This is a genomic window from Pseudomonas sp. SMV7, from assembly GCF_052041995.1.
Lineage (GTDB): Bacteria > Pseudomonadota > Gammaproteobacteria > Pseudomonadales > Pseudomonadaceae > Aquipseudomonas.
Genome location: NZ_JBKGGT010000015.1, coordinates 1 through 57,009 on the forward strand (window position 1 = coordinate 1; position 57,009 = coordinate 57,009).

The 57,009-nt window shown below is 65.4% G+C and carries 47 protein-coding genes (1 of these 47 only partly in view); 22 read left to right on the forward strand and 25 right to left on the reverse strand.

Going from position 1 to position 57,009, the window contains the following annotated elements; all coding sequences use genetic code 11:
- The coding region (locus ACLEJP_RS18005; RefSeq protein ID WP_440808494.1) for an amino acid adenylation domain-containing protein at window positions 1-6,072 on the reverse strand (6,072 nt) is incomplete at its 3' end.
- 1 nt (window position 6,073) lies between these two features.
- Entirely contained in the window at window positions 6,074-12,541 is a 6,468-nt protein-coding gene (locus ACLEJP_RS18010) for an amino acid adenylation domain-containing protein (protein ID WP_440808497.1), read from the reverse strand.
- Between the two features lie 343 nt (window positions 12,542-12,884).
- Between ACLEJP_RS18010 and ACLEJP_RS18015 the strand changes: the two genes are divergently transcribed.
- Together ACLEJP_RS18015 and ACLEJP_RS18020 are read left to right on the forward strand one after the other, a co-directional pair.
- Entirely contained in the window at window positions 12,885-13,166 is a 282-nt protein-coding gene (locus ACLEJP_RS18015) for a PAAR domain-containing protein (RefSeq protein WP_440808500.1), read from the forward strand.
- Window positions 13,135-13,623: a hypothetical protein gene (locus tag ACLEJP_RS18020; protein WP_440808501.1), complete on the forward strand. Its 489-nt coding sequence runs from the start codon at window positions 13,135-13,137 to the stop codon at window positions 13,621-13,623. The genes ACLEJP_RS18015 and ACLEJP_RS18020 overlap by 32 nt, the downstream gene beginning before the upstream one ends.
- 941 nt (window positions 13,624-14,564) lie before the next feature.
- Here ACLEJP_RS18020 and ACLEJP_RS18025 read toward each other — a convergent pair.
- Both ACLEJP_RS18025 and ACLEJP_RS18030 read right to left on the reverse strand, forming a co-directional pair.
- Window positions 14,565-14,825 (reverse strand): DUF3077 domain-containing protein, encoded by a 261-nt coding sequence (locus ACLEJP_RS18025; protein WP_440808503.1) that lies wholly within the window; start codon window positions 14,823-14,825, stop codon window positions 14,565-14,567.
- Between the two features lie 471 nt (window positions 14,826-15,296).
- Window positions 15,297-16,280: a TauD/TfdA family dioxygenase gene (locus ACLEJP_RS18030; protein ID WP_440808505.1), complete on the reverse strand. Its 984-nt coding sequence runs from the start codon at window positions 16,278-16,280 to the stop codon at window positions 15,297-15,299.
- A gap of 180 nt (window positions 16,281-16,460) precedes the next feature.
- Here ACLEJP_RS18030 and azu point away from each other — a divergent pair, with 180 nt between their 5' ends.
- Window positions 16,461-16,910, forward strand: a complete 450-nt coding sequence (gene azu / locus ACLEJP_RS18035) for an azurin (protein WP_440808508.1) — start codon at window positions 16,461-16,463, stop codon at window positions 16,908-16,910.
- A 33-nt stretch (window positions 16,911-16,943) separates the two neighbouring features.
- Window positions 16,944-18,596, forward strand: a complete 1,653-nt coding sequence (locus ACLEJP_RS18040) for a cyclic peptide export ABC transporter (protein WP_440808510.1) — start codon at window positions 16,944-16,946, stop codon at window positions 18,594-18,596.
- 227 nt (window positions 18,597-18,823) lie between these two features.
- Here ACLEJP_RS18040 and ACLEJP_RS18045 read toward each other — a convergent pair whose 3' ends face one another.
- Window positions 18,824-19,759 carry an aspartyl/asparaginyl beta-hydroxylase domain-containing protein gene (locus ACLEJP_RS18045; protein ID WP_225778809.1) on the reverse strand — a complete coding sequence of 312 codons (936 nt, stop codon included), beginning with the start codon at window positions 19,757-19,759 and terminating at the stop codon, window positions 18,824-18,826.
- Between the two features lie 172 nt (window positions 19,760-19,931).
- On the reverse strand, window positions 19,932-20,906 hold the full coding sequence (gene cysK / locus ACLEJP_RS18050) for a cysteine synthase A (RefSeq protein ID WP_440808513.1): 975 nt from the start codon (window positions 20,904-20,906) through the stop codon (window positions 19,932-19,934).
- A gap of 133 nt (window positions 20,907-21,039) precedes the next feature.
- Here cysK and ACLEJP_RS18055 point away from each other — a divergent pair, with 133 nt between their 5' ends.
- From ACLEJP_RS18055 to ACLEJP_RS18065, 3 genes are all read left to right on the forward strand, one after another.
- On the forward strand, window positions 21,040-22,119 hold the full coding sequence (locus tag ACLEJP_RS18055; RefSeq protein ID WP_440808514.1) for a DUF748 domain-containing protein: 1,080 nt from the start codon (window positions 21,040-21,042) through the stop codon (window positions 22,117-22,119).
- A 216-nt stretch (window positions 22,120-22,335) separates the two neighbouring features.
- Window positions 22,336-23,181: an AAA family ATPase gene (locus ACLEJP_RS18060; RefSeq protein ID WP_170031400.1), complete on the forward strand. Its 846-nt coding sequence runs from the start codon at window positions 22,336-22,338 to the stop codon at window positions 23,179-23,181.
- A gap of 13 nt (window positions 23,182-23,194) precedes the next feature.
- Window positions 23,195-24,373, forward strand: coding sequence for a vWA domain-containing protein (locus tag ACLEJP_RS18065; RefSeq protein ID WP_440808515.1), 1,179 nt, complete (start codon window positions 23,195-23,197; stop codon window positions 24,371-24,373).
- Window positions 24,374-24,488: 115 nt separating this feature from the next.
- Here ACLEJP_RS18065 and ACLEJP_RS18070 read toward each other — a convergent pair whose 3' ends face one another.
- Genes ACLEJP_RS18070 through ACLEJP_RS18085 form a run of 4 tightly spaced genes read right to left on the reverse strand, consistent with a single transcriptional unit; the run spans window position 24,489 to window position 28,161 of the window.
- A complete protein-coding gene (locus ACLEJP_RS18070) occupies window positions 24,489-25,406 on the reverse strand; it encodes a biotin-dependent carboxyltransferase family protein (RefSeq protein WP_440808517.1) in 918 nt (305 codons plus the stop codon).
- Window positions 25,403-26,089, reverse strand: a complete 687-nt coding sequence (pxpB, locus tag ACLEJP_RS18075) for a 5-oxoprolinase subunit PxpB (RefSeq protein ID WP_440808519.1) — start codon at window positions 26,087-26,089, stop codon at window positions 25,403-25,405. Before pxpB ends, ACLEJP_RS18070 begins: the two co-directional genes overlap by 4 nt.
- On the reverse strand, window positions 26,086-26,865 hold the full coding sequence (locus tag ACLEJP_RS18080) for a 5-oxoprolinase subunit PxpA (protein ID WP_440808522.1): 780 nt from the start codon (window positions 26,863-26,865) through the stop codon (window positions 26,086-26,088). Before ACLEJP_RS18080 ends, pxpB begins: the two co-directional genes overlap by 4 nt.
- 9 nt (window positions 26,866-26,874) lie before the next feature.
- Window positions 26,875-28,161, reverse strand: coding sequence for an MFS transporter (locus ACLEJP_RS18085; RefSeq protein ID WP_225778817.1), 1,287 nt, complete (start codon window positions 28,159-28,161; stop codon window positions 26,875-26,877).
- Window positions 28,162-28,289: 128 nt separating this feature from the next.
- Between ACLEJP_RS18085 and ACLEJP_RS18090 the strand changes: the two genes are divergently transcribed.
- Window positions 28,290-29,201 carry a LysR family transcriptional regulator gene (locus ACLEJP_RS18090; RefSeq protein ID WP_440808525.1) on the forward strand — a complete coding sequence of 304 codons (912 nt, stop codon included), beginning with the start codon at window positions 28,290-28,292 and terminating at the stop codon, window positions 29,199-29,201.
- A 133-nt stretch (window positions 29,202-29,334) separates the two neighbouring features.
- Here the strand turns inward: ACLEJP_RS18090 and ACLEJP_RS18095 are convergent, their stop codons facing one another.
- The 3 genes from ACLEJP_RS18095 to ACLEJP_RS18105 are packed head-to-tail and all read right to left on the reverse strand — an operon-like array spanning window position 29,335 to window position 31,151.
- Entirely contained in the window at window positions 29,335-29,856 is a 522-nt protein-coding gene (locus ACLEJP_RS18095; RefSeq protein WP_440808527.1) for a DUF2937 family protein, read from the reverse strand.
- A gap of 9 nt (window positions 29,857-29,865) precedes the next feature.
- Window positions 29,866-30,639 (reverse strand): class II glutamine amidotransferase, encoded by a 774-nt coding sequence (locus tag ACLEJP_RS18100; RefSeq protein ID WP_225778820.1) that lies wholly within the window; start codon window positions 30,637-30,639, stop codon window positions 29,866-29,868.
- 14 nt (window positions 30,640-30,653) lie between these two features.
- Window positions 30,654-31,151 carry an MFS transporter gene (locus tag ACLEJP_RS18105; protein WP_225778821.1) on the reverse strand — a complete coding sequence of 166 codons (498 nt, stop codon included), beginning with the start codon at window positions 31,149-31,151 and terminating at the stop codon, window positions 30,654-30,656.
- Window positions 31,152-31,243: 92 nt separating this feature from the next.
- Here ACLEJP_RS18105 and ACLEJP_RS18110 point away from each other — a divergent pair, with 92 nt between their 5' ends.
- The gene (locus tag ACLEJP_RS18110) at window positions 31,244-33,286 is read left to right on the forward strand and encodes a S9 family peptidase (protein ID WP_440808529.1); all 2,043 of its coding nucleotides are present in this window, start codon (window positions 31,244-31,246) and stop codon (window positions 33,284-33,286) included.
- Between the two features lie 139 nt (window positions 33,287-33,425).
- Here the strand turns inward: ACLEJP_RS18110 and ACLEJP_RS18115 are convergent, their stop codons facing one another.
- Window positions 33,426-33,704, reverse strand: coding sequence for a hypothetical protein (locus ACLEJP_RS18115; RefSeq protein WP_440808531.1), 279 nt, complete (start codon window positions 33,702-33,704; stop codon window positions 33,426-33,428).
- Between the two features lie 132 nt (window positions 33,705-33,836).
- Here ACLEJP_RS18115 and ACLEJP_RS18120 point away from each other — a divergent pair, with 132 nt between their 5' ends.
- The 3 genes from ACLEJP_RS18120 to ACLEJP_RS18130 all read left to right on the forward strand — a co-directional run bounded on the left by ACLEJP_RS18120 (window position 33,837) and on the right by ACLEJP_RS18130 (window position 35,153).
- On the forward strand, window positions 33,837-34,208 hold the full coding sequence (locus tag ACLEJP_RS18120; RefSeq protein ID WP_003259546.1) for a YajD family HNH nuclease: 372 nt from the start codon (window positions 33,837-33,839) through the stop codon (window positions 34,206-34,208).
- Between the two features lie 70 nt (window positions 34,209-34,278).
- Window positions 34,279-34,749 carry an RNA methyltransferase gene (locus tag ACLEJP_RS18125; RefSeq protein WP_440808534.1) on the forward strand — a complete coding sequence of 157 codons (471 nt, stop codon included), beginning with the start codon at window positions 34,279-34,281 and terminating at the stop codon, window positions 34,747-34,749.
- A gap of 62 nt (window positions 34,750-34,811) precedes the next feature.
- Entirely contained in the window at window positions 34,812-35,153 is a 342-nt protein-coding gene (locus ACLEJP_RS18130) for a YgaP family membrane protein (RefSeq protein ID WP_440808535.1), read from the forward strand.
- A 131-nt stretch (window positions 35,154-35,284) separates the two neighbouring features.
- On the opposite strand, the gene ACLEJP_RS18135 is transcribed toward ACLEJP_RS18130, so the two are convergent.
- Together ACLEJP_RS18135 and ACLEJP_RS18140 are read right to left on the reverse strand one after the other, a co-directional pair.
- Window positions 35,285-36,490 carry a hypothetical protein gene (locus ACLEJP_RS18135; RefSeq protein ID WP_440808537.1) on the reverse strand — a complete coding sequence of 402 codons (1,206 nt, stop codon included), beginning with the start codon at window positions 36,488-36,490 and terminating at the stop codon, window positions 35,285-35,287.
- Between the two features lie 39 nt (window positions 36,491-36,529).
- Window positions 36,530-36,979: a YcgN family cysteine cluster protein gene (locus ACLEJP_RS18140; RefSeq protein ID WP_440808539.1), complete on the reverse strand. Its 450-nt coding sequence runs from the start codon at window positions 36,977-36,979 to the stop codon at window positions 36,530-36,532.
- A gap of 144 nt (window positions 36,980-37,123) precedes the next feature.
- Between ACLEJP_RS18140 and ACLEJP_RS18145 the strand changes: the two genes are divergently transcribed.
- On the forward strand, window positions 37,124-37,717 hold the full coding sequence (locus ACLEJP_RS18145) for a nitroreductase family protein (RefSeq protein WP_440808541.1): 594 nt from the start codon (window positions 37,124-37,126) through the stop codon (window positions 37,715-37,717).
- Window positions 37,718-37,784: 67 nt separating this feature from the next.
- Here ACLEJP_RS18145 and ACLEJP_RS18150 read toward each other — a convergent pair whose 3' ends face one another.
- From ACLEJP_RS18150 to ACLEJP_RS18170, 5 genes are all read right to left on the reverse strand, one after another.
- Window positions 37,785-38,717 (reverse strand): D-2-hydroxyacid dehydrogenase, encoded by a 933-nt coding sequence (locus ACLEJP_RS18150; RefSeq protein ID WP_440808543.1) that lies wholly within the window; start codon window positions 38,715-38,717, stop codon window positions 37,785-37,787.
- A 2-nt stretch (window positions 38,718-38,719) separates the two neighbouring features.
- Window positions 38,720-39,013 (reverse strand): YcgL domain-containing protein, encoded by a 294-nt coding sequence (locus ACLEJP_RS18155; RefSeq protein WP_289131074.1) that lies wholly within the window; start codon window positions 39,011-39,013, stop codon window positions 38,720-38,722.
- Window positions 39,010-40,143 carry a ribonuclease D gene (gene rnd, locus ACLEJP_RS18160; RefSeq protein WP_440808545.1) on the reverse strand — a complete coding sequence of 378 codons (1,134 nt, stop codon included), beginning with the start codon at window positions 40,141-40,143 and terminating at the stop codon, window positions 39,010-39,012. The genes ACLEJP_RS18155 and rnd overlap by 4 nt, the downstream gene beginning before the upstream one ends.
- A gap of 228 nt (window positions 40,144-40,371) precedes the next feature.
- The gene (locus tag ACLEJP_RS18165) at window positions 40,372-42,009 is read right to left on the reverse strand and encodes a phosphoethanolamine transferase (protein WP_440808546.1); all 1,638 of its coding nucleotides are present in this window, start codon (window positions 42,007-42,009) and stop codon (window positions 40,372-40,374) included.
- A 161-nt stretch (window positions 42,010-42,170) separates the two neighbouring features.
- Window positions 42,171-42,536, reverse strand: a complete 366-nt coding sequence (locus ACLEJP_RS18170) for a 5-carboxymethyl-2-hydroxymuconate Delta-isomerase (protein ID WP_440808547.1) — start codon at window positions 42,534-42,536, stop codon at window positions 42,171-42,173.
- Window positions 42,537-42,651: 115 nt separating this feature from the next.
- On the opposite strand from ACLEJP_RS18170, the gene ACLEJP_RS18175 reads away from it, so the two are divergent.
- Window positions 42,652-42,888: a YdcH family protein gene (locus ACLEJP_RS18175; RefSeq protein ID WP_289131078.1), complete on the forward strand. Its 237-nt coding sequence runs from the start codon at window positions 42,652-42,654 to the stop codon at window positions 42,886-42,888.
- Between the two features lie 61 nt (window positions 42,889-42,949).
- Here ACLEJP_RS18175 and ACLEJP_RS18180 read toward each other — a convergent pair whose 3' ends face one another.
- On the reverse strand, window positions 42,950-44,131 hold the full coding sequence (locus ACLEJP_RS18180) for a trans-sulfuration enzyme family protein (protein WP_440808666.1): 1,182 nt from the start codon (window positions 44,129-44,131) through the stop codon (window positions 42,950-42,952).
- 92 nt (window positions 44,132-44,223) lie between these two features.
- Between ACLEJP_RS18180 and ACLEJP_RS18185 the strand changes: the two genes are divergently transcribed.
- Window positions 44,224-44,682, forward strand: coding sequence for an Lrp/AsnC family transcriptional regulator (locus tag ACLEJP_RS18185; protein ID WP_225778834.1), 459 nt, complete (start codon window positions 44,224-44,226; stop codon window positions 44,680-44,682).
- Between the two features lie 39 nt (window positions 44,683-44,721).
- On the opposite strand, the gene ACLEJP_RS18190 is transcribed toward ACLEJP_RS18185, so the two are convergent.
- Window positions 44,722-47,052 carry an FdhF/YdeP family oxidoreductase gene (locus ACLEJP_RS18190; RefSeq protein WP_440808549.1) on the reverse strand — a complete coding sequence of 777 codons (2,331 nt, stop codon included), beginning with the start codon at window positions 47,050-47,052 and terminating at the stop codon, window positions 44,722-44,724.
- 214 nt (window positions 47,053-47,266) lie between these two features.
- Here ACLEJP_RS18190 and moaA point away from each other — a divergent pair, with 214 nt between their 5' ends.
- Together moaA and ACLEJP_RS18200 are read left to right on the forward strand one after the other, a co-directional pair.
- Window positions 47,267-48,271 (forward strand): GTP 3',8-cyclase MoaA, encoded by a 1,005-nt coding sequence (gene moaA / locus ACLEJP_RS18195; RefSeq protein ID WP_186687877.1) that lies wholly within the window; start codon window positions 47,267-47,269, stop codon window positions 48,269-48,271.
- A gap of 20 nt (window positions 48,272-48,291) precedes the next feature.
- On the forward strand, window positions 48,292-49,191 hold the full coding sequence (locus tag ACLEJP_RS18200) for a bestrophin family protein (RefSeq protein ID WP_225778837.1): 900 nt from the start codon (window positions 48,292-48,294) through the stop codon (window positions 49,189-49,191).
- A 55-nt stretch (window positions 49,192-49,246) separates the two neighbouring features.
- On the opposite strand, the gene moaB is transcribed toward ACLEJP_RS18200, so the two are convergent.
- A complete protein-coding gene (gene moaB, locus ACLEJP_RS18205; protein WP_440808551.1) occupies window positions 49,247-49,786 on the reverse strand; it encodes a molybdenum cofactor biosynthesis protein B in 540 nt (179 codons plus the stop codon).
- Between the two features lie 140 nt (window positions 49,787-49,926).
- Between moaB and ACLEJP_RS18210 the strand changes: the two genes are divergently transcribed.
- Window positions 49,927-50,814, forward strand: coding sequence for a LysR family transcriptional regulator (locus ACLEJP_RS18210; RefSeq protein ID WP_440808553.1), 888 nt, complete (start codon window positions 49,927-49,929; stop codon window positions 50,812-50,814).
- Here the strand turns inward: ACLEJP_RS18210 and ACLEJP_RS18215 are convergent.
- Entirely contained in the window at window positions 50,802-51,584 is a 783-nt protein-coding gene (locus ACLEJP_RS18215) for a helix-turn-helix domain-containing protein (RefSeq protein ID WP_440808555.1), read from the reverse strand. The two genes, ACLEJP_RS18210 and ACLEJP_RS18215, sit on opposite strands and share 13 nt — an antisense overlap.
- Window positions 51,585-51,927: 343 nt before the next feature.
- On the opposite strand from ACLEJP_RS18215, the gene ACLEJP_RS18220 reads away from it, so the two are divergent.
- The 4 genes from ACLEJP_RS18220 to ACLEJP_RS18235 form a co-directional block, all read left to right on the forward strand.
- Entirely contained in the window at window positions 51,928-53,538 is a 1,611-nt protein-coding gene (locus tag ACLEJP_RS18220) for an APC family permease (RefSeq protein ID WP_440808557.1), read from the forward strand.
- A 23-nt stretch (window positions 53,539-53,561) separates the two neighbouring features.
- The gene (locus tag ACLEJP_RS18225) at window positions 53,562-54,488 is read left to right on the forward strand and encodes a 4-hydroxyproline epimerase (RefSeq protein WP_440808559.1); all 927 of its coding nucleotides are present in this window, start codon (window positions 53,562-53,564) and stop codon (window positions 54,486-54,488) included.
- A gap of 43 nt (window positions 54,489-54,531) precedes the next feature.
- Window positions 54,532-55,479, forward strand: a complete 948-nt coding sequence (locus ACLEJP_RS18230) for a dihydrodipicolinate synthase family protein (protein WP_440808560.1) — start codon at window positions 54,532-54,534, stop codon at window positions 55,477-55,479.
- Window positions 55,480-55,630: 151 nt separating this feature from the next.
- On the forward strand, window positions 55,631-57,009 hold the 5' portion of the coding sequence (locus tag ACLEJP_RS18235; protein ID WP_440808562.1) for an aldehyde dehydrogenase (NADP(+)). The gene runs 199 nt beyond the window's last position; 1,379 of the gene's 1,578 nt are visible here — the first part of the coding sequence; it begins with the start codon at window positions 55,631-55,633; the stop codon falls past the right edge of the window.

The following is a 57,009-nucleotide window of genomic DNA, read 5'->3' on the forward strand; positions in this document are numbered from 1 at the left end:
TACCAGCGCCGGCGCATCCGGGGTGGCGCACACCTGGGCTTCGATCAGTTGGTGGATGCTGCGCTCGTTCGGGTACGTCGCGAAGGTCTCGTTGCAGCCTTCGACCATCTGCTTCTGTTCTGCCAGCCCCAGCATAGGCAGCTCGCCAATCACCGCGTCAGCATTCTCCACCAGCGCCTGCAGCAGGTTGGCAAAGTAGCCAGCCAGGCGGCCAATGGTCTCGTCGCGCCACAGCGCACGGTCGTGGCTGTATTGCATCGACAGCGTCGTGCCCAGCTCCACCACCAGCGTCAGCGGGTAGTGGGTCTGTTCCTGCACGGCCACGTCGCCAAAGCGCAGGCCAGCGGGCGCGCCCTGTTGCAGCGCTGCGGCCACCGGGTAGTTCTCGAACACCAAGATGCTGTCGAACAAGGCGTCACCGCCCTGCCCCGCCCAGCGCTGCACGTCGTACAGCGGCGTGTGCTCGAACTCGCGCACGGCCAGGTTGCCGGCCTGTACCTGGCCGATCCACTCGGCCACGGTCTGCTCGGCACGCGGTGCGCCGATCACCGGCACGGTGTTGATGAACAGGCCGATCTGTTCCTCTACCCCCGGCAGGTCTGCCGGGCGGCCGGCGACCGTGGCGCCGAAGCATACGCTGGCCTGGCCCGTGCAGCGCTGCAACAGCAGCAGCCAGGCCGATTGCACCAGGGTATTGACCGTGACCCGGTTGGCCCGAGCGAAGGCTTCGATGCGTGCGGTCTGCTCAGGGTCGAAGGCCAGGCGGTGGTTGCCTTGGCCGCTACCGCGCGAGCCTGCACTGCCGGCGATGGCCTGGGCCAGACGGGTCGGCTCGTCCAGGGCCGCAAGCTGGGCCTTCCAGAAGGCTTCGGCAAGCGCCGCGTCCTGGCCCTGCAGCCAGGCGATGTAGTCGCGGTAGTGGCTGGCCTGCGCTTGCGGTGCCAGGCCGGCATAGCGCTGCAGCACTTCACCCAGCAGGCGCGAGGTGCTCCAGCCATCCATGAGGATGTGGTGGTTGGTGTAGATCAGGTGGTGGCGGGTATCGCCCGTGCGCACCAGTACCAGGCGCAGCAGCGGCGCGGCAGACAGGTCGAAGCCGTGCTGGCGCTCACCTTCGGCCAGGGCCTGCAGTGCCTGCTCCAGTGCCGGCTGGCCACGCCAGTCGTGCTCGCTGCACGGCAGTTCGACGGCCTTGCGTACCACCTGCACGGCCTGCCCAAGTTCGCCTTGCAGGATGAAACCGCTGCGCAGGATGTCGTGGGCGTCGAGCGTGGCCTGCCAGGCCTGCCGGAAACGCTGCACATCCAGCCCGTCCACATCCACGCGCAGCTGGTTGATGTAGTTGCCGGCCTGCTGGTCGTAGAGGGTGTGGAACAGCATGCCCTGCTGCATCGGTGACAGCGGGTACACGTCGGCAATCTGCCCCGCCGCCAGCGGCAAGCTGTCCAGTTGCGCCTGGGTCAGCGCGGCCAGCGGGAAGTCCGACGGTGTCACGCCCAGATGGCGGCCATCGCAGCAGTGCTCGACAAGCTCTGCCAAGGCCTGCTCGTAGGCCTGGGCCAGGCTTTCGATGGTCGCCGGGTGGTGAACGTCTGCACTGTAGGTCCACTCCAGGAACAGCTCGCCGCCATACACTTGACCGGTGATGCCAAGCCAGTTGCCCAGCGGTGCGCCGGCACACTGGGTACGGCCTGCGCTTTCCCCGCCTGGGGTGAACAGGGCGCCGGCCTCGGCATCGAAGTTGGCATCGAACTGGCCCAGGTAGTTGAAGGTGACACGGGCCTGGGCAGCACGCTCAAGCTGGTCACGCACCTCGGCATCGCCGAGGTAGCGCAACAGGCCGTAGCCGAGGCCTTTGTCCGGCACCGCGCGCAGTTGCTCCTTGATCGCCTTGATCGACTGGCCAAGGTCGTGGCCGGGGGTGAGGCGCACCGGGAACAGGCTGGTGAACCAGCCCACGGTGCGGCTGAGTTCGAGGTCGTCGAACAGGTCTTCGCGACCATGGCCCTCCAGCTGGACCAGCACGTTGTCCTGCGCACTCCACTGGCACAGGGTGCGCGCCAGCGCGGTCAGCAGCAGGTCGTTGACCTGCGTGCGGTAGGCCGCCGGGGCCTGCCTCAGCAGCCTGGCGGTGCGCGCGGCATCCAGGCGGGTGGTGGCGGTGCGGGCATGGCTGTTGGCCAGGCTGCCCTGCGGGTTGTCGCGTGGCAGTTCGGCGTGCTCGCCAGCCAAGGCCTGCAGCCAGTAGTCGCGCTGTGCCTGCAGCGCCGGGCTGCTGGCATGGCTGGCCAGGCGCTCGGCCCAGGCCTGCACCGAGGTGGTCTTGCCCGGCAGGTTCACGGCCTGGCCGGCCAGCAGCTGCTGGTAGGCCGTTTGCAGGTCTTCGAGCAGCACGCGCCATGACACGCCATCGACCACCAGGTGATGGATTACCAGCAGCAGGCGCTGTTGGCCATCGGCAAACTCGAACAGTTCGCCACGCAGCAGCGGCCCGTGCTCCAGGTTCAGGCTGGCCTGCACCTGGTCGCCGGCAGCGTCCAGTTCACTCAGGGCATCGAGGTTGCGCTGTTGCAGCAGTGGTGCGTTGCCCAATGGCTGGAAGCGCGCCTGCCATTGCCCGGCGCCACGGGTAAAGCGCAGGCGCAGGGCGTCGTGCTGTGCGACCACGGCGCGCAGCGCGGCCTCCAGCTGCGGCATCTGCACCGGGCTGGTTGGTTTGAGCAGTAGCGACTGGTTCCAGTGCGCCGGTTGGGCGATGTGCATCTCGAAAAACCGCGCCTGGGCTGGCAACAACCCAACCTCGCCGCTGAGGCTGGCGCCCTCGGCTGCCGCAGCAGGCGCTGGCTTGGCCTCGATGCGCTTGGCCACCTGCGCCAGCTGGGCGATGGTCTGTTGTTCGAACAGTTGCCTGGGGCTGATGCGGATGCCCTGCCGCTTGGCCCGGGCGATGATCTGCAGGCTGAGGATCGAGTCGCCGCCCAGTTCGAAGAAGTTGTCACTGCTACCGACCCGCTCCAGCTTGAGCACATCGGCCCACACTGCCGCCAGCGTTTCCTCGATATCACCCTGCGGCGCGACATAGCCACGGCTGACTGCACCGGGTACCGGCAACGCACGCTTGTCGAGCTTGCCGTTGGCGGTCAGCGGCAGGCGTTCGAGCAATACGATCTGCGCCGGCACCATGTAGTCTGGCAAGCGTGCCAGCAGCAGCGCCTGCAACTGCTCGACGGTCACCCCAGCTGCGGCGACCACGTAGGCCACCAGCTGCAGGCGCTCGGCGTCACCCTCCAGCGGCGAGGCCAGGACCACGGCCTCGCTGACAGCGGGCAGGCCAGCCAGCACCCGGCCGATTTCGCCGGGTTCCACGCGGTAGCCGCGGATCTTCACTTGGTCATCGGCACGGCCGATGAACTCGATCAGGCCCTCGGCCGTCAGCCGTGCGTGGTCGCCGGTGCGGTACAGACGGGCACCGCCCTCGGCCGGTACGAAGCGCTCGGCGGTCAGCGCCGGCTGGCCCAGATACCCTTGGGCGACGCCCTGCCCGCCCAGGTACAGCTCACCGGTCACCTGCGCCGCCAGTGGGTTGAGGTAAGCGTCCAGCAGCTGGGCGCAGGCGTTGCCCAGCGGGCGCCCGACCGGCACCGTGCGGCAGCCTGGCAATGGCTGGCCCGGCTCGAAGGTAAGCACGCCGACGGTGGTTTCGGTCGGGCCGTAGTGGTTGATCACCCGGCAGCCCGGGCGCAGCGCGCGAACCTTTTCCAGCAGGCCCCAGCTGCACGCCTCGCCGCCGAGGATCAACGCTTCGGCCGGCAGCACGTCGGCAGCGCGATCCGCTTGCAGCAAGCCTTGCAGATGGCTCGGCACCAGTTTCAGCACGCCGACCTGATGCTGCGCCATGTAGCTGGCGAAGCCGTCCGGGTCGAACGCCAGTTCCTGCGGCAGCAGGTGCAGCAGGCGGCCTGAGGCCAGGGCACCGAACAGTACGGTGTGGCCCAGGTCGGCGGCGGTGGTGGAGACCATCGCCATGCTCGCTGCAGCCGGCAACTGCAGGCGCTCGAGCACCGCCTGGGTGTAGCTGGCCAGGGCCCCATGGCTGACCACCACGGCCTTGGGCTGCCCGGTCGAGCCCGAGGTGTAGATCAGGTAGGCTGGCTGCTCGGCAGCTATGGCCAGTGCTACCGGCTGGTCGCTGCAGGCTGCCCATTGGGCAGGGTCGCAAGCGACGGCCTGTATGCCATCAAGGCTGGCGAAACGCTGCTCGCCTGGTTCGTGCAACAGCACGGCAGCGCCACTGTCGGCGAGCAGTTGCTGCAAGCGCTCCTGGGGCTGCTGGGGGTCCAGCGGCAAATAGGCGGCGCCGGTCTTGAGCACCGCCAGCAAGGCACTGACCCACTCGATGGAGCGCGGCAGGCACAAGGCAACGATGCTGCCGCTACCGACACCGCGCTGGCGCAGGTAATCGGCCAGGCGGTTGGACGCCGCCTCCAGCCCGGCCTGGGTCATGAACCGTTCACCGGCGCGCACACCGCCATGAGCCTGGCCTCGCGCCATGGCCTGGCGCCACAGGGCAAGCACATCGCCGTGTGGGTAAGCCTGCGTGGGCGCCGGGGTCAGCGCCGGCAGTTCCGGGCTATCGACAATTGCCCGCTGCAGGTCGCCGGTCAGTGCATCCAGCACCCGCCGCAGCGAACCGGCGATGCGTTCGATGGTGGCCTGTTCGAACAGCTCGGTGGCATAGGTGAAGTAACCTTCGATGCCGTCGGCCTTGTCGGAAAAATCGAATGCCAGGTCAAAGCGGGCATCGCCATCGTTCCGCGCGAAACCTTCCACCTCCAGCGTACCCAGGCGCTTGCGCCCGGTGTCGCGGGCGGCCACGTGCTGGTTGATCTTGAACTGGAACAGCGGGTTGTGGGCCAGGTTGCGCTCCGGCAGCAAGGCATCGACCAGCTGCTCGAACGGCAACTCCTGATGCGACTGGGCTGCGCCGATCACCGCCTGTACCTGGTCGAGCAAGGCGGCGAAGGTGGCGCGCTCATCCACTTGCACGCGCAGCACCTGGGTATTGATGAAGAAGCCGATCAGGCCCTCCAGCTCCTTGCGGTTGCGCCCGGCGTTAGGTGCGCCGATGCGGATGTCGGCCTGGCCACTGTAGCGCGACAGCACCACCGCCATGGCCGCCAGCACCAGCACGAACACGGTGTAGCCGCCTTTGCGCGCCTGGCTGCGCAGGGCTTCGGCCTGCGCGCCCGGGATGTCCACGCGCAACACTGCCCCGCGCTGGCTGGGCGTGGGCGGGCGCTCGAAGTCCAGCGGCAGGCTCAGCAGCGGCTGCTCGTCGCCCAGTTGCGCCTGCCAGTAGGCCAGTTGGCGCTGGGCCTCACCGGCTTCGAGCCAGGCGCGCTGCCAGATGGCGTAGTCGGCGTACTGGATCGGCAAGTCTGGCAACTGCGCCTGGCGGCCCTCGGCCAGGGCGCTGTACAGCTGGATGAACTCCTGCACCAGCACATCGCTGGACCAACCGTCGGCAATGATGTGGTGCATGCTCAGTGCCAGCACATGGTGCTCAGCCGCCACGCGCAGCAGGGTCACCCGCAGCAGCGGGCCGGCCTGCAGGTCGAAGGGCTGCTTGAGGGCAGCGTCCACGGCCTCGCTCAGCGACGCTTCGTCGGGCGGCGCGGCGAATTCCACCCACTCGATCGGCAGCGGGCAGTGCTCGAGGATGTCCTGGTAGAACTCACCCTCCTGCGCGGCAAAGCGCGTGCGCAGCGACTCGTGGCGCTGCACCAGCGCATCCAGCGCCTGTTGCAGCAGCGCCGGGTCCAGCGCGCCTTTCAGGCGGACGGCCAGCGGCACGTTGTAGGCCGGGCTGTCGGGCTCCAGCTGCCAGAGGAACAACAGGCGCTGTTGGGCGTATGACAGCGGAATGCGCGCCAGGCCCTGGCGCGCCGGCACGATGGGCAGCAGGCGGAAGCTCTGCCCGCTGGCCTGCATCTGCGCCAGGATCTGCTGGCGTTGCTCCACGGAAAGGCCAACGAAACGTTGGGCGATGCGTTGTGCTGCAGTGAATTCCATGTCAGGCCTCGGAGAATGCGTTCATCATGTGTTCGATATCGCTCAGGCCGTCGTCAGTCAGCGACAGGCCCTGCTCGTCCAGTGCCTGGGCGAACGCGCGCAACTCGGGGTGGGTGAAGATCAGTTGCAGGGGCATGTCCAGCCCCAGCTCCAGGTTGATCCGCGATACCACCTGGGCAGCCAGCAACGAGTGGCCGCCCAGTTCGAAGAAGTTGTCGCTCAGGCCAACCCGGTCAACGTTCAGCAATTGCGCCCAGAGGCTCGCCAGTTGCTGTTGCCGCTCGGTCTGCGGCGCCTCGTAGGCGTGTTGCGACTGGCCCAGGTCAGGCAGGGGCAGCGCCTTGCGGTCGAGCTTGCCGCTGGGGGTCAACGGCATGTCCGCCAGGGTCACCAGGCAGGCCGGGACCATGTAGTGCGGCAGGCTGGCCCTGAGGTGCTGCTGCAACGCCAGGCGCAGGTCACCGTCGTCGCCCTCGACCGGCACGGCATAGGCACACAGCTGCTTGCCGCCGGGCAGGTCGAGGGCCACGACGGTGGCTTCGCGCACGCCCGGGTGCGCCCGCAGGCACTGCTCGATCTCGCCCAGTTCGATCCGGAAACCACGCACCTTCACCTGATGATCGACGCGGCCGCGATAACCCAGCTGGCCGTTCTCGTCGTAGTAGCCGAGGTCGCCGGTGCGGTACAGACGGCCGCCGCCCAGCGGGTCGAACGGGTCGGGGATGAAGCGCTCGGCGGTGAGCGACGGCCGCTGGTAGTAACCGCGCGCCAGGCAGCCGGCACCGCCAATGAACAACTCGCCAGGCACGCCGGTCGGGGTGGGTGCCAGCCCCTCGTCCAGGGCATACAGGGTGCGGCCCGGCAAGGCGCGGCCAATGGGTACACCGCCCTGGCTGATCTGCGGCGCAGTCATCTGCGAACAGTCATAGGTGGTGGCGACCACGCTGGCTTCGGTCGGGCCGTAGGTGTTCAGTAGGCGCACTGCTGGCGGGCCATCGGCCAGCCAGGCACGCAAGGCGTCTTCCGGTACCGCTTCGCCGCCGACATGGATCTGCTTCAACCGCCCATAGGCCTCGGGGCTGCGGCGCTCCAGGGCCAGCAGACGCCAGTAGGCAGCCGGCAGGTCAGCCACGGTCACGCCGTAGCGGTTGATCTCAGCCAGCAAGGTGGCCGTGTCCCAGACCCGCGCGTCGCGCAGGACCACGCAGGCGCCTTGGGCCAGCGGTGGGAAGAATTGCTCGATGAACCCGTCGAAGCTGAAGGTGGCGAACTGCAGCACGCGGTCGTCCGGGCCCAGGCGCGAATACTGCGCAGCCACCTGGCAGAACAGCGCCAGCGCGTGATGCTCGATGGCCACGCCCTTGGGCAGGCCGGTAGAGCCGGAGGTATAGATCAGGTAGGCCAGGTTGTGCGGCGCAGCCAGGTTGGCCAGCGGCTCGGCCGGCCAAGCCTGCAGCCACTCGCTACCGGGCTCCAGCAGCACGCAGGGCAGCTGCCTGCCCGCTTGCAGGCGCTCACGCGAGGCCGCGTCGGCCAGCAGCAGGCCGACGCCGCTGTCTTCGATCATCCAGGCCAGGCGCTCGTGCGGGTAATCCGGGTCCAGCGGCACGTAGGCACCGCCCGCCTTGTGGATGGCGATCAACGCCAGGGCCATGCCCAGGCCACGTTCGACAGCCACGCCCACCAGGCGCTCCGGCCCCACGCCCAAGGCCCGCAGGCGGTGCGCCAGCTGGTTGCTGCGGCGGTCCAGTTCGGCGTAAGACAGTTGCTGATCGGCGCAGATCAGCGCTGGCGCATCGGGCCGTGCCCGCGCCTGGCGCTGCAGCAGCTGGTGCGCGCACAGGCCGCTGGCGGCCTGGGGTGGCGGGTTCCAGCCGTAGACCAGTTGCTGGCGCTCGGCAGCACCGAGCAAGCCCAGTTCACCGATGCAGCGCTGTGGCTCGGCGCAAATGGCCTCCAGCAGCGCCAGCCAGTGCCCGGCCATGCGTTCGATGCGTGGTGCGTCGAACAGGTCGGTCGAGTAGTTGAACGATGCCGTCACCCCGTCCGATCGCTCCAGGGTGTTGAGCGAGATATCGTACTGCGCGCCCGGCTCCGGCAGGTCCACTTCCTTGACCTGCAACCCGTGCAATGCATCGCTGGCCACTTGCTCGCCGAGGTCGCGCAAGTGGTTGTAGAGCACCTGGAAGAACGGGTTCACGCCCTGCTCGCGCTCCGGGTACAGCGCCTCGGCCACTTCGAGGAAAGGCACGTCCTTGTTGGCCTGGGCCTGCAAGGTGGTTTCCTTGATCGCCGCCAGCAGCTGGGCGAACGGCTGGCTGCCATCGACGTCGACGCGGGCCACTACCACGTTGATGAAGAAGCCGATCAGGCCTTCCAGCTCCACGCGGTTGCGATTGGTGACCGGCACGCCGATGTTGAGCGTGCCCTTGCGGCTGTAGCGCGCCAGCACAATGGCATAGGCCGCCAGGAACACATGGAACAGCGTGGCATTGGCGGCCAGGGCCAATGCCCGCAAACGCTCGCTGAGGGCCTGCGGCAGGCGCACGTCGAAGCGGCTGCCACGGTAGCTCCTGGCCTGTGGGCGAACGCGGTCGGCCGGCAGTTCGAGCACCTCGAAGTCGTCTTCCAGCTGCGCCTTCCAGTAGTCGATCTGCGCCTGCATCTGCCCTTCGGCCAGCCATTTGCGCTGCCAGGCAGCGAAGTCGGCGTACTGCACCGGCAACGGTTCGGGGGTGTGCAGCTGGCCGCTGGCGGCGGCGTTGTAGGCGGCGGCGAACTCGCGCACCAGCAGGCTCATCGACCAGCCGTCGGAGACGATATGGTGCAGGGTCAGCGACAACAGGTGCTCCTGCTCATGCACCTTGAACAGGCGCGCACGCAGCAGCGGGCCACTCGCCAGGTCGAACGGCACGAAGGCCTCGGCTTCCAGCTTGCGTAGCTGCGCGGCCTGGTCCTGGCCGCCGAGGTCTTCGAAACCGATCAGCACCGAGGCCGCTGGCAGGATGCGTTGCCAGGGCAGGCCTTCGGCTTCCACGAACACCGTACGCAGCGCTTCGTGGCGGGCCACCAGGGCGTCCAGCGCTGCCTGCAGCGCCGCACGGTCGAGGTTGCCCTGCATGCGCACCGCCATCGGCGTGTTGTAGGCCAGGCTGTGCGGGTTGAGTTTCCAGAACAGCCACTGGCGATGCTGCGAGCGGGACACCGGCAGTGGTTGCCGGCGGTCGAGGATTTCGATGTCCAGGCCGGCGCCCTGTTCAGCCTCGGCCACCGCCTGGGCGAAGCGTTGCAGGTCGACAGTGTCGAACAAGCTGCGCAACGGAATATCCCGCCCCAGCTGCTTGCGTACCCGCGACACGGCCTGGGTGGCCAGCAACGAGTGCCCGCCGAGGGCGAAGAAGTTATCGCCCAGGCCTACCTGCGGCACGTGCAGCACCTCGGCCCAGATCTGCGCCAGCTGTATCTGCAGCGCGGTCTGCGGGGCCTGGTAGGCCTTCAGGCTGACGCCCGGCTCCGGCAGCGCCTTGACGTCGATCTTGCCATTGGCGGTGACCGGCAGGTGCTCCAGCACCAGCAGCTGGCTCGGCACCATGTGCTCGGGCAACAGGCCTGCAAGGGTGGTTCGGATGGCGTCCTGCCAGGCCAGGCTGTCGGTCGGTGGCTGGCTGGGCACCAGCCAGGCGGCCAGCTGCAGGTGCGGCGCCTGGCCATGGACGCGGACCAGGGCGTTGGCGACGCCGTCGAGTGCGCGCAACTGGTGTTCGATTTCGCCCAGCTCCACGCGGTAGCCACGGATCTTCACCTGGCCATCCATGCGCCCGGCAAATTGCAGCTCGCGGCCCTGGCGCACCCAGTCACCGCTGCGGTACAGGCGCTGGCCATGGTTGCCGTTCGGGTCGGGGACGAATCGTTCGGCGGTGAGTGCGGGGCGGTTCAGGTAACCCCGGGCCAGGCCGGCACCACCAATGTACAGCTCGCCCTTGGCCTTGGCCGGCAGCGGCTGCAGGCAAGGGTCGAGCAGCGCAACGCGGGTGTTGGCCAGCGGTTGACCGAGGCTGGCTTGCCCGTTCAGTTCGGCCACCAGGACACCGACGGTGGTCTCGGTCGGGCCGTAGTGGTTGAACACGCTGAGCGCCGGCGCCAGCTCGCGAACCTTGGCCAGCAGGCCCGGGCCGCAGGCTTCGCCGCCGAGTACCAGGCACTGCACCGGCAACGCCGAACGGCCAGCCGCCAGCATCGCCTCCAGGTGCGACGGCACGATCTTCAGCGCATCCACCTGATGCTCGGCCAGGTAGGCAGCGAAGCCTTCGGCATCCAGTACTTGCTCGCGTGACAGCAAATGCAGGGTATGGCCGCCGCACAGGGCGCCGAACAGCATGGTGTGGCCAAGGTCCGCGGCCGGGGTCGAGACCTGCGCCATGCTGCGGATACGCGCGACCGGCAGGCGCGCGCCGATGCCATCGACATAGTTGGCCAGGGCCGCGTGGCTGATCGCCACGCCCTTGGGCTGGCCGGTGGTACCGGAGGTGTAGATGACATAGGCGAGGTTGCCCGGGGCCGGGGCGACACGGGTACCCCCGCCGCTGGCGGATTGCGCCCAGTCCAGGCGCTGCACCGCGCTGGGAAGTTGCGCCTGCCAGTCACCAGGCGCCAGCAGCAGCTGCGTGCCACTGTCGGTGAGCAGGTAGGCCAGGCGCTCGGCGGGTTGCCCGGGCTCCAGCGGCAGATAGGCGCCACCGGCCTTGAGCACACCGAGGATACTGGCGAGCATGCCGACGCTGCGGTCAGCCAGTACGCCGACCAGCGTGTCCGGGCCGACCCCGGCCTCGACCAAGCGGTTGGCGATGGCCTCGGCGCGGCTGTCGAGTTCGGCGAAGTTGGCCTGCTCGCCCGCGGCCATTACCGCCTGGCGTTCGGGGTGACGGCTGGCGGCGGCGGCAAAGCGCTGGTGGACCAGCAGGGTTTCGCCAGCCCGCACAGGTGCGTCAATGGCAGCGGCCAGGCCGGGCAACGGCAGCTCGCCGACGGCGCCAACCGCTTCGTCAGCCAGGGCCTGCAGCAGGGCCAGCCACTGTTCGCCGAGGGTGGCAATGGTGGCCGCATCGAGCACATCGGTGGCATAGGTGAACGCGGCATGGAGTTGCCCCGCTCGCTCGTGCGTATCCAGCGCCAGGTCGAAGCGAGCGCTGTGCCTGGCCAGCGCGATCGGCGCCAGGCTCAGGCCGCTGCGGGTTTCGATGGCCTGCACATCGGCCACCTGCGCCTGGTGGTTGAACAGCACGCGGAACAGCGGGCTGTCGCTGCTGCGCGGCAGGTCCAGGGCCTCCACCAGCTGTTCGAACGGCAGGTCCTGGTGGCTTTGTGCGCCCACCGCAGTTTCGCGCACGCGCTGCAGCAGGCCGGCAATGTCCAGCAATGGGTCGATCTCGGTGTGCAGCACCTGGGTATTGATGAAGCAGCCGATCAGCCCCTGGCTTTCCGCTCGGTTGCGGTTGGCGATGGGCACGCCGACGCGGATCGCCGATTGGCCGCTGTAGCGCTGCAGCAGCAGCTTGAAGGCGGCCAGCAAGGTCATGAACAGGGTGACGTTGTGCTTGCGTGCCAGGCCGCGCAGGCGCTCGGCGACGTCGGCGGCGATGATGAACTCGTGGCGCGCACCGCGGTAACTGGGCCGGCCCTGGCGGCTGCGGTCCAGTGGCAGCTCCAGCGGCGTATGGTCGTCGCCCAGGTGCGCCCGCCAGTAGGCCAGCTGGCGTTCCTGCTCGCCGGCCTGCAGCCAGCTGCGCTGCCACAGGGCGTAATCGCGGTACTGGATCGGCAGCGGTTGCAGGGCGGCATCGGTGCCGGCCACGGCGGCGTCGTAGAGGCGCAGGAATTCTTCGATCAGCACATTCATCGACCAGCCATCGGCGACGATGTGGTGCAGGGTCAGCAGCAGGACGTGTTCCTGAGCAGCCAGTTGCAGCAGGCGCACGCGCAGCAGCGGGCCGCTGGCCAGGTCAAACGGGGCCATGGCTTCGGCTTCGGCGATGGTCTCGATGGCGGCCTGGCGGGCGTCCTCGTCCAGCTCGACCAGGGCATCCTGGCGCAGCTGCAGCGGGGCAGCCACGGCGTCCACCTGCTGGCGTACGTCATCGCCGTCGGCGACGAAGCGGGTGCGCAGGGTTTCGTGGCGGGCCACCAGGGCATCGAAGGCCTGCTGCAGGGCCGCCAGCTCCAGGGGGCCGTGCAGGCGCACGGCCAGCGGCAGGTTGTAGGCCGCACCCTGCGGGTCGAGCTGCCAGAGGAACCACATGCGCCGCTGGGCGTACGACAGCTGGTCACGCTCGGCTACCTCGACGCCGGGTGCGATCGGCAGCACGGAGAAGTCCATGCCCTCGCCCTGCAGTGCCTTGAGGAACAGGCGGCGCTTGTCGGGAGCGAGCGCGATGAAGCGGCGGGCGAGCTGGAGGGTTTGATCAGCATTCATGTCGAGCGGTGTCCTGGCAGTCGAGCGGTAACTGTCAGACGAAGGCATGGGGGGCTGATTTAGGGGCGGCGGGTGATCGTCTTGAGGGGTGTGGCGCCAGGGCGATCGAGCGCCGCCCGCGCGGCGCATCGCCGGTGCAACCCACAGGGACACCACAGCTATCGAGGCTTGCGCACTACCTGTGGGAGCGGGCATGCCCGCGAAGAGGCCGGCATTGCCATCAATAAAATCACGTAGTCCAAATCGCTATTTCTTGTAGGACCCTTCCTAAACCCCTTCCACCCCGAAAATACCCGTCTACAGCCTGCTAGGTTCCTGGCTTCCACCTTAAAAGAGGCGAGCCATGAGCATGCGCATGAACATCTTCGGCCGATACCAAGGCCTGGACGGCGACGAAACCAGCACAGGCGCGATCTGCATTGCCAGCCAGGCCAGGGGCCGCGTGCATGGCCGCAACTGGCTGCTTCAAGGCGACCCGACCACACCCTGCCCGCTATGTGGACAAGCGGGCACCATTGTCGAGGGCGAAGCCCGCTGGCGGCAGGATGGTATTCCCACGGCTCTCATTAAGCACAAACCTGAAGGCGACTGTTTTGAACAAACACCTCAACCTTGGCAACTATGAAAGCCTACGGCGGGACTTGGGAATCTCATCGAGAAGCTTGGTGCACCATTGGAGTAAAGCTGGCGCCCCAGGACATATCCCTGGCTACTCGACACACTTAGACAAGCTGGCCAAAATGGCTAAATACTTGAAGCACGGCGGGCGTATCGGTATTGCTGTTGGCGGAGTTGGCTCAGCAATAAAAGTCTCCGAAGTGTGCCAGGCTGGCAATACAAAGGCCTGTGAAAAAGTCCGAGTTACTGAAGCGGGAAATTTTTCTGGCAGCTTAGCCGGGGGATGGTTTGGCGCAAAGATGGGAGGAAAGGCCGCAACCCAAGTTTGTTGGAGAGCAGGTTCTGCGAGTTTGGTATGCGGAATAGTCATCACTGGCGGAGGAGCATTGGCGGGAAGTCTTGCAGGCATGAAAGGCGGTGAAAAAATCGGCGAAATAATTTTCGAGGTTTTTCAAGATGATTGATCATCTCGACATCAAGCTAAAACTATTTTTAGTCGCTACCCCTTTCTGCCTCTGCCTAACCGCACTCGCGATGGATCTTCATATCGCATGCTCTCGTCAATATGAAGTAATGACCGCAGCACTCCACCGAAGCCCATGCCTCTCATATTCCGTCAGACTTTGGGGAGAGAAAAGTGTACGTTCACGAATGCTGGTAACGTTCATGATAGCGGGTGCTATCACATTGCCAAATTCCAGCATTCGAAAAGGCTCGCTTGATGCCCGGGATTTTGAGCAGTTCCCTAAACCTCTGAAAGCCAAAATAACTGTCGCATCATGGCTTAATACCGTCGGATTTAGCTGGTTAATCATAAACTACTTCACAATATAACCATAACAGCGTTTCGAGATTTTCAAAATGATTGAGCATCTTGACGTAAAACTAAGGCTATTTTTGTTAGGCACTCCTATCTGCCTCGCCTTAATCGGGCTTCTATCTGACCTGCACATCGCCTGCTCTCGTCAATATAAAGAAATGACCTCAGCACTCCAACGGAGCGCGTGCCTGCCATTTGCGACCAGCATGTGGGGAGAGAAAAAAATAGGCTCTAGGATTCTAGTTATTTCTGTAATCGCTAGCGCCATTGGGTCCCCCGCCTCAAGCATTCGCAGCGGGCTATTGGATGAGCAAGACCATTTACAATTCCCTGCGAAGTTAAGAAGAAAAATTCTTATTGCATCATCGCTAAACACCATTGGCATCGCTTGGATAGCCATCTATTACCTGATGAAACTGCTAGGCTGAGAAACAAAACATGGCACCGCCTGCGCCGGTGTTCGCGGGCACGCCCGCTCCCACAGGAGTTGTGCATAGCCTGAGGCCTTCTGCATGACTTGAGGCATACGCAACCCCTGTAGGAGCGGCTTTAGCCGCGAAAGGGCCAGCCCAGCCAATACAAAGATCAGCGCATCAAACCCAACTCGGCATCATCCAGCAGCGCCTTGGCCATAGCTGCAAAGTAATGCGAAGCCCAGAGCATCTGCTGGTCGCCATCCATCAAACCGGTCAGTGAAAAGTCGCGTGCATAGCCCATTAGCTCCGAGGCTTGCTCCCGGGCGCTGCGACAGGGGATGCCCTCGGCGATACGGAACAGTGGATGGGTTTGGCCTTCGCCTTGGTAGAAGTAGGTAACGCCGGGGGTGGTTTTGGTTTCGTCGGTCATGATTTCGGCACCATTGTCATATGTGCCACCCGTCCGTTTCCACACATAGGGGTGACAGCTGCACACGGGGTGGAAAACCAGGCATGGTGCGAACCTGGTAGGCCTGAAGGCCTCCCGTGTACAGCTGTCATAACGACTCGCACCATACTGTCTTGCCAGGTTTCCACACCCGATCACTGAACCGTCAGCGACGGGCAAAGCCTAGAGCGCGGGATTTGCAGGAACAATCAGACGCGTGTCGACAGGGCTCGTAGGGTATTTCTCAGGGGGTGGAGTTACCAGTCCCGAAGCGTAGGAAGAGTCTGGGATTGTTGTAGGTTGCTGTGGCCATGTCTTGGGAATGCATCTGGGCTGACAGGTGTTCGCCATGACAGGTTCGGCGCCTGTGAGATCGAGCGCCGCGCGGGCGGCGCTCGATCTCACAGACACCACACCTCTCAAGGCAGGCACATGGCAGCCCTCACGCCCTAATCAGCCCAACACCTCCCTATACCCCTGCGCCATCGCCACCACCACCTTGCGCTTGCCGGTAAACGGCGCCCGCGCATGCGCCGCGAGCATGTTGTCGAGCATCAGCACATCGTTTTCCAACCAAGGGAAGCTGATGGTGCAGTCATCCAGCACCCCGCGCACCTCATCGAGCAAGGAATCCTCGATGGCCGTACCGTCGCCGTAGTACACGTTACGCGGCAGGTCCTCTTCCTCGACGATGTCCATCAACGACTCGCGCACTTCTGGCTGCAGGTTCGACACATGGAACAGGTGCGCCTGGTTGAACCACACGTCCTCCCCGGTCAGCGGATGCCGCGCCACCACCTGGCAGCGCTGGCGGGTGCGCAATTCGCCGTCGTCCTTCCAGATGCACTCGATGGCATGCGCCCGGCAATAGGCCTCGACCTGGCGCGGGTCTTCCGTGTTGAACACCTGCGACCACTCCACATCCAGGCCGTTGCCGTAGTTGCGCACGTACATCAGCCCCTTCTCCACCAGCCGCTCACGAATCCGCGCCGGCATGCGCCGGTACACCTCGCGGCTGTCGGCAATCGGCGTCTCGCCTCCAGTCTCGGCGGGGATCACGCTGTAGAACCAGATCTTCATCGGCCATTCCAGGGTATACGCCTGCTCGTTGTGCAGGGGAATGCGCTGGTGCGCCGGGTATTCGGTGGAGGTGTACACGCCCTGGGTCACGTTGCTGCGCGGGGTAGAGCCGAACTCGTAGTTGAGCAGCGGGTGGCCAAAGGCCACGGCGAACTGGCGGAAGGCTTCGGCGCCCGCCACCTCGAAGCCGCGGAACAGGATGCCGCCGGCCTGCAGCAGGTGGCGGTCCACCAGCGGCTGCAGCTCGGCAAACGCTTCCAGCAGGTCGATGCCCGGTTCCGGCGCGCGCACCAGCAACGGCAGGTTGCCGCGCGCGGCGTCCAGGGGTTCGATCGCGAAGCTCAGCAGTTCACTCATGTCCGGTCACCTCAAATCAGGGCCGCGTTGGCGGCGAAATCGGGATGTGCGCCATGGCAGCGCCTGACTAGATGAACGAGCGGCCCTGCGGGAAATTCACCGCCGCCGCAGCCGCAGGTAAAGCCAGGGCGCGCCGGTTCGTCTGAACGATGTGCACCCTTTATCGCCCAGGAACCGTACATGACTCGCCAGCTCCTGTTTCTCACCCTGCTCGCTGCTGCGCCGACCGCCTGGTCGGCGCAACGATGCGCCGTGGAAATCCATGGCACCGACCAGATGACATTCGACAAGCCCGCCATCAGCGTGCCGGCGGCCTGCAGCGCGTTCACGGTCACCCTCACCCACCCTGGCGCCATGCCGAAGAACGTGATGGGCCACAACTGGGTGCTGAGCACCCAGGCCGACATGCAGGGCGTACTCGACGATGGTCAGAAGGCCGGCGAGGTGCACGACTACATCCAGCCCGGCGACCCCCGGGTGATCGCCCACACCCGCCTGATCGGCGGCGGCGAGCAGGACAGCGTCACCTTCGATACCAAGCTGCTGAAAGCCGGTACCGCCTACAGCTTCTACTGCTCGTTCCCGTTCCACAGCACCCTGATGAAGGGCACCCTGACCCTCGGCAGCTGACCGAGCCCCACTCCACCAGCGAGATCACGCTTCATGAAAACCTCTTCCCCCGGGGCTATCCGCGAACTGCTGGGCCTGCTCCAACCCTACCGCACGGCGGTGCTCGCCTCGGTGTTGCTGGGCATGCTCGGCGGCCTGGCAGTGACCGCCCTGCTGGCCACCGTCAACCAGGGCCTGCATGCACCGGGCGGCATGAGCCAGGGCCTGCTCCTGGCCTTCGCCGGCCTGTGCCTGCTGGCCCTGGTCAGCAGCGTGGCCGCTGACAGCGGCACCAATTACGTCGGCCAAAAGGTCATCGCCCGGCTGCGCAAGGACCTCGGCGCCAAGGTGCTGTCGGCCCCCATCGAGCAGATCGAGCGCTACCGCAGCCACCGCCTGATCCCGGTGCTGACCCGCGACGTCGATACCATCAGCGACTTCGCCTTCGCCTTCGCCCCGCTGGCCATCTCGCTCACCACCGTGTCCGGCTGCCTGGCCTACCTGGCGTGGCTGTCGTGGCCGATATTCCTCATTACCCTGGCGGCGATCGGCATCGGTAGCGGCGTGCAGTACATCGCCCGGCAAAAAGGCGTGGCCGGCTTCAACGCCGCGCGCGATGCCGAAGACAACCTGCAGAAGCACTATTCGGCCATCGCCGAAGGCGCCAAGGAGCTGCGCATCGACCGCCGCCGCCGCCACGCCATGCTGACCCGCAACATCCAGGGCACCGCCGACTTCATCGCCAGCACGCATATCCGCGCCATCAACATTTTCGTCGTGGCCAAGAGCCTGGGTTCGATGCTGTTCTTCGTGGTCATCGGCCTGACCCTGGCCTTGCAATCGCTGTGGCCCAGCAACGACCCGGCGGTGATGAGCGGCTTCGTGCTGGTGCTGTTGTACATGAAAGGCCCACTGGAAACCTTGATCAGTAACCTGCCGATCCTCGGCCGTGCCCAGGTGGCGTTCCGCCGTATTGCCGACCTGGCCGAGCGCTTCTCGTCGCCCGAGCCCCACCTGCTGCTGGAGCCATCGGCCGAACGCAGCGCCCCACCCAGCGCCCACCTGGAGCTGCACAACGTCGAGTACAGCTACCCCGCGGTGGACGGCCACGAACCGTTCCGCGTAGGGCCGGTGAACCTGAGCATCGAGCCGGGCGAGATCCTGTTCATCGTCGGCGAGAACGGCTGCGGCAAGACCACCCTGATCAAGCTGCTGCTGGGCCTGTACACCCCGCAGCGCGGCGAAGTGCGCCTGAATGGCAAGGCCGTCGGCCCGCAGGGGCTGGACGACTATCGCCAACTGTTCACCACGGTGTTCGCCGACTACTACCTGTTCGACGACCTGCCCGAGCACGAACACAGCCTGCCCGGCGATGCCACGCGCTACCTGGAACGGCTGGAAATCGCCCACAAGGTCAGCGTGCGCGACGGCGCTTTCACTACCACCGACCTGTCGACCGGGCAGCGCAAGCGCCTGGCACTGGTCAACGCCTGGCTGGGCGGGCGACCGGTGCTGGTGTTCGACGAATGGGCGGCGGACCAGGACCCGACCTTCCGCCGGGTGTTCTACACCGAGCTTCTGCCGGACCTGAAGCGTTTGGGCAAGACCATCATCGTGATTTCGCATGATGACCGGTACTTCGATACGGCGGACAAGGTGGTGCACCTTAGCCGGGGGAAGGTAGTCGAGGCATTGGAGCCGGCTTGATACGGCAAAGGGGGGCTGCGCCCCCCTCATCAACCACAATCCATAATCGCTCTATAGTCGGTCTATAATTCCCTGTAAACACCGAAACAGAGCGGTTTCCTGAGAGGACACCGGGGGCGTTTTGCGCCCCCTGTCGCGACACAAGGCCGCTCCCACAGGAGTACGCGATCACCTGTGGGAGCGGCCTTGTGTCGCGATGGGCGGCAAGGCAGCCCCAACAGGCAGAATCAGAACAACCAGCGATACAGCAGATAGGCCACCAGCACCGCCAGCACCGGCCGCAACACGCGGTAGGCCTTGGGGTTGGCGCGCTTGAACTGCTTCACCTGGGCGCTGATGCGGTTACTGAAGCGCTTGCTCCAGGCATAGGCTTGGTTGATCCCGCCCACACGCTCGTCGTCGGTGTTCTGCGGTGCGGTAGCACGGCCGAGGAAGGCGCTGACCTTGCGGTTGATGCGGGTCATCAAGGGGCTGCTCAGCGGGCGTTCGATGTCGCAGAACAGGATCACCCGGGTGACGTCGGTCTCGTTCTTCACCCAATGCACGTAGGTTTCGTCGAACATCACATCCTCGCCATCACGCCAGGCGTACTCCTCGCCATCGACGTAGATACGGCAGGCGTCGGAGTTGGGCGTGGACAGCCCCAGGTGGTAGCGCAAGGAACCGGCGAACGGGTCGCGGTGCGGGTTCAGGTGGCTGCCACCGGGCAGCAGGGCAAACATCGCGCCCTTGACGTTGGGGATGCTGCTGACCAGCTCGACAGTACGCGGGCAAAGGGTTTCAGCCGAGGGCAGCGGCTTGTCGTACCACTTCAGGTAGAAGCGCTTCCAGCCTTTCTTGAAGAACGAACCGAAACCGGCGTCGTTATCCTTTTCGGCGGCGCGGATATAGCCCTCGTCGAACAGGCGCATGGCCTCTTCGCGGATTTCCTGCCAGTTGTCCTTGAGCACATCCAGTTCGGGGAAGCGCTGGCGATCCAGGTATGGCTTGGACGGCACACCGGAAAACAGGTACATCAGGCTGTTATAGGGGGCGAACAGCGCCGAATGGTTGACGAACTGGCGCAACACCGGCAGGCGAGCCTTGCCGCGCAGGTGCACGAACAACACACTGCCGAAAAACACCAGCAAGACACCCGCCTTGGCTGCAAAGGAAAAGGTCATGCTTTCACTCCTTGAGGACGAGACAGCGCCAGGGGCCCTGCACTCCTGTAAATCATCCTGCCATCATAAACCGCTGCCGCCGGTGTAAAAACAACCTGGGCGGCAACTCATTGATGAAGATTTTGCAATGAACCCGGCCAGGGAACGTTGCGCCGGGTCAGCGACAGGCCATTTACTGCTGGTTTTCCTGCTCGCTGAACATGTCGGCGAACAACATGCTGGACAGGTAACGCTCACCGGAGTCGGGCAAAATCACGACGATGGTCTTGCCCTGCATTTCCGGTTTTTCGGCCAGGCGCACGGCCGCCGCCATCGCCGCACCACAGGAAATACCGCAGAGGATGCCCTCTTCCTGCATCAGGCGGATAGCCATGGCCTTGGCTTCCTCATCGGTCACCGTCATCACCTGGTCGACCATCGACAGGTCAAGGTTCTTCGGCACGAAGCCGGCGCCGATGCCCTGGATCTTGTGCGGGCTGGGCTTGAGCTCCTCGCCGGCCAGGGTCTGGGTAATCAGCGGCGAGGCCAGGGGTTCCACGGCCACCGAAGTGATCGCCTTGCCCTGGGTCTGCTTGATGTAGCGCGACACGCCAGTGATGGTACCGCCAGTGCCCACGCCGGCCACCAGCACATCCACCGCGCCATCGGTATCGTTCCAGATTTCCGGGCCGGTGGTCTTCTCGTGGATCGCCGGGTTGGCCGGGTTTTCGAACTGGCCGGGCAGGAAGTACTGGGCCGGGTCGGAGGCGACGATTTCGTTGGCCTTCTCGATGGCGCCCTTCATGCCCTTGGCCGGGTCGGTCAGCACCAGCTCGGCGCCCAGCGCTTTCAGCACCTTGCGCCGCTCCAGGCTCATCGAGGCGGGCATGGTCAGCATCAGCTTGTAGCCACGGGCAGCAGCGACGAAGGCCAGGCCGATGCCGGTATTGCCCGAGGTGGGCTCGACGATGGTCATGCCCGGCTTGAGCTTGCCGCTGCTTTCGGCGTCCCAGACCATGTTCGCACCGATGCGGCATTTGACCGAGTAACCCGGGTTGCGCCCTTCGATCTTGGCCAGGATGGTCACGCCGCGCGGGGCGATGCGGTTGATCTGCACCAACGGCGTGTTGCCGATGGAATGGGCGTTGTCGGCAAAGATACGGCTCATGGCAGGGGTCCTTGACAGGAAAACGAGCGGGAAAGACCTCAAGGGTAAGCCCGGGCCGGTAACCCGTAAAGCCTGTTCGAACTCAGCGAGCCGCGTTGCGGTCAACCGCACATGCTGCCGTGGAGACACTCCGATGAGAGCCCGTTATCGCTGGCCGTTGTTCGGCCTGGCCAGCCTGATCGCGCTGTTGCTGGCGCTGCACCTGGCCCTGCCCTACCTGGTGCGCGACTACCTCAACGACAAACTGGCCGACATGGGCGACTACCGTGGCCAGGTGGCCGACGTCGACCTGGCCTGGTGGCGTGGTGCCTACCAGATCAACGGGTTGAAGATCGTCAAGACCACCGGCAATGTGCCGGTGCCGTTCCTCGACGCCCCGCTGATCGACCTGTCGGTGAGCTGGCACGCCCTGTGGTACGACCGTGCAGTGGTGGCCGAAGTGGTGTTCGACCGGCCCGAGCTGAACTTCGTCGACGGCGGCAACCAGCAGAACTCGCAGACCGGCCAGGGCACCGACTGGCGCCAGCAACTGGAAAAACTGCTGCCGATCACCCTCAACGAGGTACGCATCGACGATGGCGTGCTGACCTTCCGCAATTTCAATTCGAAGCCGCCGGTCAACCTCAAGGCCACCCAGCTGAACGCCAGTATCCGCAACCTCACCAACATCCGCGACGAACAAGGCCGACGCGACGCCAGTTTCGATGGCACGGCGCTGATGGTGGGCGATGCCAAGGTGGAAAGCCGCGCCACGTTCGACCCGTTCAGCAATTTCGACGACTTCGAGTTCCGCCTGCGCGCCACCGGTATCGAGCTGCGCAAGCTCAATGATTTTGCCAGTGCCTACGGCAAGTTCGACTTCAATGCCGGGCACGGCGACGTGGTGATAGAGGCCGAGGCCACCAATGGCCGCTTGAATGGCTACATCAAGCCGCTGCTGCGCGATGTGGATGTGTTCGACTGGCAGCAGGATGTCGAAGAAAAGGACAAAGGCTTCTTCCGCTCGGTCTGGGAGGCATTGGTGGGCGCGACCGAGACGGTATTGAAAAACCAGCCGAAGAACCAGTTCGCGACCCGCGTGGAATTGAGTGGCAGCGTACGCAAGCAGGACATCAGCGCCTTCGAGGCGTTCCTGCAGATCCTGCGCAACGGGTTTATCCAGGCATTCAATGCGCGCTATGAGCGTGACGCGCCGGATTCTGACCGAGGCTGAAGTGACGGGGCATTCAGGGACTGAATAGTCGGTCTGCGTTTCCAGTCGGCGAACCCCGCGTTATAGTCGGTGACAAATCGAAAACAGGTATTGGGCTTTTCGCGGGCACGCCCGCTCCCACAGGTAGCCCACAGCTCCGCAAGGTTGTGCAATGCCTGTGGGAGCGGGCGCGCCCGCGAAGAGGCCCTGACAGGCATACGGCAGAGGACAGACCCCATGAAGTTCGAAGGCACCCGCGACTACGTCGCCACAGACGACCTGAAACTGGCGGTAAACGCGGCCATCACCCTCGAACGCCCCTTGCTGGTCAAGGGCGAACCCGGCACCGGCAAGACCATGCTTGCCGAGCAGCTGGCCGCCTCGTTCGGCGCACGGCTGATCACCTGGCACATCAAGTCCACCACCAAGGCCCACCAGGGCCTGTACGAGTACGATGCGGTCAGCCGCCTGCGCGACTCGCAGCTGGGCGTGGACAAGGTCCACGACGTGCGCAACTACCTGAAGAAAGGCAAGCTCTGGGAAGCGTTCGAGGCCGAAGAGCGGGTGATCCTGCTGATCGATGAAATCGACAAGGCCGACATCGAGTTCCCCAACGACCTGCTGCAGGAACTCGACAAGATGGAGTTCTACGTCTACGAAATCGACGAGACCATCAAGGCGAAACAGCGCCCGATCATCATCATCACCTCCAACAACGAGAAGGAACTGCCGGACGCCTTCCTGCGCCGTTGCTTCTTCCACTACATCGCCTTCCCCGACCGCACCACCCTGCAGCAGATCGTCGACGTGCACTACCCCAACATCAGCCAGGCGCTGGTCAGCGAAGCGCTGGATGTGTTCTTCGACGTGCGCAAGGTGCCAGGCCTGAAGAAAAAACCGTCCACCTCCGAGCTGGTCGACTGGCTCAAGCTGCTGATGGCCGACAATATCGGTGAAGCGGTACTGCGCGAACGCGACCCGACCAAGGCCATCCCGCCGCTGGCCGGGGCCCTGGTGAAGAACGAGCAGGACGTACAGCTGCTCGAACGCCTGGCCTTCATGAGCCGGCGCGGCAACCGCTGACAGGAGCCGGGCCATGCTGCTCAACCTGTTCAATGAAATGCGCGCGGCCAAGGTGCCGGTGTCGGTGCGCGAACTGCTCGACCTGCACCAGGCCCTGCAGCAGCACGTGGTGTTCGCCGACATGGACGCGTTCTACTACCTCGCCCGCGCCATCCTGGTAAAGGACGAACGCCACTTCGACAAGTTCGACCGGGCCTTCGCGGCCTACTTCAAGGGCCTGGAGAACCTCGACCGGCACATCGAGGCGCTGATCCCCGACGATTGGCTGCGCAAGGAGTTCGAGCGTTCGCTGAGCGACGAGGAGCGCGCGCAGATCCAGTCGCTGGGTGGCCTGGACAAGCTGATCGAGGAGTTCAAGAAGCGCCTCGAAGAGCAGAAGGAACGCCACGCTGGCGGCAACAAGTGGATCGGCACCGGCGGCACCAGCCCGTTCGGCTCGGGCGGTTTCAACCCCGAGGGCATCCGCGTGGGCGAGGCCGGCAAGCGCCAGGGCAAGGCGGTGAAGGTGTGGGACCAGCGCGAGTACAAGAACCTTGACGACCGGGTCGAGCTGGGTACGCGCAACATCAAGCTGGCGTTGCGCCGGTTGCGCAAGTTCGCCCGCGAAGGCGCCGCCGAGGAGCTGGACATCGACGGCACCATCGACCACACCGCACGCGATGCCGGGCTGCTGAACATTCAGATGCGCCCCGAGCGGCGCAACACGGTCAAGCTGCTGTTGCTGTTCGACATCGGCGGTTCGATGGATGCCCACATCAAGGTTTGCGAAGAGCTGTTCTCGGCGTGCAAGACCGAGTTCAAGCACCTGGAGTACTACTACTTCCACAACTTCGTGTACGAGTCGGTGTGGAAGAACAACCTGCGCCGCACCTCGGAGCGGTATTCCACCTTCGACCTGCTGCACAAGTACGGCGATGACTACAAGGTGGTGTTCGTCGGCGACGCGGCCATGGCGCCCTACGAGATCACCCAGCCAGGTGGCAGCGTCGAGCACTGGAACGAGGAAGCCGGCTACGTGTGGATGCAGCGCTTCATGGAGAAATTCCGCAAGATCATCTGGATCAACCCGTACCCGAAGCAAGCCTGGGACTACACCGCATCGACCCATCTGGTGCGTGACCTGATCGAAGACAAGATGTACCCGCTGACCTTGCAGGGGTTGGAGGAAGGCATGCGTTACCTGTCCAAGTGATGTTGGCTGTAGCGGCCTCTTCGCGGGCGCGCCCGCTCCCACAGGGATGTGCGCCAAGCCCGAGGCCTGCGCCGAACCTGTGGGAGCGGGCATGCCCGCGAAAGGGCCAGCAGCCTTATCGCCAACGGCCCAGGTATGCCTGCTGCTCCCGCCAGGCCTCGTCCTGCACCACCGCCCTGAAGTGCACCGCTGCTCCCGGCATGCACTGTGCCAGCTGTGCCAGCGCCAGCGGCGTCAACGCCCCCAGCCGCGGATAGCCGCCAATGGTCTGCCGGTCATTGAGCAACACGATCGGCTGCCCGTCCGGCGGCACCTGCACCGCGCCCAGCGGGATGCCCTCGGAAATCATCGGCGCCCCCTGATGGACCAGCTGCGGCCCCAGCAGGCGAATGCCCATGCGGTCGGCGCGGCTGTCCAGCGTCCACGCGCGATTGAACGCCTCGAACAGGCTGGTACCGCTGAACTCGCCAATCTGCGCGCCCATCACCAGGTCGAGCACTGGCTTTCGCGGGTATTGCGGCCGCAGCGCTGGCGGCACCTCGCGCAGCGTCGTTGCGCTACCGGCGAAGGTCAGCAACTGGCCCTTGCCAAGCGCAGCCCCGCAGCCATCGATGCCGCCCAGTGCTTCGCGCACCACCGTGGCACAACTGCCCAGCACATCCTCGCCCAGGAACCCGCCCGGTGCAGCCAGGTAGGTCCGCACGCCCTGCTTTGGTTGTTTCAGGGTCAACCGCTGCCCCTTGCTCAACATAAAGCTGCGCCAGGGTGCCAGCGGCTGATCATCGACCTGCGCATCCAGGTCGGCACCGGCCAGGGCCAGCACGCAATCTTGCTCGGCGACCACACAGAAACCACCCAGCGCCACCTCGACCACCGGCGCCGCCAACGGGTTGCCCAGCAGCCAGTTGGCCCAGTACATCGCCACCCAGTCCAGCGCCCCGCCCTGGGTCACGCCCAGGTGGCGCACGCCGAAACGCCCGGCATCCTGCAACTGGCACAGCGGCGTACTGGCCTCGATCTGCAATTGCTTCATCCTTGCGCCTCCACATCACCGCCCAACGCCACGAACTCACTGCGCGAAACCGGCACGAAGCGCACCCGGTCGCCGGGTTGCAGCAGGCTGTAGCCCTCGCGCTCGCGGTCGAACAGACGCACCGGGGTACGCCCGATCAGGTTCCAACCACCTGGCGACAGCGCCGGATAGGCCGCCGTCTGGCGCTCGGCAATGCCGACACTGCCGGCCGCCACGCGCTTGCGCGGGGTACTCAGGCGCGGGCTGGCCAGGCATTCGTCGACCAGGCCCATGAAGCCGAAACCAGGGGCGAACCCCAGGGCGAACACCGGGTACTCACGCGCGCTGTGCAAACGGATCACCTCGGCTTCACTCAAGCCGCTGCGGGCCGCCAGCAGCGGCAGTTCCGGGCCGACGCTGGCGTCGTACCACACCGGGATCTCATGGCGGCGCCCCGCGCTGCCCGTGTCTGGCTGCACGCCTTCCAGCGCAGCAAGGATCAGCGCCCGCGCCGCCCCCGGTGGCAGGTCGAACTGCACCATCAGCGTGGTGTAGGACGGCACCAGGTCCAGCAGGTGCTCGCCGAACGCCGCGCGCAAGCGCTGGCTGGCGGCGAGCAGCCAGGGCATGTTGGCCTCGTCGATCCGTTCGAACAGGCGCACCATCAGGCTGTCGACGGCCACCACTTCGATCCGCGGGTTCATGGCGACTCCAGCGCTTCAAGGGCCTGGCGAATCTGCCGTACCGCCGCCACCGAGCTGTCGTTGTCGCCGTGCACGCAGAGGGTGCTGGCCTCCAGTTGCAGCGCGCTGCCGTCGTCGGCCACCAGCGTTTCGCCACGGGCAAGACGCACCGCCTGCGCCACCACCAATGCCGGGTCGTGGTGCACCGCACCGTGCAGGCGCCGCGACACCAGGTGGCCGCTGGCGGTGTAGGCACGGTCGGCGAACGCCTCGAACCACAATGGCACGCCAATTTCATCGCCCAGCGCCTGGGCCGCACGATTGTCGGCGGTGGCCATCAGCATCAGCGGCAGGTCATCACCGTAGGCCGCCACGGCCTCCAGCACGCTGCGCAGCTTGAGCGGGTCGGCCATCATGTCGTTGTACAGCGCACCATGGGGTTTCACATAGGCCACGCGGCCACCCTGCACCTTGCAGATACCGTCCAGCGCACCGATCTGGTAATGCAGCAGGTCGCGGATTTCCTCCGCGCTGCAGGCCAGGGAACGGCGACCGAAGCCGACCAGGTCGGGGTAGGCCGGGTGTGCGCCAACGGTGACCCCATGCTCCAGCGCCAGGGCCACGGTGCGGCGCATGATGCCAGGGTCGCCGGCGTGGTAGCCGCAGGCGATGTTGGCGCAATCGATAAACGGCATGACCTCGGCATCCAGGCCCATGCGCCAGCTGCCGAAACTCTCGCCCATGTCGCAGTTGAGTAGCAGGCGTTTCACCGCTCGGCCTCCCATGTGGTTGTTCATATGCCTACCTTACCGCGCCTGCAGCTGTTTGCCGCGGGTTTCCGGCAGGCTCAGCGCCGCCAGGATCACCACGCCGTAGGACACCGCGGAGAACACGCCGATGCCCAGGCCCAGCGGCACCTTCTGGCCGAGCACGCCGATCAGCAGCGGGAACAGCGCCGCCACGACCTTGCCGATGTTGTAGCAGAAGCCCTGCCCCGAACCGCGGATGCGCGTGGGGAACAGCTCGGTGAGGAACGCGCCCATGCCGCTGAAGATGCCCGAGGCGAAGAAGCCCAGCGGCAACCCCAGCCACAGCATCACGCCATCGCTGACCGGCATTTGCGTGTACAGCAGCACGATGACGAACGAGCCTACGGCGAACAGGATGAAGTTCTTCTTGCGCCCGAGCAGGTCGGACAAGTACGCGCTGACCACGTAACCGATGTAGGAACCGACAATGACCATGGCCAGGTAGCCACCGGTGCCCAGCACGCTCAGCCCGCGTTCGCTCTTGAGGAACGTCGGCAGCCACGAGGTGATGGCGTAGTAGCCGCCCAGCGCACCGGTGGTCAGCAGCGACGCGCGCACGGTGGTCCAGAGCATGCCCGGGGCGAAGATCTCGTAGAAGCGCGACGGCGCCTCGGCGTCTTGCACGGCCTTGGCCTCGCGATACACCTCGGGGTCCTTGACCAGGCGGCGCACGAAGATCACGAAGATCGCCGGCACCAGGCCCAACAGGAACAGCGCACGCCAGGCCTGCTCTGCCGGCAGCCAGGAAAACAGCAGCGCATAGAGAATGGCGGTGAGGCCCCAGCCCAGCGCCCAGCCGGACTGCACCATGCCCACCGCCTTGCCACGGTCCTGGGCACGGATCACCTCGCCGATCAGCACCGCGCCGGCGGTCCATTCGCCGCCGAAGCCAAAGCCCATCAGGGTGCGGGCGATCAGCAGCTGCTGGTAGTTCTGGGCGAAGCCGCAGAGGAAGGTGAAGAAGGCGAACCACAACACGGTCAGTTGCAGGGTGCGCACCCGGCCGATGCGGTCGGAGAGGATCCCGGCAATCCAGCCGCCGGCGGCCGAAGCGATCAGCGTGCTGGTGTGGATCAGCCCGGCCTCGGTGGTGCTGATGCCCCACAGCATGATCAGGGTGGGGATGACGAAGCTGAGCATCTGCGTGTCCATGCCATCCAGGCCATAGCCGATCTTGCAGCTCCAGAAGGTGCGTCGTTGCTGGGAATCGATGTCGCGGTACCAGGCGAATGGCCCGGTCGATGAGGAGGGACTGACCTGCTGCTGCACGCCGGTGGGGTTCATGGTTGCCTCGGCTTGTTGGTATTGTTTTACGGGCGACACAGGGTCGCGGCCTGGGCATCATTGTTCAGAGGCCGCGCCAACTGCGTCCAACGAGAAAAACCGCCGGTCTGGAACAAGAAAAACTGATCATGAACCTTCGCTTCCTCGAAACCTTCGTCTGGGTTGCCCGGCTCAAGAGCTTCCGCCTGACTGCGGAAAAGCTGTTCACCACCCAGGCCTCGGTGTCCAGCCGCATCGCTGCTCTGGAGGCCGACCTGGGGGTGAAGCTGCTGCTGCGCGACTCACGCGGGGTCAGCCTGACCCCAGAGGGCAGCAAGGTGCTGGAGTATGCCGAGCGCATGCTGGAAACCGCCAAGGCCATGAAGCAGTCACTGGACAGCGACCGGGCCAAGGTCGGGCGCATCCGCATCGGGGTGATGGACACGGTGATCCATACCTGGATGAGCGCGCTGGTGGCCGAGCTGAGCGAACGCTACCCGCAGGTGGAGATCGAACTGGTGGCCGACACCGCACTGAATCTGCGCGAGCAGTTGCAGAAGGGCTTTCTCGACGTGATCCTGCAGACCGACCTGGTGCGCGAGCAATCGATCCGCAGCCTCGACCTGGCGCGCTACCCGATGGGCTGGATCGTGGCGGCAGGCTCGCTGCAGCAGCGCGCCTATGCCTCGCTGGCCGAACTGGGGCGTGAGCGCATCATCACCTTCTCGAAGAACTCCCGGCCGCACCAGGAGGTGCTCAGCCTGCTGCAAGCTGCAGGTGCCGAAACGCCGCGGTTGAACTGCGTGAACTCGGTGGCGGCGATTACCCGCTTGCTGCGCGACGGCTTTGGCATTGGCGCGTTGCCACCGGCGCTGGTGGATGCCGAGTTGAGCCGTGGCGAGCTGGTGTTGCTGCGGGGACTGCAACCACCGCCGAGCCTGGAGCTGGTGGTGGCCTGGCAGACCGGAGTGGCGTTGGTGGATGAAGTGGTCGGGGTGTGCCGGCAGGTGCTGGAGCGATATGCGCGGGATGTGGGTGGGCAGCGCATAGTATTGGTCTGACTGATTGGCTTTGTCTGTGCCGGCCCTTTCGCGGGCTTGCCCGCTCCCACAAGTACTGCACAGTTCTCAAGGCCTGTGATGATCCTGTGGGAGCGGGCAAGCCCGCGAAAGGGCCGGCACAGACACAGCGGAGTCAGCGCCAGCTCTCTTTCACCGCCCTGCGCCGCCCACCCAGGATCACCCAGCCAATCGCCAGCAACAGGCTTTCGACCACGAAGGCCAGCACAAACCCTGCGCCGACGCCCCAGCCAACCGCCTCGGGCACCAGCAGGATCTGGTAGCTGTAGCCATTGAGGGTTTCTTCGCGCAACTGCGGGTCGGCCTGCACCAGCACGTGCCAGGTACGTTCGGCCCATGAACCTTGCAATGCCTGCCATTCGTTTTCCAGCAGTTCGTTACGGATCATCAGGCTTTCGATGCTGTTGGCGTCACTCAGGAATACCGGGTCGTCACTGCTGCGGTAGTGCCGCAACAGCGCCTGCAAGTCACCGTTGAAGAAGCGCTCGGCCGTCTGCCGGAAGCCATCCAGCGCCTCGCGCGACTCGAACAGGTGCGCCTCGACCCGCTGGCTGTAATCCTTGACCAGCCCCGGGACCTGAATGCCGGCCAGCAGGCCGAAGGTGAACAGCAGCAACCGCAGGTAACTTCTGAACATGCAGCGTCCTTAGCTCTGGCCGTGCGCCACGCATTCGCCGTGCCGCCACAAGGCCCATTGTCCCGGCGCGTAGCGCTGCCAGGTCTCGTTCTCGGTCAGGGCCTCGGTAGCGATGACCGTGACCACGTCGTTAGGGGTGGTTTCGGTGTGAAAATCGACGATCAGGTCGACATCCTTCAACCGCGCGGCACCAAAGGGTGCGCGCCGCGTGATGTGCACCAGCTTGGTCGAGCAGAAGCAGAACAACCAGTCGCCGTCGCTGAGCATGCAATTGAACACGCCAAGCGCCCGGTAGCCGGCACACGCTTCGACCAGCACCGGCAGCAGCTGTTCAACCGCAACCGGCTCAGGGAAGGTACTGCGAATGCGGTTGAGCAGGTCACAGAAGGCCGCTTCGCTGTCGGTGTCGCCCACGGGCCGGTAGAAACCGGCCTGGCCCTTGAAGTCACCCAACTGGCCATTGTGCGCGAAGCACCAGTTGCGGCCCCACATTTCGCGCACGAAGGGGTGGGTGTTGGCCAGGCATACCTTGCCGACGTTGGCCTGGCGAATGTGGCCGATGACCACTTCGCTCTTGATCGGGTAGCGCTGCACCAGGTTGGCCACTTCCGACTCGCTGCTGGCGGCCGGGTCCTGGAACAGGCGCAGGCCACGCCCTTCGTAGAAGCCGATGCCCCAGCCGTCGCGGTGCGGGCCGGTGCGGCCACCGCGCTGCATCAGGCCGGTGAAGCTGAAAACGATATCGGTGGGAACGTTGGCACTCATGCCCAGCAGTTCGCACATAGGCGGTTCTCCGCTTACAGACGGGGCTCGACCCGGCCACCGCCACGCAGGGCGGCAGGGCGTGGGTCGTCAAGGTAGCGGTCGCGGCGCTCGGCGGCCAACGGCGCCTGGGCCGCGAGTGCGTCATCTTCGGCAACCTGGCGCTGGGCCGCGGCCTCGGCCTGGGCGCGGCGCTCGCGGGCGCGCTTTTCCAGCGGCCAGCGCAGCGCCACGAAGAGGAAGTAGAGGCTGAAGGCGAACATGCCGTACATGGCAAAGTCCGACACCGCACGCCAGGCGTTGTTGCCGACCTTGAAGGCGATATCCAGCGCGGTGATGGCGATGGCCGGGGCGAAGCTGTCCTTGGCCGGGTCGACGATGGTCGGGGTCAGCAGCAGGACCGCCAGCACCACCCGCAACGGTTCGCGCAGCCAGCGCCACATCCAGCCGGTGAGTTTGAAGCCCACCAGCAGGCAGCCCAGGGCGGCCACCGCGTATAGGCCCCAGGCCAGGGTGTAGTCGTTCTCGGTCATGGTGTTCGTGCAAGCCAGGCAAAGAGATGCCTATGATAAACACTTTTCCGGGCGCAGACAGCGTCTCCCTGTCCCCAGCCAAGAGTTCCCCGATGCCGAACAAGCCTCAGCCACCCATCGCCCATGCCGACAACGCCACCGACCCCTATGCCTGGCTGCAACAGCGCGACAGCCCCGAGGTGCTGGCTTACCTGCAAGCCGAAAACGCCTATCAGGAAGCCTGCCTGGCCGACCAGGCAGTGCTGCGCGAGCAATTGTTCGAAGAGATCAAGGGCCGCATCCTGGAAACCGACCTGTCGCTGCCGACCCCCTGGGGCCCCTACCTCTACTACACCCGCACCACCGCCGGCGACGAGTACCCGCGCCACTACCGCTGCCCGCGCCCGGCCGACGACTCCAACACCGTCGATGAAAGCCAGGAGCAACTGCTGCTCGACCCCAATGCCCTGGCCAATGGCGGCTTCCTGTCACTGGGCGCGTTCAACGTCAGCCCCGACCACCGCCTGCTGGCCTACAGCCTCGACACCAGCGGCGATGAAATCTTCACCCTGTACGTCAAGGACCTGGCCAGTGGCAACGTCACCACCCTGCCCTTCGACGACTGTGACGGTAGCCTGACCTGGGCCAACGACAGCCAGACGCTGTTGTTTGCCGAACTGGACGACACCCACCGGCCTTGGCGCCTGCGCCGCCACACCTTGGGCAGCGAGGGTGCGCAGACCGTGTTCGAGGAGCCCGACGGGCGTTTCTTCCTGCACTGCTACCGCACCAGCTCCGAGCGCCAGCTGGTGCTGCTGCTCAACAGCAAGACCACCAGTGAAGCCTGGGTACTGGATGCCGAAACGCCGCTCGCGCCCTTCACCTGCCTGGCGCCGCGGGTCGAAGGCCACGAGTACTTCCCCGACCATGGCCAGCTCGACGGCCAGTGGCGCTGGTTCATCCGCACCAACCAGGACGGCATCAACTTCGCCCTGTACCACGCGCCGGCCACACCGGTGCCAAGCCGCGCGCAATGGCAGGTGCTGGTGCCGCACCGCGACGCGATCATGCTCGAAGGCCTCAGCCTGAATGCCACGGCACTGACCCTGAGCCTGCGCGAAGGCGGCCTGCCGATCATCGAGGTACGCCCCCAGGGCCTGCCGGCCTACCGTGTCGAGCTGCCCGATGCGGCCTACAGCCTGTACGTGCAGGACAGCCTGGAGTTCGCCAGCCCGCGCCTGCGCCTGCGCTACGAAGCCCTCAACCGCCCGGCCCAGGTGCGCCAGCTGGAACTGGCCACTGGCGCCCAGGTGGTGCTCAAGCAAACCCCGGTACTGGGGCCGTTCGACGCCGATGACTATGTCAGCGAGCGCCTGTGGGCCACGGCGGCGGATGGCACGCAGGTGCCGATCAGCCTGGTACGCCGGCGCCAGGACCTGGGCCAGACCGTGCCACTGTACCTGTATGGCTACGGCGCCTATGGCGAAAGCCTCGACCCGTGGTTCTCGCATGCGCGCCTGAGCCTGCTGCAGCGCGGTGTGGCCTTCGCCATTGCCCACGTGCGCGGCGGTGGCGAGCTGGGCGAAGCCTGGTACCGCGCCGGCAAGCAGGAGCACAAGCACAACACCTTTGGCGACTTCATCGCCTGTGCCGAGCACCTGATCGCCGAGGGCGTGACCGCCGCCGATCGCCTGGCCATCAGCGGCGGCAGCGCCGGTGGCCTGCTGATGGGCTCGGTGCTCAATCTGCGCCCCGAGCTGTTCCGTTGTGCCGTTGCCGAAGTGCCTTTCGTCGACGTGCTCAACACCATGCTCGACCCCGAGCTGCCGTTGACCGTGACCGAGTACGACGAATGGGGCAACCCTGCAGAGCCAGAGGTGTACGAGCGGATCAAGGCCTACGCGCCGTATGAGAACGTGAAGGCGCAGGCCTACCCGGCGATGCTGGTGGTGGCGGGCTACAACGACAGCCGCGTGCAGTACTGGGAAGCGGCCAAGTGGGTGGCGCGGCTACGCACGCACAAGACCGACAGCAACCTGCTGCTGCTCAAGACCGAGATGGGGGCCGGGCACGGCGGGATGAGCGGGCGCTACCAGGGGCTGAAGGATGTGGCCCTTGAGTATGCGTTCGTGTTCGGCGAGCTGGGTGTGGCGTAAAACCCAGGGTTGAGCGCCCGCGCCGATCCCTGTGGGAGCGGGCATGCCCGCGAAGAACTCAACGCGGTGGCTGGCACCGGCTTCGCCGCTGTTCGCGGGCACGCCCGCTCCCACAGGATCCGGTGCAGGCTGATTTTATTTAATCATCATCCACCGCCGGCTTCGGCGGCGCCTGCCGCAACCCCGGCAGGGGCTGGTCCTTCGGCGGCCCGGGTACCGGCATGGGCGGCAACAAGGGTGCCCCCGGCTGGCTGTCGTAGGCCTTGGGTGGCGTACTCGGGGTAATCTGCGGGTATGGCGTGGGCGTTGGAGTACCTGGCGCACCGGGCACCGGCGTGGTCAACCGGGGTGGCGTGCTGGCAGCTTCGGCCACAGGCAGGCCAGCCAGCACCAATACGGCAAGGATCGTGCGAAACATCAGCAACCTCCTGTCGGGAACCTTCCTACAGGCTACGCCGATATTCCGGTTTTCGCCTGTCCGCCAGCCGTGCAAGCGCGCTAGACTCAGGGGCATAACCGTCATTTGCCTGACCAGAACGAAGGAAACACCATGAGCTCCACCTCTTCCGCCGCCGCTACTGCGCGTCTGGACCGAATCCTGGCCGATGCCAAGCGTGACAAGGAAATGGGCTACCGCGACAAGGCCCTGAAAATGTACCCGCACGTGTGCGGCCGCTGCGCCCGCGAATTCTCCGGCAAGCGCCTGAGCGAACTGACCGTGCACCACCGCGACCACAACCACGACAACAACCCGCAGGACGGCTCCAACTGGGAGCTGCTGTGCCTGTATTGCCACGACAACGAGCATTCGCGCTACACCGACCAGCAGTACTTCAGCGAAGGCTCCACCAGCACCCCCAGCATCGCCAAGGCCACCCACAACCCGTTCGCCGGGTTGGCAGGCATGCTGAAGAAGGACTGACCATCGATTCGCCCCCCGCTGCTACCGGGCAGCCCGTATAATCGCGCTTTTTTGCGAAGGGCCCCGGTACGTGGCAAACAAACGATACAGCTGCATCGGCCTGTTCAACCCCAAATCGGCGGAAAACGTCGGTTCGGTCATGCGCGCCGCGGGTTGCTACGGTGTCAACTCGGTGTTCTATACCGGCAAACGCTACGAGCGCGCCCGTGACTTCGTCACCGATACCAAGCGCGTGCACTATGACATCCCGCTGATCGGCATCGACGACCTGCAACGCATCATCCCGCTGGGCTGCACGCCGGTGGCGGTGGAGCTGGTGGAAGGCGCCCGTCCGCTGCCCGATTACACCCACCCTGACCGGGCCATCTACATTTTCGGGCCGGAAGATGGCTCGCTGAGCGAGGATGTGCGGGGCTGGTGTGAAGAGACCATCTACATTCCGACCGAAGGTTGCATGAACCTGGCGGCGACAGTGAATGTGGTGCTGTATGACCGCATGGCCAAGGGGCTGAATACCCGTTCGGGGCCCAGGTTCAAATAACCGACTGAACGATGGCGGTGGCCGGCGGGTCAGCTGCTTACATGTCAGACGGAGGCCTCGCCATGCTGGATATTCATTCGCCTGCAACCTCGCAGGAGCACAACGTTCATGGGCTTGAGCGCGCCAGCTCGCTGGCGGGCGGCGCCTTGATGGTCAGCAAGGGGCTGCGCCACGGCGGCCTGGTCGGCTTGTTGCAGGTTGCCGTGGGCGGCCTGGCGCTGGCGCGCGGCTTCACCGGGCACTGCGCGACCAAGGCCTGGTGGCAGCGGCACCGCCAGGAATATCACCGTTTGCGCTCGGACATCGAGCGCAGTGCCTCTGAACTGCAGGCCTTGAAGGCCAGTGCCGAGGCGGCGACGCGCGGGGTGACGGTGACCGGGAAGGACCCGTTGGCTGGCAGTTGATCCTGCACTGCCTGTATTGGCCCTTTCGCGGGCGCGCCCGCTCCCACAGGTAGTGGATTGCCCCTGAGCCCTGCGCGGTCCTGTGGGAGCGGGCATGCCCGCAAAAGGGCCAACACAGGCAATGGAGAGGCCTAGCGCAACACCTTGCTCTGCAACACCTCCGACTGCCGCCCCAGCACGTTCTCGCTGATCTGCACAAAGTCTTCGGTGCTCACGCTTGGCAGGCGCATCAGCCCGCGCACCACATCGTCGAGCGAGCGCCTGGCCTGGGTGTGGATGCGAATTTCCGTGTCCAGCGCCTGCAGCAGCATTACCCCGCGCGCCACCTGCGCCGGGCTCGCATGCTTGCCCTTGAGGTGGGTGACCTTGGCGCCCTGCTTGCTCAAACGCGCCTGCCAGGCCTGGTAGCGGTCATCGCTTATCCCGCCCGAGCGACGCAGCAGCTCGCTGGCGTAGAAGTCGGTCAGGCTTTCCACCAGCCAGTCGTTGCCGTCACGGCCATGGACCTGCGCAAACAGTTGCACCACTTCGCGCAGCAACGGGCTGCTGCCATTCTCGCTGACCATCGGCCGGCCACTGTGCAGGTACACCGACCCGTGCGCGGCAGCCGCCCCGCGCCACATGCCGTCACGGGCGCCGACCAGCAGCAGCTTTGCCGGGTTACGCGGGAACAGCGCCTGCAATTGCGGCCAGACGAAGGTGAGCAAGGTCAGGCTGTCCATGCGCCGCATGCCCTGCCCTACCGGCGCGGCCACCGTCAGCTCGGTGTCGCCCAGGCGCGCGCGGCGGCTGCCCAGGTCGCCAGCGAGCATCCAGCCGGTCGGGCGATCGAACAGGCGCGATACGTTATCGATGCGGAACTTGTCCTTGCCGATGCGTGGCCAGGCGGTTTCGACGCCCTTCCAGCCCTCCGGCAGGTCGAATGCCAGGCGCGCCACCAGCTCGGTGCCGTCCTGCTGGTCGAGGTGCGCCGGCGGTACCAGCTGGTCGCCGAGGAACAGCGCCCACTGCGGGTTGAGGCGCGACGAATAGGCCCCGCCCCGCTTCTGCTCCAACTGCACGCGGTAGCTGAGGCTGGTCTTGCCGGCGGCCGGCTGCCAGACGCCACGCTGGCCCTGCGTCTGCCAGTGGCCATCCGCCTGGAAGCCGCTGTAGGCCCCGGCCTTGCCCAGGTCGAAATCCAGGCTGCGCACAGCACTGCCATCCGCCAAGGTAAGGCGAACTTCCGCCTGGCCACTGGCTGGCAGCAGGCGCACGTGGTAGTCCAGGTCGACCTTTTTCGCCCAGGCTGGCGAGCAGGCCACCAGGCCCAACAGCAACAACAGCTGGCAACGCATAGAGAAACTCCTTGTATCCCGTACAGCGGGCAGCGCCGGTCAGCTGGCGCGGAAAATCAGGTGGTCTTCCCAGTCGTCTTCGTGCACATCGTGCTCGCTGAGCATACGCCCCGCCTGGGAGATGCGCTGTTCATGCACCTGCTGGCGATCACCACAGACCAGGTGATGCCAGGCCGGCAGGTCCTTGCCCTCGCTGACCAGGCGGTAGCCGCAGGTGCTCGGCAGCCATTTGAACTGGTCGGCCTTGCCCGGGGTGAGCTGGATGCAATCAGGCACCTGGGCGAAGCGATTCGGGTAATCGCTGCACTGGCAGCTGTTCAGGTCCAGCAGCTTGCAGGCGATGCGTGTGTAGTAGACGCTATTGTCGTCCTCGTCCTCGAGCTTCTGCAGGCAGCACAGACCGCAGCCGTCACACAGCGACTCCCACTCTTGCGGGCTGAGTTGCTCCAGGGTCTTGCGCCGCCAGAACGGGGCGTTTTCAGCGTTCATGACACGGATATCCTGCATTCATCTTGGCGCCGCGGCGCGCGGCGGCGCCAGTCTAGAGCCTGGCCCTCGGCAAAGCCAGACCGCTTGTCAGTGGCGACGCGAGGCAGTAGCGTGCGGGTTTCCCGTCCGTTTGCAGGAGCCGCCATGAGCGCCAACCCTCGCATTGCCGATTACGCCATCAACGAACAATTCATCAACCGCTGGTCGCCACGCGCCTTTACCGCCGAGCCAATCAGCGAAGAAACCCTGCTGAGCTTCCTCGAAGCCGCCCGCTGGGCCCCGTCGGCGTACAACTCGCAGCCGTGGCGGTTCCTCTATGCCCGTCGCGACACGCCAAACTGGGAGCGCTACCTGAACCTGCTGGTACCGTTCAACCGCAGCTGGGCGCAGCACGCCTCGGCGTTGGTGCTGGTCATGTCCAAGACCACCTTTGCCGCCCCGGGCAGCACGGAAGAAAAGCCGGCGCTGTGGCATACCTTCGACACCGGTTCGGCCTGGGGGCACCTGGCCCTGCAAGCCAGCATCAGCGGCTGGCACACCCACGGCATGGCCGGTTTCGACCAGGCGCTGGCACGCCAGGAGCTGAAAGTGCCGGAAGGCTACGTGCTGCATGCCATGGTGGCGATCGGCAAGCTGGGCGACAAGGCCAGCCTGGACGAAGCCCTGCAGGCGCGCGAAGTGCCCAGCCCGCGCAAGCCGCTGAGCGAGCTGGCGGCCGAGGGTGATTTCAGCCTATAGGGCCTGCTTCTTGCTGTACGGCCTCTTCACCGGCTTACCCGCGAAGAGGCCGTCCAGGCATTACCAATCAGTAGCCCCGGGCAAAGTCCACTTCGCCCCGCAACCCCTGCCCCGCCGCATACGCCTGCAGATTCTCGACAAACAACCGCACCATCGCCGTCGGCGAGGTGGGCGCCGAGCTGTGCCCGGTCAGCAACAGGCCCCAGGCGGTCCAGAACGGGTGCTGCCTGGGCAGTGGCTCCTGGCGGCAGACATCGATCACCGCCCCGGCCAGGTGGCCGTCCTTCAACGCCGCGACCAGGTCGGCGTCGACCACCGCCGCACCCCGCCCGGCATTGATGAACAGCGCGCCGGGCTGGAAGCACTTGAACAGCGCCATGTCATACAGATCGTGGGTAGCCGGGGTGTCCGGCAGCAGGTTGAGCACATAGTCGACCTGGCCAACCAGGCGCGGCAGGTCGGCCAACGCGGCCACTTCGACGAACGGCACCTGTTCGCGCGCGCTGCTGGCGACACCGTACAGGACCACGCCAAACGGCTGCAGGAACTCGGCCACCCGCTGGCCAATGTCGCCGGTGCCGACGATCAGCACCTTGCGCCCTTCGAGGGTCCGCCCCGGGCGGTCGTCCCAACGCCGTTCGACCTGGCTGACCAGGCGCGACAGCACCTCGCGCTCGTGGCCCAGCATGTAGGTGAGCATGTACTCGGCCATTACCTGGCCGAAGATGCCCACCGCACGGGTCAGGCGATAGTCACGCGGCAGGCCCTCGGCCAGCAACGGGGTGATGCCGGCCCAGGTGGATTGCATCCAGTCCGGCTTGTGGCCCTGGCGCAACAGGCTGGCCAGCAGGTCCGGCTGGCCCAGCCACACCGGGCACTGTGGTGCCTGGCGGGCCAGTTCGGCGGAGTCGCCGCTGGTCAGCACTTCCAGTTCAGGCGCGGCGGCACGCAGGATTTCGGCGTAACGAGCATGATCATGCTCAGCAATCAGTACGCGCATGATCAGGCCGGGTCGTTACGGCGCAGCAACTCTTCGGGCAGGTGCTCGATGTAGTCGTCTTCGGGGGGCGGCATTTGCAGGTGGTAGCCCTGGGTGTCGAGGTTCTCCAGCACCTTGGCGATGTCTTCGCGGGCCAGCTTGCGCTCGGGGGTCAACACCAGGTCGAAGGCGTGCATGGGGGTACCGAAGAACGGCAGCAGGCCTTCGGGCACGCGTTGCAGGCCATCGGCCTTGAGCACGTACAGGTACATTTCGTTCTTGCGTGGGCTCTTGTAGATCGAGCAAATGCGTTTCATCGGGTCTCTCCGGCACCTGCCAGGCTATCCAGCAGGGCCTGGCCCATGCGCTCACGGCGCCAGCCGCGCAGCGAATCGGGCAGTTGATAAGGGCCATTGGGGTAGCCGCTCTTGAGCAGCGCTTCCAGGGCTTTCTTGCGCAGCATCAGCTCGGGGGCGATGCCCAGCCGCTCACCTTCGGCCTGGCCGATGGCACGCAACTGCTTGAGGATGCCGGCGGCCTCGATCGGCAGCGGCTCGGGCAAGGCTGGTGGCCACAGCTCGGGTGGCAGGCTGGCAGCACGCTTGATCAGCTGGACCAGGAACTCTCCGTCCTGGCGGATGGTGCGCGGGTGCATCTCGTCGATCTTGGCCAACGCCGACAGGTTGTTCGGCTGGCTCTTGGCCATGGGCCACAGCGAGTGCTCCTTGAGGATGCGATTGCGCGGCACATCGCGGTTGCGCGCTTCGCGTTCACGCCAGGCGCACAGTTCACGCAGCACCGCCAGTTGCTGGGGGGCCAGCTTCCAGGCCAGCTTGACGTCGCGGTACAGGCTTTCGGGCTCGACTTCGCGGCGCAGCTGGGCGACCAGCTCGGCGCCGTCTTCCAGCACCCAGGCGTACTTGTCCTCGGACAGGCGCGGGCGCAACACGCTGAACAGCTCGGCCAGGTGCACGGCATCTTCGGCAGCGTAGCTGACCTGGGTCTCGGAAAGTGGACGCTGCAGCCAGTCGGAGCGGGTTTCGCCCTTGGGCAGCTCGATGCCCAGCACGTCCTGCACCAGGCGCGAATAGCCCATGGAGAAGCCCAGGTTCAGGTAGCCGGCTGCCAACTGCGTGTCGAACAGCGGTTGTGGCAGCTTGCCGGTCAGGCGCAGCAGCACTTCGAGGTCTTCGCTGCAGGCATGCAGCACCTTGACCACACCGTTGTCCTCGAGCAGCTCGGCCAAGGGTTGCCAGTTACCGATCAGCAGCGGGTCGATCAGGAAGGCACGCTGGCCGTCGCCGATCTGGATCAGCCCGGCCTTGGGGTAGAAGGTGTCGACCCGCATGAATTCGGTGTCGACGGCGACGAAGGGCAGTTCGTGCCAGTTCCGGCAGTGTTCGGCCAGGCTCTGGTCGTCACGGATCCAGTGTATTTCGATGGCCACGAGGCTCTCCCACTAACATTGGCGCGCAGTATATACGGCGCGGGCACTGCTGGTGAAACCCGGGCCATCCTTGATATCGATCAGTGGTGCTGTTGTGCATACTCGGAAGATCGCGCGATCACTGTGGGAGCGGGCAAGCCCGCGAAGCAGGCACCACGGTGGATGGCACGGGCTTCGCCCGTGTTCGCGGGCACGCCCGGTCCCACAGGGCCGCAGCCACCTCCCCGATCACTGCTTGGCCGCCAACCACGGCCGGCAGCTGGCGAACAGGTCCAGCGACTGCTGGTAGACCTCGGTGTGCACCTGCAACAGGCCAAGCATCGAGTGGAACAGGTTGTCGTGTGACAACGGGGCGTCGCTGAGCTTGGCCAGGCAGTCGGTATCGATGCCGAAGTCGTCCTTGTAGCTGTCGGAGAACCAGGTCAGCAGCGGCACGTGCTTCTGCTGCTCGGGGGCAATGGCGTAGGGCGTGCCGTGCAGGAACAGGTTGTATTCACCCAGCGACTCGCCGTGGTCGGACAGGTAGATCATTGCCGTGTCGACCTTGTCCTGCTTGCTGCGCAGGGTGTCGATCAGCGCGGCCAGCACCTTGTCGGTATAGGCCAGGGTGTTGTCGTAGCCGTTGACGATTTCCTGCTCGCTGCACTGGTCCAGGGCATTGCTCTGGCACACCGGGGCAAAACGCTGGTCGGCAGCCGGGTAGCGCTTGAAGTATTCCGGGCCATGGCTGCCCATCTGGTGCAGCACCAGCACGGTGTCCTTGTCGAGGTTGTCGATCAGCTCGCCCAGGCCCTGCAGCAGGATCTGGTCATGGCACTCACCGTCCGCGCACAACTGCGGGTCCTTGAGGTTGCTGACATCGAGGAACTGCACGCGGTCGCAGGTGCCCTTGCAGCCCGACTGGTTGTCGCGCCACTGCACCGCCAGGCCGGCACGCTGGAGGATGTCCAGCAACCCTTCGCGGTTCTTCGCCACGCGGGCATCGTAGTCCTTGCGCTGCATGCCGGAGAACATGCACGGCACCGAGACGGCGGTTTCCGTGCCGCACGAGTGCACATCGGAGAACGCCACCAGGCCCTGCTCGCGGGCAAGGTTCGGCGTGGTGTCGCGGTCATAGCCCAGCACCCCGAAATGGTCGGCCCGCGCACTTTCGCCCACCACCAGCACCGTCAGCGACTTGCGCTCATGTTTTTGCCAGGCGGCATCGCGCCTGGCATCTTCGCCGTATTGCTGGAAGGGCTGCGCAGCGGCGCCGAGGCGCTCGCTGACATAACCGAAGGACGCCCCGACGATATTGCTGGGGGTGAGCATCAGGCGCAGTTCGTGGTGATTGCGAAACAGTGACGACAGGCCCTGGTAGTTGACCAGTGCCACCGAACCCAGGGCCACGACACAGGCACCGCCGACCACCAGCTTGCCGAACAGCTCGCGGTGCCAGGCACGGTAGGCGATCGGCGCCTTCCACACCAGGATCGACGGCAGCACACCCAGGCCGAGGATATACAAGGCAAATTTCAGCGAGAGCAAGTCGCGCACTTCTGCCACATTGGTCTCGGCAATATTGCGGAACATGCCCGCATCAATAAGTACGCCGTACTGGTTCATGAAGTAGGCAACACCGGCGCCACTCAGGAACAACACAATGAGTACCGGCTTCAATACGAAGCGGAACGCCAACAGCGTCAGGATCAGGTTGAACGCGAACAGCATCATCACGGCGAATGCCAGACCCAGCCATAGCCCAGGCAAGCCGGGCGGAACGACCTGTTCGAGGTGATGCCAGAGGAAGAAGTTGAAGCCGATCAGCAGGTAAAGGCTGGCCAGCAGCGTGACCCATTCAGTCCGCAGGGATTTGAAGTTTGGCATCGGTGTTCGCATTCAAGGGTAAGGACCAGCCCGAGGGCCTGGGGGCACCGCGGAAACTTGGCCGAACTCTAGAAAGTGCACCATCAATTTTTTGTGAAAAAGACGCCAACAAATCCGTTAGCCGGCGCCTTTCGATTAAAAGAAGTTCATCAAACCGCGCTTCAGCCTGGCAGGCGCAGCTTGGCGTAGGGCTCGCGCTCGATATCCAGCACTTCCACGCACAGCTGGATATCCAGCCCGGGCTGCTCGGGAATGGCTTCGCGCAGCACTTCCAGCAGGCTGCTGGAGAGCAGAGCCTTCACCTCGGGCGAACGCCCGCTGAGAATCGCCAGGCGCACATGGGCGAAGGCCCGCTCGCCTGGCGAGGTGCCCACCCGGAAGTGCCTGAAGGCTTCGGCACGGCTCTTGATATCCGCCTCGTCGGCGAACTGGCCACTGCCGACCAGGGCGTGGTTCAGGCGCAGCAGCAGCACGTCGACGTTGAGCTCGCGCAGGTTGTCGCTGTATTCCAGGTTCAGGTGAGGCATGGCGCAGGTTCCGGGTCGCGGGGTGATGCGACAGCCTACCCCAGTCCCCTACCTGCGCAAAGCCGGCTATCCTCAAAGGTCAGGACCATTCGCCAACCCCGACAGAGGTGAAGAAATGCCAGTTCCGCATGATCTGCTCGCTGACCTGCACGTTACCGCTGATGCATTCCAGGCGCTCATCGACAAGGACCAGACGCTGCACGCACTGCACAAGGAATACAACGCCAAGGACAAGGAGGTGCTGGCCGCCGAAGGCAACGGTACCAACGACGAGGCCGTCAACCGCTTGCGCAAGGAGCGGTTGCTGATCAAGGACAAGATCGAACGGATCATTCATCCGCCCAAATCCTGACTGAAACCCATTGAATTCACCGACCCTGTCGCCGGCAAGCCGGCGATAGGGCCAGCAGCCATCAGCTGGTAACCAGCGCTTGCAACGCCCCATCCAGGTCCTCGACCAGGTCGCGGTAATCCTCGATCCCCACCGACAACCGCAGCAGGTTCTCGCTGATCCCCATCACGCCCTTCTGCTCCGGGCTCAGCGAGCAGTGCGACATGCTCCAGGAGTGGTTGATCATGCTCTCCACCCCGCCCAGCGAGTCGGCCAGCACGAAGATCTGCAGCGCCTCCACCAGCCGGTTGAGTGCGGCACGGTCGCCCTTGACCTTCATCGCCACCACCGCCCCGCCACTGCGCATCTGCCGCTTGCACAGTTCATGCTGCGGGTGGCTTTCCAGCCCCGGGTAGTACACCTGCTCGACCTGCGCGTGGCTTTCGAGGAAGCGCGCCACCTGCAGGGCGTTGGCACACTGGCGTTCCATGCGCACATCCAGCGTCTTCAACCCGCGCAGGGCCAGGTAGCAGTCGAATGGCCCCTGCACCCCGCCGATGGCCATGCTGATCCGGCGCAGGCGCGCCAGCAGTGCATCATTGGCGGCTACCACCACGCCACCGGTCAGGTCGGAATGGCCGCCGATGTACTTGCTGGCCGAATGCATGACCAGGTCCACGCCCAGGGTGATGGGGCGTTGGTTCCACGGCGAACAGAAGGTGTTGTCGATGCAGGTGAGGATGCCCCGCGCCTTGGCCAGGTCGCACACGGCCTTGATGTCGACCAGGTGCAGCAACGGGTTGGTCGGCGATTCGATCCAGATCAGCTGGGTTTCCGGCCGGATGGCAGCGGCCACGGCCTCGAGGTCGTTGAGGTCGACGTAGGTGGTGGTCAGGCCCGAGCTGCGGCTACGGTAGTCCTCGAGAATACGGAAGGTGCCGCCGTACACACCGTTCATCACCACCACATGGGCATCCTTGGGCAGCAACTCCAGCACGGTGGCAGTGGCGTTCACACCCGAGGCACAGGCCACCGCGCCTACACCTTCTTCCAGGGCGGCGACACAGGTTTCGTAGGCATGCCGGGTGGGATTGCCCACCCGGCTGTAGGAATATTCCGGCTTGTCATCCAGGCTGCGTTTGGTGAACGAGCTGGCGGTGACGATCGCCGGGAAAATGGCATTCTCAGCGACGCTGAACTGCTCGCCGGCATGAATGGTACGGGTGGCGAAATTACGCGGCTTGTCGGACATGGTCAGGCCCATTGGCAGAGTGAAAGTCGCCACTATCGCACAACCCAAATCGTCTGGCCTTGGGGTAATCTGTGAAATATTTTCCTGCACGGCCCACACGCGACATGGACAGCTTCGACCAGCACATTCTCACCCTGCTTCAGCGCGACGCCGCGATCTCGCTCAAGGACCTGGCCGAGGCCGTCAACCTGTCCACCACCCCCTGCTGGAAACGGGTCAAGCGCCTGGAAGACGAAGGCTACATCGTCGGCCGGGTCGCCTTGCTCGACCCTGAACGGCTGGGGCTTGGGCTGACGGTGTTCGTCCAGCTCAAGACCCAGCGCCACGACAGCGCCTGGCTGGAACAGTTTGCCGCGACCGTGACCGGGTTCGAGGAAGTGATGGAGTGCTATCGCATGTCGGGGGATTGGGACTACATGCTGCGGGTGGTGGTGGGTGATATCGCTGCATACGACCGCTTCTATAAAAAGCTCATCACCCGCACCGAGGGGCTTTCCAACATCACCTCCAGTTTTGCCATGGAGCAGATGAAGTACACCACGGCGTACCCGGTTTCCCGGTAATTGGGGCTGCTGGGCAGCCCCATCCTGCAAACGAGCCATTCAGCTTGCAGCGTTGACCGCCGCAATCCGGTTCCCGGCCTGGGCCTTCTCGAGCTTGATCGCCACGAACTTCGAGGTCGGCGTATAAGTCCCCTCGCCATAACTGTCCAGCGGCACCAGCGGGTTGGTTTCCGGGTAATAGGCCGCCGCCTGCCCTTCCGGCACGTCGTACGCCACCAGGCGGAAGCCCGACACGCGCCGCTCCACGCCATCCTCCCACAGCGACACCAGGTCCACATGCTCGCCCGGCTCGAAGCCCATCCGACGGATGTCGACCTCGTTGACGAACACCACTTCACGCAGGCCGAACACCCCGCGATAGCGGTCGTCCAGGCCATACAGGGTGGTGTTGTACTGGTCGTGCGAGCGCAGCGTCTGCAGGATCAGGTCGGGCTTGTCACCACGCGCCAGCACCTTGGCATTCACCAGTTGTTCCGGCAACACCTGCGGGCTGAAGCGCGCCTTGCCGGTGGCCGTGCGCCATTTACGCTCGGCCGCATGGTTGCCCAGGTGGAAGCCGCCCGGGTGCTGCAGGCGCTCGTTGAAGTCGGCAAAGCCGGGGATCACATCGGCGATCATGCTGCGGATGCGTCCGTAATCGGCAACCGCGTATTCCCAGTCGATCGGCCGCTTGCCCAGGGTCGCCTGGGCCATGCCGGCGATGATCCACGGCTCCGAGCGCAGGTGTGGCGAACGCGGGCGCAGCTGGCCGTGGGAAAGGTGCACCATGCTGAACGTGTCCTCCACGGTCACGCCTTGCGGCCCGCTGGCCTGCAGGTCGATTTCGGTACGGCCCAGGCACGGCAGGATCAGCGCGTCGCGGCCAGTGACCAGGTGCGAGCGGTTGAGCTTGGTGGAAATCTGCACGGTCAGGGCGCAGTTGCGCAGCGCCGCATGGGTGCGCGGCGTGTCCGGCGTGGCCTGGGCAAAGTTGCCGCCCAGGCCGATGAACACCTTGGCCCGCCCTTCCTCCATGGCCTTGATCGCCAGCACCGCGTTGTGCCCATGGGCGCGCGGCACGCGGAAGCGGAAGCGCTTTTCCAGGGCGTCGAGCAGCGCCGGCCTGGGTTTTTCGTCGATGCCCATGGTGCGATCGCCCTGCACGTTGCTGTGGCCGCGCACCGGCGACAGGCCGGCACCGGGCTTGCCGACGTTGCCGCGCAGCAGTTGCAGGTTGACGATTTCCTGTACGGTTGCCACCGAGTGGCGGTGCTGGGTGACGCCCATGGCCCAGCACATGATCACCCGCTCGGCCTTGCGGTACATGCGCGCGGCCAGCTCGATCTCGGCCTGGGTCAGCCCCGATTGCGCGACGATGTGCGCCCACGGCGTGGCGTCGAGGACGTCCAGGTAGGCGTCGATGCCGCTGGTATGCTCGGCAATGAAGGCATGGTCGAACACCGCCGGTTCACCGTTGGCCTGGGCTTCGCGCTCCCATTGCAGCAAGTACTTGGCCATGCCGCGCAGCACGGCCATGTCGCCGCCCAGGGCCGGGCGGAAGTAGGCGGTGTTGGTCGGTTCGGAGCCATTGCTGAGCATCTCGAACGGGTGCTGCGGGTGCTGGAAGCGCTCCAGACCGCGCTCTTTCAGCGGGTTGAAGCAGACCACCTGGGCCCCGCGCTTGACCGCTTCACGCAACGGCTCGAGCATGCGCGGGTGGTTGGTGCCGGGGTTCTGGCCGATGACGAAGATCGCATCGGCCAGTTCCAGGTCGTGGAACACCACGGTGCCCTTGCCTACGCCGAGGGTTTCCGCCATGCCCACGCCACTGGCTTCGTGGCACATGTTCGAACAGTCGGGGAAGTTGTTGGTGCCATAGGCGCGGACGAACAGCTGGTAGAGGAACGCCGCTTCGTTGCTGGCCCGGCCCGAGGTATAGAACTCGGCCTGGTCGGGCGAGTCGAGCGCCTGCAGGTGCTGGGCGACCAGGGCGAACGCCTCTTCCCAGCTGGTTTCGACATAGTGGTCGGTGGCCGCGTCGTAGCGCATCGGGTGGGTCAGCCGGCCTTGGTACTCCAGCCAGTAGTCGCTCTGCGCGGCCAGTGCGCTGACGCTGTACCTGGCGAAGAAGGCCGGGTCTACCGAACGGCCGGTGGCTTCCCAGTTGACCGCCTTGGCGCCGTTTTCGCAGAACTTGACCATGTCGTTTTCCGGCGACTCGCCCCAGGCGCAGCCGGGGCAGTCGAAGCCGCCGTTCTGGTTGGTCTTGAGCATGGCCCGCAGGTTCTTGAAGGCATTGTCACTGCCCAGCCAGCTTCTGGTCACGCTCTTGAGCGCCCCCCAGCCAGCGGCGGCGCCCTTGTAGTCGCGGATATGTCGGTCCTGGCTCATGCGCTGAATCCTCACGCTTCGATGCTTTTTTTCAGCCTATGGAGCCTGGGGTAGAGCCGTCCAATCGAAAGATCTTACGGCGTGATAAGCGCTTTCGATCAAGCGCCGGGCGTGATGATAGAAGCGGTCGATCAAATGGTCGGGCAAAGCAATTTGACGGCCTTGCCTCCAGGTTATAGCTTGGAGTTCAGTCCCAACCCATTCGAGCGCGAACGTGGAACAGAACAGCCGGGCCCTGATCGACGGCTTCAACCGGAAAATCGACTACCTGCGGATGTCGGTCACCGATCGCTGCGACTTCCGCTGTGTGTACTGCATGGCCGAAGACATGCAGTTTCTGCCACGCCAGCAGATCCTCAGCCTCGAAGAGCTGTTCGCGGTGGCTGAGCGCTTCGTCGCCCTCGGCACCCGCAAGATCCGCCTGACCGGTGGCGAGCCGCTGGTGCGCCAGGGCATCGTCGACCTGTGCGGGCGCATTGCCGCCCTGCCCGGTTTGCGCGAGTTGTGCCTGACCAGCAATGGTTCGCAACTCGGGCGCCTGGCCCAGCCGCTGTTCGACGCCGGCGTGACGCGCCTGAACATCAGCCTCGACAGCCTGGATGCCGAGCGCTTCAGGCAGCTGACCCGTACCGGTGACCTGCACCAGGTGATTGCCGGCATCGACGCCGCGCGCCACGCCGGTTTCCAGCGCACCAAGCTCAATTGCGTGGTGCTCAAGGGCCGCAACGACCACGAACTGGTCGATCTGGTGCGCTTTGCCATCGACCGCGAGCTGGACATCACCTTCATCGAGGAGATGCCGCTGGGCGTGATCGACGAGCATGAGCGCGGCGAGTCGTTCTGCTCCAGCGACGAGGTGCGCGCGCGCCTGGCCGAGCACTTCACCCTGGTCGAGTCGACCGAGTCGTCGCAAGGCCCGGCGCGCTATTGGCGCCTGGCCGAAGCCGGCAACACCCGCATCGGTTTCATTTCACCGCACAGCCACAACTTCTGCGCTACCTGCAACCGGGTGCGCCTGACCGTCGAAGGCCGCCTGCTGCTGTGCCTGGGCAACGAACATTCGGTGGACCTCAAGCAGGTGCTGCGCGCCCACCCGGGCAACGCCGAACGCCTGGAACAGGCCATTCGCGACTCGCTGCACCTCAAACCCTACCGCCATCACTTCGAAGTCGGTGGCGACGTGCAGATCCTGCGCTTCATGAACATGACCGGCGGCTAGGCAGCCGCCTCTGGATTGCCATGATCGTCCACCCCGCTCCTGATGTGCTGCGTGTGCTGTTCACCCTCAAGGGTTCGATCGTCAAGCGCATTGCCCTGCGCTGCCTGATGATCACCCTGCTGGCTGCGCTGATCGTGCTGGTCGAGCGGCATTTCCCGGCGTTTTTTTACCCGGTCAGCGCCACCCCGTTCACCTTGCTGGGGCTGTCGCTGTCGATTTTCATGAGTTTTCGCAACAACGCCTGCTACGACCGTTGGTGGGAAGGGCGCAAGGCCTGGGGCAAGCTGATCATCGAAACCCGCTCGTTCGTGCGCGAGAGCCAGGTCATCGCCGACCCGGCCCTGCGCGCCGAGCTGTTGCGCAACCTGTGCGGCTTTGCCCATGCGCTGAATGCGCACCTGCGCAACGAGGACGAACTGGCGGCTGCCCGGCCCTGGCTGGCCCGGCCCGAAGCGCTCGGCAGCCACAATGTGTGCGACGCCATCCTGCGCGAAGTCGGCGGGCACTGCTCGCGGCTGGCGGAACAGCAGCACATCAGTGACTGGCGCTACAGCCTGCTGGAGCAGCGCCTGGTGGGCCTGACCGAGGTGCAGGCCACCTGCGAGCGGATCAAGGGCACGCCCTTGCCGTTCCCCTACACGCTGCTGCTGCACCGCACCATCTACATCTTCTGCCTGTTGCTGCCGTTTGCCCTGGCCGAACCACTGGGCTGGCTGGCGCCATTGTTCACCACCATCGTGGGGTACACCTTTTTCGGGCTGGATGCGATTGGCAACGAGCTGGAAGACCCGTTCGGGCGCGATGAAAACGACTTGCCGACCGATGCCATGGTGCGCACCGTGGAGCGCGATGTACTGGCCGGATTGGGCGAACAGCAGCTGCCGCCGGCATTGTTGCCGGTGGGGTATGTGTTGAGCTGAATCAGCCATCACCGGGCCGATGCAGGAGCGGCCGCGTCAGCCAGCCGAGAGCGAATCAGCCCCGGCTGGCGCAGGCCTCGATCGGCTTCAGGTGCTTGACGAAGTTGCACGGTCGGTGCCGTGCATCCAGCTGCTCCGCCAGGATTCCTTCCCAGGCCGTCCGACAGGCCCCGGTGGAACCCGGCAGGCAACAGACCAGGGTGTGGTTGGCCAGCCCGGCGAACGCGCGGCTCTGCACGGTCGAGGTGCCGATATCCAGGATCGACAAGGCCCGGAACAGTTCGCCAAACCCGTCGATGCGCTTGTCCAGCAGGCACTCGACCGCCTCCGGCGTGCTGTCGCGCCCGGTAAAACCGGTACCACCGGTGACCAGCACCACCTGCACCTGGTCATCGGCAATCCAGGTAGCGACCTGGGCGCGGATCCTGTACAGGTCGTCCTTGAGCAGCGCCCGCGCCACCAGACGGTGGCCGACCTCCACCGCGCGGCTGGCCAGCAGCTCGCCGGAGGTGTCGTTGGCATAGGTACGGGTGTCGCTGACAGTCAGCACGGCGATATTGAGCGGTACGAAGACCGCGTCGGCTTGGACGCGCACGGCGAAGCTCCTTCAATGGCATTCCAGCCAAGCTAGAGGCATGGCCCAAGGGCGTCCAATCGATATGGCGAACCGGCTGATCAATGACATCTATCGCAGACGTGGGTTAAGGTCTGCACAACCCGATACCAGGCACGTTCATGGACATCAAGCAGCTCAAGTTCCTCATCGCCCTCGACCAGACCCGCCACTTCGGCCAGGCCGCGGCGCTGTGCCATATCACCCAGCCGACGCTGTCCATGCGCCTGCGCAACCTGGAGGACGAACTGGACCTGGTGCTGGTCAAGCGCGGCCAGCGTTTCGAAGGCTTCACCGAAGCCGGCGAGCGCATCCTGGCCTGGGCGCGCACCTTGCTCGCCGCCCATGACGGCCTGCAGGCCGAGGCCGCCAGCTGCCGTGGCCAGGTAGTCGGCAGCCTGCGCCTGGGCACGGTGCCGCTGGCCAGCTTCAACCCCATGCACCTGCTGCTGCCGCTGCGTGAGAAATACCCCGAGCTGCACTTTCAACTCAGCTCGCTGAGTTCAGAGCAGGTCATCGACGGGCTCAGCCGCAACCAGCTCGACCTCGGCATCTGCTACCTGGACCAGGTCAACACCAGCTTCTTCGAAGTGATCGAACTGGGCACCACCACCATGGGCCTGCTGCACGATACCCGGCACTTCCAGTTCGCCAGCGACACCCTGCGTTGGGACGAACTCGGCGGCATACCGCTGGGCCTGTTGAGCAAGGGCATGCACTACCGCCAGTCGCTGGACCTGAGTTTCCGCAGCCGCGGCCTGGAGCCGCATGCGGTGCTTGAAAGCGACTCCAGTTTCCAGCTGATCCAGGCCATCAACACCGGCATGTGCTGCGCGATCATGCCGCTGGATTGCGGCCTGGAAGACCTCAGCGAGCACCTGCGCATCCTGCCGGTGGCCGACGCCGCCATCCACAGCCCGGTAGGCCTGCTGCTGCGCCGCAGCGAGCCACGGTCGGCGATTGCCGAGCAGTGCTTTGATGAGGCGCGGGCGTTGTTTCAACGCGGCTGATTGCTGGTCGCATGCCGATACTGCCGCGGCGTGAAGCCGGTCAGCTGCTTGAACTGGCGGCTGAAGGCGCTGTGGTCGGTATAGCCGCAGCGCATGGCCACTTCGGTGATCGGCAGGTCCGAGTGCAGCAGGCGATGGGCCTGTTCCAGGCGCGCCTTGTGGATCATCTGCCGTGGCGTGAGGTGGAACACTCGCTTGCAGTAGCGCTCCAGCTGGGCCACGGAAATGCCGGCGATGCGGGTCAGCTCGCGCAGGCTGATCGGTTGGTGGAAGTGCTGGCGGATATGCTCGTCCACCGCCGCCAGGCGCTGGTAGGCCGGGTGGGTGTCGGCGGCTGACTGCAGGTCGACCGAGATGCCGACCAGGCCGATGATCTCCCCTGCCAGGTTGTACAGCGGGCGCTTGTGCGTCAGGCACCAGCCGGGCTCGCGGCTGCCATACAGGTGCAGTTCCAGCTGGTCCTCCAGCACCAGGCCCTCCTTGAGCACGCGCCGATCCTGCTCGGTGTAGCCGGGGCCCAGCTGGGCCGGGAATACTTCGGCGCTGGTCTTGCCCAGCAGCGGCTGCAGGCGCTTGAGGCCGCAACGCCGGACCAGGGTGTCGTTGGCCAGCACGTAGCGGGCTGCCGGGTCCTTGATGAAGATCGCGGCGTTGGGGATGGCATCGAGGATCGGTAGCAGCAACGCCACACCGGCGAGCAGGGCCTCGAGACTGGCGGGGCGGTGCTGGTCGAGGGACTGGTACAGGGTTGCCAGGGAGGTGTCGGTCATCTGCTCTGTCTCGGTTTGCTGTGCCGGCCTCTTCGCGGGTAAACCCGCTCCCACAAGGGGCTTCACAGATCTTGAAGGCGGTGGGGTCCCTGTGGGAGCGGGTTCACCCGCGAAAGGGCCGGCACCGCCACTGCAGTTCTCAAGCCCTTGCCCTGTATGGCTTACAGCCTATCCAGCCGCCTTTCCCCAAGCCACTGCTTTTTCCAACTGTGCCGATTTCGTCATCCACCCTGCAGAAAACCATCAAGAACCGTCGCCTTGATCGGTCCACTCTATGCCCCACGCAAGCCGCATCACGTGACATCAGAACTGCCTATCCAATAACCAACAAAAAGGCGCCCCCATGTCAGGCAAATTCAAGAAACAGTTGTCATTGCTGGACCTCACCTTCATCGGCCTAGGTGCCATCTTCGGCTCCGGCTGGCTGTTCGCCGCCAGCCACGTCTCGGCCATCGCCGGCCCGGCCGGTATCTTGTCCTGGTTCCTCGGCGGCTTTGCCGTGCTCTTGCTGGGCATCGTCTATTGCGAGCTGGGCGCCGCCCTGCCGCGCGCCGGTGGCGTGGTGCGCTACCCGGTGTACTCGCATGGCCCGCTGCTGGGCTACCTGATGGGCTTCATCACCCTGATCGCCTTTTCCAGCCTGATCGCCATCGAAGTGGTCGCCTCGCGCCAGTACGCCGCCGCCTGGTTCCCCGGGCTGACCAAGGCCGGCTCCAGCGACCCGAGCGTACTCGGCTGGCTGGTGCAGTTCGCCCTGCTGGGGCTGTTCTTCTTCCTCAACTACCGCAGCGTGAAAACCTTCGCCAAGGCCAACAACCTGGTCAGCGTGTTCAAGTTCATCGTGCCGCTGCTGGTGATCGGCGTGCTGTTCACCTTCTTCAAGCCGGAAAACTTCGAGGTCCAGGGTTTTGCGCCGTTCGGCCTGTCCGGGGTGGAAATGGCGGTCTCGGCCGGCGGCATCATCTTCGCCTACCTGGGCCTGACGCCCATCATTTCGGTCGCCAGCGAGGTGAAGAACCCGCAGCGCACCATCCCGATCGCGCTGATCCTCTCGGTGCTGCTGTCGACGGCCATCTATGCACTGCTGCAACTGGCCTTCCTCGGCAGCGTGCCAACCGAAATGCTGGCCAACGGCTGGGCCAGCGTCAGCAAGGAGCTGGCCCTGCCCTACCGTGACATCGCCCTGGCCCTGGGTGTCGGCTGGCTGGCCTACCTGTTGGTGGCTGACGCGGTGATCTCGCCCAGCGGCTGCGGCAACATCTACATGAACGCCACCCCACGCGTGGTCTATGGCTGGGCGCAGACCGGCACCTTCTTCAAGTACTTCACCCGCATCGATGCCGAGTCCGGCATCCCGCGCCCAGCGCTGTGGCTGACCTTTGCCCTGTCGGTGTTCTGGACCCTGCCGTTCCCGTCCTGGGAAGCGCTGATCAACGTGGTGTCCGCGGCCCTGGTACTGAGCTACGCCGTGGCTCCGGTCAGCGTCGCCGCCCTGCGCCGCAATGCCCCCGACATGCCGCGCCCGTTCCGGGTCAAGGGCATGGGCGTGCTCGGCCCGCTGTCGTTCATCATCGCCGCGCTGATCGTGTACTGGTCCGGCTGGAACACCGTGTCGTGGCTGCTGGCCCTGCAGATCGTGATGTTCGTGCTGTATCTGCTGTGCAGCCGCTTCGTACCGACCCAGCACCTGTCGCTGGCCCGGCAGGTGCGCTCGTCGGCGTGGCTGATCGGCTTCTATGCAGTGACCATCCTCCTGTCCTGGCTGGGCAGCTTCGGCGGCCTGGGGGTACTCGGCCACCCGTTCGACACCGTGGCCGTGGCCGCCTGTGCCCTGGGCATCTACTACTGGGGCGCAGCCACTGGCGTGCCGGCCCACCTGGTGCGCCTGGAGGGCGAGGATGAAAGCGAAGCTGGCGTTGAAACCTACAGCAGCCATCCCGCTGTCGCTTCCTGAATCTCTAGCCAATGGACCAGCCCATGAAACACATCCACGTCATCGACTCGCATACCGGCGGCGAACCGACCCGCCTGGTGATGAAAGGCTTCCCGGCACTGCATGGCCGCAGCATGGCCGAGCAACGCGACGAACTGCGCGAGCTGCACGACCAATGGCGCCGCGCCTGCCTGCTGGAACCGCGCGGCAACGATGTGCTGGTCGGCGCGCTGTACTGCCCTCCGACCTCGGCCGACGCCACCTGCGGGGTGATCTTCTTCAACAACGCCGGTTACCTGAACATGTGCGGCCACGGCACCATCGGCCTGGTCGCCTCGCTGCAGCACCTGGGCCTGATTGCCCCGGGCGAACACAAGATCGACACCCCGGTCGGCCAGGTCACTGCCACCCTGCATGACGACGGCGCCGTCACCGTCGGCAACGTGCCCGCCTACCGCTATCGCCAGCAGGTGGCGGTGGACGTGCCCGGGTACGGCGTGGTGCACGGCGACATCGCCTGGGGTGGCAACTGGTTCTTCCTGGTTTCCGAACACGGCCAGCGCATCGAGCTGGACAACCGCGAGGCACTGACCGACTACACCTGGGCCATGCTCAAGGCCCTCGAGGCCCAGGGCATCACCGGCGAGCACGGGGCGCCGATCGACCATGTCGAGCTGTTCGCCGATGACGCCAATGCCGACAGCCGCAACTTCGTGATGTGCCCCGGCAAGGCCTACGACCGCTCGCCCTGCGGCACCGGCACCAGCGCCAAGCTGGCCTGCCTGGCCGCCGACGGCAAGCTCGCTGAGGGCCAGACCTGGGTGCAGGCCAGCATTACTGGCAGCCAGTTCCACGCCCGCTACCAGCGCGACGGCGAACGCATCCGCCCGTTCATCACCGGCCGCGCCTACATGACCGCCGACAGCACCTTGCTGATCGACGAACAGGACGCGTTCGCCTGGGGCATCTGAGCCCCGTTTTTTTCCCAGACTGAATACCGCCAGGAGCAACACCATGACCAGCAATATCTTCACCGGCACCATGCCCGCCCTGATGACCCCCTGCACCGCCGAGCGCAAGCCGGACTTCGACGCCCTGGTGCGCAAGGGTCGCGAACTGATCGACCTCGGCATGAGCGCCGTGGTGTACTGCGGCTCGATGGGCGACTGGCCGCTGCTGACCGAAGCCGAGCGCCAGGAAGGCGTGGCCCGCCTGGTCGCTGCCGGCATCCCGACGATCGTCGGCACTGGTGCGGTGAACACCCGCGAAGCCGTATCCCACGCCGCCCACGCGGCCAAGGTGGGCGCCGCCGGCCTGATGGTGATCCCGCGCGTGCTCAGCCGCGGGGCCTCGCTGATTGCCCAGAAGCACCACTTCTCGGCGATCCTCGCTGCCGCGCCGCAGCTGCCGGCGGTGATCTACAACAGCCCGTACTACGGTTTCGCCACCCGCGCCGACCTGTTCTTCGAACTGCGCCGCGAATTCCCCAACCTGATCGGCTTCAAGGAGTTCGGCGGTGGCGCCGACCTGCGCTACGCCGCCGAGCACATCACCTCCAAGGATGACGACGTCACCCTGATGGTCGGCGTCGACACCCAGGTGGTGCATGGCTTCGTCAATTGCAACGCCACTGGCGCCATCACCGGCATCGGCAATGCCCTGCCACGCGAAGTGCTGCACCTGGTGAGCCTGAGCAAGCAGGCGGCCAAGGGCGATGCCAAGGCCCGGCGCCTGGCGCGTGAGCTGGAAGCGGCGCTGGCGGTGCTGTCGTCGTTCGACGAAGGCTGCGACCTGGTGCTGTATTACAAGCACCTGATGGTGCTGAACGGCGACCGCGAGTACAGCCTGCACTTCAACGAGACCGACGCCCTGACCGACGCCCAGCGCAACTATGCCGAACAGCAGTACGCGCTGTTCCGCACCTGGTATGCCAGTTGGTCGGCCGAGCAGAACCTGGCCTGAGCAGCCACGGTTTTCTCTGTGGGAGCGGGCGTGCCCGCGAAGCAGGCGACTCGGTGCCTGGCACCGGCTCTGCCGATGTTCGCGGGCTCGCCCGCTCCCACAGGGTACCTAGTACACCCTCGCAACTGCATGTGATTTCCAAGGAGGCTCCATGACCCTCACAGGCAACCTGCTGATCGGCCAGACGCCGGTAACCGGCAACCGCGAAGCCATCCATGCCATCGACCCGGCCAGCGGCCAGGCGCTGGAGCCGGCCTATCTCGGCGGCAGCGGCGAACACGTGACCCAAGCCTGCGAACTGGCCTGGGCCGCGTTCGATGCCTACCGCGAAACCTCGCCCGAACAACGGGCACAGTTCCTCGAAAGCATTGCCACGCAGATCGAAGCGCTGGGCGATGCGCTGATTGACCGCGCCGTGGCCGAAACCGGCCTGCCCAAGGCGCGGATCCAGGGCGAGCGTGGCCGCACCTGCACCCAGCTGCGCACTTTCGCCCGCGTGGTACGCGCCGGTGAATGGCTGGACGTGCGGGTCGACAACGCCCTGCCCGAGCGCCAGCCCCTGCCCCGTGCCGACCTGCGCCAGCGCCAGGTGGCGCTGGGGCCGGTGGCGGTGTTCGGCGCCAGCAATTTCCCGCTGGCCTTCTCGGTAGCCGGCGGCGATACCGCCTCGGCCCTGGCCGCCGGCTGCCCGGTGGTGGTCAAGGCGCATGGCGCGCACCCGGGCACCAGCGAGCTGGTCGGCCAGGCGGTGGCCCGCGCGGTCCAGCAGTGCGGCCTGCCAGCCGGCGTGTTTTCACTGTTGTACGGCTCCGGTCGGGAAGTGGGCATCGCCCTGGTCAGCGACCCGCGGATCAAGGCGGTTGGCTTTACCGGCTCGCGCAGCGGTGGCATCGCCCTGTGCCAGGCCGCGCAAGCGCGCCCGGAACCGATCCCGGTGTATGCCGAAATGAGCTCGATCAACCCCGTGTTCCTGTTCGACGCCGCCCTGCAGGCGCGCGCCGAGACGCTGGCACAAGGCTTCGTCGCCTCGCTGACCCAGGGCGCCGGCCAGTTCTGCACCAACCCAGGCCTGCTGATTGCCCGCCAGGGGCCGGCGTTGCAACGCTTCATCACTGCCGCCAGCGAGCAGGTTGCCCAGGCCGCTGCGCAAACCATGCTCACCCCTGGCATCTTCGCTGCCTACCAGGCCGGCGTCGCAGCCCTGGCCGCCAACGCCAATGCCCGCGTCGTCGCCACTGGCCAGGCCGGGCAAGGCCCCAACCAGTGCCAGGCGCAGCTGTTCGTCACCCAGGCCGAAGCGTTCCTCGCCGACCCGGCGTTGCAGGCCGAAGTGTTCGGCGCCGCTTCGTTGGTGGTGGCCTGTGCCAGCGACGAACAGGTCCGCCAGGTGGCCGAGCATCTGGAAGGCCAGCTGACCGCTACCCTGCACCTGGACGATGGCGACATCGACAGTGCCCGCAAACTGCTGCCAACCCTCGAACGCAAGGCCGGGCGCCTGCTGGTCAATGGCTGGCCGACCGGCGTCGAGGT

Bases quoted from the DNA above. Each gene is read 5' to 3' on its own strand.
- ACLEJP_RS18010 (WP_440808497.1), bottom strand. From the start codon at position 12,541: ATGAATGCTGATCAAACCCTCCAGCTCGCCCGCCGCTTCATCGCGCTC.
- ACLEJP_RS18015 (WP_440808500.1), top strand. From the start codon at position 12,885: ATGAGCATGCGCATGAACATCTTCGGCCGATACCAAGGCCTGGACGGC.
- ACLEJP_RS18025 (WP_440808503.1), bottom strand. From the start codon at position 14,825: ATGACCGACGAAACCAAAACCACCCCCGGCGTTACCTACTTCTACCAA.
- ACLEJP_RS18030 (WP_440808505.1), bottom strand. From the start codon at position 16,280: ATGAGTGAACTGCTGAGCTTCGCGATCGAACCCCTGGACGCCGCGCGC.
- azu (WP_440808508.1), top strand. From the start codon at position 16,461: ATGACTCGCCAGCTCCTGTTTCTCACCCTGCTCGCTGCTGCGCCGACC.
- ACLEJP_RS18040 (WP_440808510.1), top strand. From the start codon at position 16,944: ATGAAAACCTCTTCCCCCGGGGCTATCCGCGAACTGCTGGGCCTGCTC.
- ACLEJP_RS18045 (WP_225778809.1), bottom strand. From the start codon at position 19,759: ATGACCTTTTCCTTTGCAGCCAAGGCGGGTGTCTTGCTGGTGTTTTTC.
- cysK (WP_440808513.1), bottom strand. From the start codon at position 20,906: ATGAGCCGTATCTTTGCCGACAACGCCCATTCCATCGGCAACACGCCG.
- ACLEJP_RS18055 (WP_440808514.1), top strand. From the start codon at position 21,040: ATGAGAGCCCGTTATCGCTGGCCGTTGTTCGGCCTGGCCAGCCTGATC.
- ACLEJP_RS18060 (WP_170031400.1), top strand. From the start codon at position 22,336: ATGAAGTTCGAAGGCACCCGCGACTACGTCGCCACAGACGACCTGAAA.
- ACLEJP_RS18065 (WP_440808515.1), top strand. From the start codon at position 23,195: ATGCTGCTCAACCTGTTCAATGAAATGCGCGCGGCCAAGGTGCCGGTG.
- ACLEJP_RS18070 (WP_440808517.1), bottom strand. From the start codon at position 25,406: ATGAAGCAATTGCAGATCGAGGCCAGTACGCCGCTGTGCCAGTTGCAG.
- pxpB (WP_440808519.1), bottom strand. From the start codon at position 26,089: ATGAACCCGCGGATCGAAGTGGTGGCCGTCGACAGCCTGATGGTGCGC.
- ACLEJP_RS18080 (WP_440808522.1), bottom strand. From the start codon at position 26,865: ATGAACAACCACATGGGAGGCCGAGCGGTGAAACGCCTGCTACTCAAC.
- ACLEJP_RS18085 (WP_225778817.1), bottom strand. From the start codon at position 28,161: ATGAACCCCACCGGCGTGCAGCAGCAGGTCAGTCCCTCCTCATCGACC.
- ACLEJP_RS18090 (WP_440808525.1), top strand. From the start codon at position 28,290: ATGAACCTTCGCTTCCTCGAAACCTTCGTCTGGGTTGCCCGGCTCAAG.
- ACLEJP_RS18095 (WP_440808527.1), bottom strand. From the start codon at position 29,856: ATGTTCAGAAGTTACCTGCGGTTGCTGCTGTTCACCTTCGGCCTGCTG.
- ACLEJP_RS18100 (WP_225778820.1), bottom strand. From the start codon at position 30,639: ATGTGCGAACTGCTGGGCATGAGTGCCAACGTTCCCACCGATATCGTT.
- ACLEJP_RS18105 (WP_225778821.1), bottom strand. From the start codon at position 31,151: ATGACCGAGAACGACTACACCCTGGCCTGGGGCCTATACGCGGTGGCC.
- ACLEJP_RS18110 (WP_440808529.1), top strand. From the start codon at position 31,244: ATGCCGAACAAGCCTCAGCCACCCATCGCCCATGCCGACAACGCCACC.
- ACLEJP_RS18115 (WP_440808531.1), bottom strand. From the start codon at position 33,704: ATGTTTCGCACGATCCTTGCCGTATTGGTGCTGGCTGGCCTGCCTGTG.
- ACLEJP_RS18120 (WP_003259546.1), top strand. From the start codon at position 33,837: ATGAGCTCCACCTCTTCCGCCGCCGCTACTGCGCGTCTGGACCGAATC.
- ACLEJP_RS18130 (WP_440808535.1), top strand. From the start codon at position 34,812: ATGCTGGATATTCATTCGCCTGCAACCTCGCAGGAGCACAACGTTCAT.
- ACLEJP_RS18135 (WP_440808537.1), bottom strand. From the start codon at position 36,490: ATGCGTTGCCAGCTGTTGTTGCTGTTGGGCCTGGTGGCCTGCTCGCCA.
- ACLEJP_RS18140 (WP_440808539.1), bottom strand. From the start codon at position 36,979: ATGAACGCTGAAAACGCCCCGTTCTGGCGGCGCAAGACCCTGGAGCAA.
- ACLEJP_RS18145 (WP_440808541.1), top strand. From the start codon at position 37,124: ATGAGCGCCAACCCTCGCATTGCCGATTACGCCATCAACGAACAATTC.
- ACLEJP_RS18150 (WP_440808543.1), bottom strand. From the start codon at position 38,717: ATGCGCGTACTGATTGCTGAGCATGATCATGCTCGTTACGCCGAAATC.
- ACLEJP_RS18155 (WP_289131074.1), bottom strand. From the start codon at position 39,013: ATGAAACGCATTTGCTCGATCTACAAGAGCCCACGCAAGAACGAAATG.
- ACLEJP_RS18165 (WP_440808546.1), bottom strand. From the start codon at position 42,009: ATGCCAAACTTCAAATCCCTGCGGACTGAATGGGTCACGCTGCTGGCC.
- ACLEJP_RS18170 (WP_440808547.1), bottom strand. From the start codon at position 42,536: ATGCCTCACCTGAACCTGGAATACAGCGACAACCTGCGCGAGCTCAAC.
- ACLEJP_RS18175 (WP_289131078.1), top strand. From the start codon at position 42,652: ATGCCAGTTCCGCATGATCTGCTCGCTGACCTGCACGTTACCGCTGAT.
- ACLEJP_RS18180 (WP_440808666.1), bottom strand. From the start codon at position 44,131: ATGGGCCTGACCATGTCCGACAAGCCGCGTAATTTCGCCACCCGTACC.
- ACLEJP_RS18185 (WP_225778834.1), top strand. From the start codon at position 44,224: ATGGACAGCTTCGACCAGCACATTCTCACCCTGCTTCAGCGCGACGCC.
- ACLEJP_RS18190 (WP_440808549.1), bottom strand. From the start codon at position 47,052: ATGAGCCAGGACCGACATATCCGCGACTACAAGGGCGCCGCCGCTGGC.
- ACLEJP_RS18200 (WP_225778837.1), top strand. From the start codon at position 48,292: ATGATCGTCCACCCCGCTCCTGATGTGCTGCGTGTGCTGTTCACCCTC.
- ACLEJP_RS18210 (WP_440808553.1), top strand. From the start codon at position 49,927: ATGGACATCAAGCAGCTCAAGTTCCTCATCGCCCTCGACCAGACCCGC.
- ACLEJP_RS18215 (WP_440808555.1), bottom strand. From the start codon at position 51,584: ATGACCGACACCTCCCTGGCAACCCTGTACCAGTCCCTCGACCAGCAC.
- ACLEJP_RS18220 (WP_440808557.1), top strand. From the start codon at position 51,928: ATGTCAGGCAAATTCAAGAAACAGTTGTCATTGCTGGACCTCACCTTC.
- ACLEJP_RS18225 (WP_440808559.1), top strand. From the start codon at position 53,562: ATGAAACACATCCACGTCATCGACTCGCATACCGGCGGCGAACCGACC.
- ACLEJP_RS18230 (WP_440808560.1), top strand. From the start codon at position 54,532: ATGACCAGCAATATCTTCACCGGCACCATGCCCGCCCTGATGACCCCC.